This window comes from Phyllobacterium sp. 0TCS1.6A (assembly GCF_026420825.1).
Classification (GTDB): Bacteria; Pseudomonadota; Alphaproteobacteria; order Rhizobiales; family Rhizobiaceae; genus Phyllobacterium.
The window spans coordinates 343472-399996 of record NZ_JAPMAB010000001.1; the positions used below are offsets into that span (position 1 = coordinate 343472).

A 56525-nucleotide genomic window follows, 5' to 3' on the forward strand; every position below is an offset into this window, starting at 1 on the left:
CTATTTCGAAGGCTATGAACGGACTGGCAAGCTCAGCTGTTGAGCAAATAGGCTTTCAACTCTCGTACGAGATCGGCGTCCGTTCGCTTCCGGGAGGCTGTTTCGAAGCCCAGTCTTGCGGCCGGTTCATTGACGATCGTTGCGGCAACGGAGCAGGACGAATGAATTTCGCCAAAAGCCAGGTGCTCCAATAGTTTTTGCGCAGTTCTTAAATTGACGCCTGAGCCGGGCATGATCGCAATGCGGCCCGCTGCACAATCGTGGGTCGCCTCGAGATCTGCCATGCCTTCGAGGGCGGTGGGCATGCGGCCGGACGTCAATATGCGTTCGAACTTCAATTCGACGGCTATTTCGACTGCTTCGGCCACATCCGGAACGAGATCGAAGGCGCGGTGCAGGGTCACTCCGAGCCCAGTTGCCTCCGCCATCAGGCGTCGGAGCGCTCGCTCGTCCAGGGCGCCATTGGCGAGATTCGCGCCGAATACCACTCCCGCCAGTCCCGCCGAACGGATAGCGGCGATGTCGTGCAGCATCGCACCCAGCTCAATGTCCGAATAGATGAAATTGCCCGCGCGCGGCCGAACCATCGCATAGACGGGCGTTGAGACCCGTGCCGCCTGTTCAATGAGACCCGGCGTCGGAGTGAGCCCGCCGAGCTCCAGCGAGGAACAGAGTTCGATACGGTCTGCCCCACCGGCCACGGCGGCCGCGAGACCTGCCGGATCGTCGACGCAGACCTCAAGCAGGACAGTCATTTGGCGATCTCCGTCAACCCAAGGATGCCGGCGCCGACGAGACCCGGCTCGACCTTGAGCTTGGCGGGTACCACCAGGGGGCGGTCCGTCTTGTAGAGGATGCGTCGCCGCACGGCTTTGTCGAGCAGTTCCACCAGCGGGATGCAATTGGCAAGGCCGCCACCTACTGGAACGATGGATGCGCCGACAATATTGATGGTCATCGCGAGCGGCGCGCTGACGATATCGACATAGCAGTCGATCGTTCTTGCGGCGGTGGCCTCGCCGTTCTGCCATGCCTCGATGATTTCGGTGCTGCTCAGCGCGGCTTGATGCAGGTGAAGATGCAGGCGCTCCAGTCCCCGGGCGGCTCCCACCATATCGATGCAACCGATCTGGCCGCAACCGCACGCAAAGCGCGGTATGCTGGCAGGAGGATTGCCTGCACTCGTGGCCGAAACGGGCCCATGCCCCCATTCTCCGGCAAAACCGCCGGCGCCCTCATGGATATTCCCGTTGATGATGAGGCCACCGCCGACGCCGGTGCCGATTATCACGCCAAAGACGATCCGGTGGCCAACCCCCGCGCCGACCGTCGCCTCGGACAGCGCAAAACAATCGGCGTCATTGGCAATCAACACTGACCTGCCGAGTTTTTCCTTCAGATCGGCGGCGAGCGCGCGTCCGTCTATGCACGGTATGTTGGCGCAGGTGATCCGGCCAGTTTCCGCATCGACGACGCCGGCAATGGAGATCGCGATCAATTGCGACCGGTCGGCGCCGCTCTGGTCCGCAAGCTCGCCTATGGTCGCGGCGAAGGCGTCGAAATCGCTCAACGGCGTCGGCACTTTCGGCAATGGTCGTACGTCGTCATGCGCGTGGGCAGCGGCCGCCTTGATGGCCGAACCACCAATATCAAAACAGGCTATCATGGAAGGTGCAATCCAGGTCCGAGCTTCAATGCGACGCTTGTTAACCGAAATTGCTGCGCCGTCAAAGCCTATTCCCGGTTGCGGCGGGCGGCGCGATCTTCCCGCGAGCGCCGGCGCGGCGTGGCTTCGCCAGGCGTGGCGCCATCCGACAGGCTTTTGCGCGGCGGCAGGGTGACGGCCTCTGACAATTTGGGGAAAGGATCGACCTTGTTCGGCAGGGCCATCGCATAGACGAAATGCTCCTGGAACTTCGGTTCGAGCGCCGTTTCGATCTTTTCGATGCTGGTAACGGCGTTTTCGATTTCGCGGCGGTAATTGCGGTTCAGCAAAGCCATGCGGGCACCCGTACCGGCGGCATTGCCGACCGCCTGCACCTTGTCGAGATCACAGTCAGGAATGAGGCCGAGGACCATCGCATATTTCGGATCGATGAACGAACCGAATGCTCCGGCAAAGCGGATCTGGTCGACATGGTCGATGCCAAGCTTGTCCATCAGGAGTTTGACGCCGGCATAGAGCGCAGCCTTGGCCAGCTGGATGGCGCGAACGTCATTTTGCGTGATGGTGATCGTCGGTGATCCCTCATGCAGCAGATATGAGAATGTGCGGCCGGTAGCGACTATTCGCGACGACCGTGCCGCCATGGCACCATCGACAACGCCGTCTTCCGAGATGATGCCGGAAAGATACATCTCGGCCACGACCTCGATGATAGCCGATCCGCAAATTCCGGTGATACCGGTCTTGGCGACTGCTTCCGCGAAGCCGGGCTCGTCCGACCATTGTTCGGTACCAATGACACGAAAGCGGGGTTCGAGCGTCAGCGGATCGATGCGAACGCGTTCGATCGCCCCCGGTGCTGCGCGCTGGCCGCCGGAGATTTCGGCGCCCTCGAATGCCGGACCGGTGGGAGACGACGCGGCCACGGTTCTCATGCGATTGCCAAGGACGATCTCGGCATTGGTGCCGACATCGACCAGAAGCATCATTTCATCCTGCCGGTGTGGTCCCTCGGCCAGCGTGGCGGCGGCGGCATCGGCGCCGACATGACCGGCTATGCAAGGCAGCATGTAGAGCCGGGTGCCCGGGTTCATCGTCAGGCTGATTTCAGACGCCTTGGTATGAACTGCACCGGAGACGGCGAGGGCGAACGGAGCACCGCCAAGCTCGGTCGGATCAATGCCGAGGAAGAGGTGATGCATGATCGGGTTGCCAACGAACACGCTGTCGAGGATGTCCTCTCGCGCAACGCCGCCCTCCGCGCAGACCTTGTCTATCAGGCCGTTGATGGCTTCACGAACCGCCTTCGTCATCAACTCGCGTCCATCCGGATTCATCATGACGTATGACACGCGGCTCATCAGGTCTTCGCCAAAGCGGATCTGCGGGTTGGATGTGCCGGCCGAGGCGATCGTGCGCACCGAAAGAAGCGACGACAAATGCATGGCTATGGTGGTGGAGCCGATATCGCAGGCGATGCCATAGGCCTCGTTCTTCAGCCCCGGATAGAGCGCTATCATGGTCGGGCTGAGGCTTTCCTCATCATGGTGAATGGCTGCCGTGACGGCCCATTGACCTTGGCGCAGGATCTTCTGTACCTGCGGCAATAGATGCGTATCGACGGAAATGCCCGTCAGCCCCCATTCCCTTTCAAGCGCCGCCTTCAGCCGATCAAGATCGCCGAGAGGCTTGTGCATGTCGGGTTCTTCAACTTCGACATAGCACATCCGCACCGCCGGATTCCGCTCGATAACGCGGGTGTCGGCGGCCTTGCGGACGATCTGAGCGTTTATCTGAACATCCTGCGGCACATCGACCACAAGATCGCCAAGGATAGTGGCAGAACAGGAAAGACGGCGCCCCTCTTTGAGGTCGCGCTTTTCCGCATATCGCTGCTCCTTGGGGCCGAACTCGGAAATATGATCATTGGAGGAAGTGATGCCGTGCTTGGCAAATCGCCCTTCCTGCACCTCGACCTGGCAGCGGCCGCATATGCCGCGACCGCCACAGACGCTTTCCACGTAGACGCCGAGCGTGCGGGCGGCGTCGAGCACCGGCGTGCCAACCGGAAAGCGTCCGCGCTTTCCCGATGGCATGAACAGGACCAGGGCTTCCTTGCTATTTGTTTCGGGCGTCTTCACGGGTGCATTCAATATCGATGCTCCAAATACTGGGGCGGGAGTTACCGCCTCCTCTTATCCCGCCTGCATATCAGTCGTAAACGCGCTGAGCGCACAGGCGGTCAAACAGCCGCACCGCGGCGCGCTTCCCGGCCACCGCGCCGCCGTCCGCCGTTGGACGAAGCGGCCTCCGCTGGCACCGACGGTGCAGCTCCTGCCGCCGCGGGCTGATGATCGCGGTATTTCTTGATCCAGTAAGTGCAATTGGCGTCGGTCCCATTGAGGACATTGGCGGCATGCACCGCTTCCATCTCCTGCGGCCGGCACGGGTTCATGATGGCCGACGTCATTCCGGCGCCGATGACCATCGGGATGAAACCTGCATTGATGCCGTGCCTGTGTGGCAGGCCAAACGAGATATTCGAGAGGCCGCACGTGGTGTTGACCTTCAATTCTTCGCGCAGGCGGCGGAGCAGTGCGAAAACCTGCCTGCCGGCATCTCCGAGGGCCCCGATCGGCATGACCAGCGGATCAACGACGATATCATGCGCGGGAATGCCGAAATCCGCGGCGCGCTCGACGATCTTCTTGGCGACGGCAAAGCGGACGTCCGGGTCCATCGAAATACCGGTCTCGTCATTCGATATCGCCACGACCGGGACATTGTATTTCTTGATGAGAGGCAAGATCGCCTCGAGCTTTTCTTCTTCGCCAGTGACGGAATTTACCAGCGGGCGGCCCTTCGCGACCCTCAAGGCGGCCTCGATAGCGGCCGTGACGGAACTGTCGATGGACAGCGGAACATCGACGAGGTTCTGCACGATCTCAAGTGTCTTGACGAGAAGGTCCGGCTCCGTGGCGTTCGGATCGACCGCCGTGACGCCGGCATTGACATCCAGCATCGTTGCACCTGCCGCCACCTGTTCCAGCGCGTCCTTGGTCACCGTGTCGAAATTGCCCGCGACCATCTCTGCGGCCAGTTTCTTGCGGCCGGTGGGATTGATGCGCTCGCCGATCACACAGAAGGGCTGGTCAAAACCGATGATGATTTCTCTTGTCGCCGAGGCAACGATCGTACGGGTCATTCAAATTACCTCAGTTGGCAGCGGCGTTTGCGGCGGTGAAATGCGAAGGTGCCAGATTCCAGCTACCCCGATCGACAAGCCATTCGGACGATTTCTTCAAGCCACCAAAGGGGAATATATGGATCTGCTTGATGGCGGAACCCGCCGTCGCGAGCACATGTTGCTCAATCGGCCCCACCACGCCCTCTGGCGAATGGCTGGTGGCGAGAGCAGTCAGGGAGAGGGCATTCTTTTTCAGGAAGCTGATGGAATTGCCGACGCCGCACATGGCGGCATATTTTATCAGCGTCGTGATCTTTGCCGGTCCGGCGACGCCGAGATGCACCGGCAGGTCGATGCCATGTTCGCGCAGCGATTCCGCATAATTGATGAAGCGTTCGGCATCGAAGCCGAACTGGGTGACGATACGAAGCTTGGCTCCGGTGCGTTCGCCAAAACTCTTCTTCAACCGCAGGGCCTGCAATGCCACCGCGTCCGAAAATTCCGGACTGCCTTCCGGATGGCCGGCCACGCCCATTTCCTTGATGCCATATTTGTCGAAGAAGCCGGTTTCGAGCACTTCCATGGTCGAAGAGAATTCTCCGGCCTGACGCTCCAGACCACCGCCTATGACCAGCACATCGGTAACGCCTGCCTCCTCGGCAGCGCGGCGGATGCGTGTTTCCAGCGCGGTGCGGCTGGAAAGGCGCCGCGACGCAAAGTGCGGGACGGGCTTGTAGCCGAGATCATGAATTCTCCTCGCCGCAGCAGTGAGCGTGTCGACGCTGTCGGTGCCCATGTCGGTGATGTAGACCCGCGTTCCGACCGGGAAGAGGCCGGGCAGATCTTGCGATTCAATTGCCTGACGCGCCGCGACTTCGATAGATGCTGCGATTTTGCTCATTGGCTTCGCTTTCAATTCATGAATTGTCATGTCCACCTGCCTGTACGAGGGCTACCAAGCGCTGCCGGTCATACTCCTGATCGATGCGAGCCAGCGCATTATCCGCTTCTGCTTCAAGATCGTCACTGACCGCAACTGGCGCTCCACGGCGCCATTCGGCCAGATATGCGTCGGAATCCTTTGCGCCGATGCGCATCGCACACATGTCGATAGCTTCGGTGAAGCGCAGCGGAAGCTCTCGCTTTGCTGATTGCCGACCCTTCTTGACAGTGACTTGTGCCGGAATATCCCGCCAATAAACGACAATGAGATCAGCCATGCACCACATCCTCCGACAGGGACCGTTTTGCCGGAAAAATAAGGCTCAAGCTAGCTATGGCACGACGCGCGTGCACTCAAATGCGACGTTGCCAGATGGTGTTTTTGCGACGCCGCAACCAGCCGGATATGGCCTTCGGAAAGTGACGATCTGCCTAGAAGGGCCAGAAGCTGGCGAGATAGGTCAGGACACTCGCCGCGATGAAGGCGAAACCGGCGACAATAGCGATCGATACGACGCCGATGACCAGCCCACCGAAGAGCAGCCTGCCGTCCCGCTCGCAAAGAGCTATGCCGATAATGGCCGTGGCAAAGGCCGGCAGCCAGTTCGAAAGCGGCATCGGCAGCACGACGGACATTCCGAGTATCGTGGTGAAGGCGCCGAGCCAGCGATCGCCCTGTCTTCGCCCGAACGGCCAGTTTCTTGGCTTGATGAACCGCTCGAGCCATTGCAGGCGAGGGACGACCTTGTCGGACATCTGCCGGAAGCGGTCCGGCGATATGGATTTGGTGCGCAGGAAAGCGGGCAGCCATACGGAATCACGTCCCATGACCATCTGCACCGATACAAGTACCAACGGGATACCTGTGATCATCCCGGTGCCCGGCGGCAGTGGAATGAGGTTCAATATGGCAAAGAACGTCAGAAGGGCGGCGAAGCTCCGATCGGTGAACGCATCTTCGAGTTCGGTAAACGATACGGGTCTTGTTGCCGATAGCGAAAGATCTTGAAACACCTGGGACAAGGGGCGCGGATCATTGTCCGCCATTGCATCGGTTTTCTTGTCTTCCGACATCAAATCATCACCTGCATCTGTCGCGGTCATAGCCTCATCTTCGTCAAGCGTTTCGACGCATATGGCGCGGGTATGATGACATTGCAATGACGAATTTCTATCGAGCGAGCTCCAATATATTGAATCGGGACTCTTTGGCGGGCGCGGGAAACTCGATGCGAAAGGCGTCGTCGGAGGTTCGGTAGGCATAGCCGACTTCGTCGGTTTCGGCGCCGCTTCCATAGGGCAGGGTGGCTTCTCCCGCTATATAGCCTGATCCGAGATAGGTGAGGCGATTGTCGCCGTCGGTATAGAAACGCCCTTTTGTTCGTTGCGAGCCGGTGAGTTTCTCCAATTGCCAGCCAGACCCATCGTCGGTGACGCGGCATTTGAACCAGCCATAGACAACCAGCGGCAGATTACCGCCGAGTTTCAGCGTCCGGCACTTCCAGTCGCCGGTCATGCCGAAGCTGCCAAATGGCAGATCCGGTCGGGCGATTATCCCGTCCAGAATCGCTACATCCTGCGCCGAGCCACGCCGCGCTTCCTCGAGGGCCTGTTTCCTGGTCGTTTCGTATCCGGCCAGGCGCTCGGAATCCTGGCGCGTGATGATTTTAAGGATGGTGCCGTCAGCCTTCGCCGGTAACACGGCAAGAAGCATTGCCGACACGATCAAAGTGACACGAAGCATCGATCCATATCCTTGTGAGAGAGCTGCAATGATTGATCACGAAGGGACGGAAGCGGCCTTCGCGAGCGCGGACGGAAGATCGCCATAACCGGTGAAGCGGCGTTCATAGGCGAGACCGAGAAACTGTGCCGCCAGCTCCGCCTTCAGATCGAGCTCCGGGTCGTCCGTCTGCGCCATGTAGATCATCTTTTTGTAATGCCCGAAATACATGTCCCGCAATTCAGGATGCCGGTCCAATCCCAAGGGTTTGACCATGAAGGTTTCAAAATGGCGGGCAAGAAAGTCGGTCATGAAGAATGATGTCATGTCATCCTCCCATTGCTCGGCGAATTTGGCATTGCCGGTATAGAACGAAAAGCAATGCGGGCCGGCAATGCGCTCCACGCCGTGGCGCTTGCAGACTTCGTCCAGCAGGCCGCCGGTGCCGCAATCGGCATAGCCGACGAAAACATGGTCGATGCCTTCGGTGCGGGCCTCGGAGATTGCCCTGTCGACCGCTGCGGGGATTTTATCGGGATGGTGATGGAAGTCGGCGGGCAGGCACGTAAGCTGCACATGGTCCAGCCCGAGAGATTCGCGAATTGCCAGCACCTCGCGTGCAATCATGCCACAGGCGATGACTCTGACGGTGCTGGGCGAAATATTGTTCTTGCGGCTAACATTCATGGAACCGATAATGCTCCATCGCGTTATGCGAACGTTGAATTCAGTTTAACACAACGGGAGACCCAGTCCATGAAACTATCTCGCATTGCTCCAATTGCCGCAGTTGTCGCAGTCATTGCGCTGGCGGGCTGTGCAAATACCATACGGGGTGTGGGGGCTGATGCAGCCAACACTGTGAATGCGACCCAGAATGCCGGCCAACGCGTCGCCAATTCGGCGGAATAGGACCGGGTCAATCCATCGATTGAATGGCCGCTCCGGCGGCCATTCAATTTTGTGCGTCTAGAGCTGATTGTGCTTGCGCTTCATATATGATTTGGCTGTCTCCACAGCCACCGCCGCATCGCGGCAATAGGCATCGGCACCGACAGCCTTGCCGAATTCTTCGTTGAGCGGTGCGCCGCCGACGAGAACGACATAATCGTCACGGATGCCTTTTTCCTTCATCGTGTCGATGACGACCTTCATATAAGGCATCGTCGTCGTCAGCAGGGCCGACATGCCGAGAATATCGGGCTGGTGCTCTTCGATGGCGGCCAGATAGTTCTCGACCGGGTTGTTGATGCCGAGATCGATGACGTCGAAACCCGCGCCTTCCATCATCATTCCAACCAGGTTCTTGCCGATGTCGTGGATGTCGCCCTTGACGGTGCCGATTACCAACTTGCCCTGCTTGGGCGCGCCTGTCGCGGCAAGAAGCGGCCGCAATATCGACATGCCGGCCTTCATGGCATTGGCCGACAGCAGAACTTCCGGAACGAAAAGAATGCCGTCGCGGAAATCCTCACCGACGATGCGCATGCCTTCGACCAGAGCTTCGGTCAAGACCCGATAGGGCTCCCAGCCCCGCTCCAGAAGAATATTGGTGCCTTCTTCGATTTCTTCCTTCAGGCCGTCATAGAGGTCGTCATGCATCTGCTCGACGAGTTCATCGTCGGAAAGCTCCGAAAGAATGATTTCATCATCGGCCATTTAAATGCTTCCTTTCAGACTTGTGCACCGTTGAGACCCGGTTCTGGCGTTTCCCTATCATATCGGGCAAGTTGCTGAAAACACATTGCTTAAATGCGACCTAGTAAATGACGAAAACGACTGGCCATTTGTCCCCGATGCGCCATCATGTGCCGCACACGGAATTGCTATTGCGGGTATGAAGGCTAGGATTTGCCCATTATCAAACTATCGGCGCCATGCGCCCGGAGAAATCTAATGACCGAGGAAATGCCAATCGATGTTCCCGCAGAGGCGGAGGCAGGCAGTGGACGTCGCGGCAGGGGAAGCGGTGGAGGCGCGGCTGCCCGCCGTGCGGCCCGATCGGGCGGCGGCCCCGGCAAATCGCTGACCTATATCCGGCGGAAGATTCACACCTATGATGTCCTCGATGAAGAGGGGCTGGCACTGATCGAAGCCAATGCGGATACTGTGCTGGAAGAGATCGGCATCGAGTTCCGCGACGATGCCGAGGCGTTGTCGCTCTGGAAGGAAGCGGGCGCCGACGTGAAGGGCGAGCGGGTTCACTTCCCGAAAGGCCTGCCGCGTTCCTTGTTGAAGACCGCGCCGTCCATCTATACGCAGCACGCGCGAAATCCGGAACGTTCGGTCCAGATTGGCGGCGATGCCACTGTGTTCGCACCTGTCTACGGCCCGCCCTTCGTCCGGGATCTCGATGGCAACAGGCGCTATGCGACGATTGCCGATTTCCAGAATTTCGTGAAGCTGGCCTATATGGCGCCTTCGATCCATCATTCCGGCGGCACGGTTTGCGAGCCCGTCGACGTGCCGGTCAACAAGCGCCATCTGGACATGATCTATGCGCACATCAAATACTCCGACAAGCCCTTCATGGGCTCGGTGACTGCGCCCGAGCGCGCAGAAGATACCATCGAGATGTGCAAAATGGTGTTCGGCGAGGATTTCCTTGACCGGAACACCGTGCTCACCAGCCTGATCAATGCAAATTCGCCTATGGTTTTCGACGAAACCATGCTGGGCGCATTGAAGGTCTATGCGCGCAACAATCAGGCTTGCATTGTCACGCCGTTCATTCTCGCCGGCGCAATGAGCCCGGTCACGGTGGCCGGGACGCTGACACAGGTTCTCGCCGAAGTTCTGGCGGGCGCTTCGTTCACCCAGCTGGTGCGTCCCGGCGCCCCCGTTATCTTCGGCACCTTTGCCTCGTCCATATCGATGCAGTCGGGCGCCCCGACCTTCGGCACGCCCGAGCCTTCTCTCGTATCCTATGGCGCTGCGCAGCTCGCGCGCCGTCTGGGGCTGCCGTTCCGTACAGGCGGGTCGCTCTGCGCCTCCAAGGTCTCCGATGCCCAGGCTGCCTATGAAAGCGCCAATACGCTGAACTCGACATTGCTTGCAGGCACGAACTTCGTCCTGCATGCGGCGGGCTGGCTCGAAGGCGGGCTGGTGTCGTCCTATGAGAAGTTCATGATGGATATCGACCAGCTTGGCATGGCCCAAAGGCTCTCGGAAGGTGTGGACCTGTCGGAAAACGGTCAGGCCATGGATGCAATCCGCCAGGTTGGCCCCGGTAGCCACTATCTCGGCTGCGACCATACGCAGGCAAATTTCCAGACCGCGTTCTATCGCTCGACGATGGCCGACAACAACTCCTACGAACAATGGCTGGCCGAAGGGGAGAAGCGCGCGGATCAACGAGCCAACGAGCTCGCGCGCCGCTGGCTGGAAACCTATGAGGCGCCCTATCTGGACCCCGCGATCGACGAATCCCTGAAGGAGTTCATCGCCAAGAAGAAGGCTTCGATGCCCGACGCATTCACGTGAAAGAAGCCCGAAGACGGCCGGGCTAAAGTGGCCGATCTGATCCACAAGGACGTGTGGGCAACTGCCGTCAAGGGGTAGACCATGCCGGATGGTGGTCCAGATATCGGCGGATTGACATCACGGCTCGAGGAGTTTGGCCTGTCGGTGCGTGGCGGGTTCGTCCTGGAAGAGGGCGATATCGATGCACCACGTCATCGAGCAGGGCCTGTGAGATCCGTTCTGATGGTTGGCCATTTCGGCTCTTCCATCTGGCCGAGCTTCCGGCGGTGGCACCTTGCCCATTCCCATGAAGCGGATCCGCTGGACAATTGGTCCAAGGAAGTTCTGGGCCGTATTGCAGCAGACCATTCCGCAGTCGCGGTGTTTCCATCCGACAAGCCCTTCATGCCCTTTCAACGTTGGGCCATGCGGGCGGAGGGCATTTCGCAATCGCCACTCGGCATGCTGATCCACCCCGTATACGGTCTGTGGCATGCGTTTCGCGGCGCCTTGCTCTTCCGCGATCCCATCGACATCGAGCCTGCGACAAAACAGGCGCACCCCTGCGCCACTTGCCGAGACAAGCCATGCCTTTCAGCCTGTCCCGTCAGCGCCTTCGATGGCGCAAATTTCGCGGTGGACAGATGCCGCGATCATCTGCGGCAGAAACATCAGGCCTGCATGATGGGTGGCTGTCTTGCCAGGTTGGCCTGTCCGGTCGGCGATGGTTATGAATATGTTCCGGAACAGCAGGCGTTTCACATGCGGGCTTTCGCGGGCTGAGCGCCGAACCCGTCAGGCCCTGCGCCGCCGCTCCCGCTTCGGCAGATTGTCGCCATGCGCGGCCAGCTTGTTGCGCATCGGGCCGATTACCTCAACGATGCTCTCCACGGTGGGACGAGCCGCCGCCTTGTGTGTATCGAGCGCCTTCCGCATTGCAGCGAGGTGCTCAAACGAGGTGCCACAGCAGCCGCCGATGATCCTTGCCCCGCCATCGATCGCCAGTCGTGCATAATCCGACATGAGTTCCGGCGTGCCAGAGTAGAAAATCTCGGAACCACGAAATTCCGGGATGCCGCAATTTCCCTTCACGACGATGGTTGCAGATGGGTCGGATTCGCTCATATCCAAAAGGGAAGCGAGAATGTCCGACGCTCCGACGCCGCAATTGGCGCCGACTGCCACCGGACGTTCCGCGAGGCCGTCCACGACGCCGTGAATGTCTTTTGGATGCAGGCCCATCATCGTCTTGCCCGCAGTATCGAACGATCCCGTATATACGTAAGGGAGGCCGACCTTCACGGCCGCTTCGGCTGCGGCCCTTATCTCGCCGGGCGCAGACATGGTTTCAATCCAGGCAACATCCACACCGCCGGCCTTCAGGCCCTCCAACTGCTCGATGAAGGCTGCGACCGCGTCTTCTTCGGTCAGTGCGCCAAGCGGGACAAGAAGTTCGCCCGTCGGGCCGACCGATCCGGCAACGATGACCTTGCGGCCGGCCTTGTCCGCAACCTCGCGAGCCAGTTCCGCAGCCGCCTTGTTCAAGGCAAAAACACGGTCCTGCGCGTGATGCAACTTGAGGCGATGCCTCGTTCCGCCGAAGGAGTTGGTGAGGATGATGTCCGCACCCGCATCGATGAAGCCCTGATGCAGCGCCAGGATTTTCTCCGGCTGCGACTCGTTCCACAGTTCCGGCGCTTCGCCTGCTTCAAGTCCGGCGGCGAACAGGTTGGTCCCTGTGGCTCCGTCGGCGAGCAGCACCCCTTTTTCTGCAATGAGGTCGGCAAGAGGATTGGAAACGGACATTGCGGAGTATTCCTTCGTTGGATTTAGATAATGATATAAGCAAGTCTTTATATGTCGGTCAATGCGAATCTAAGCGTCGATGATCTCTAGGCTGTGTTCAGGCCGGCAATATAGGCCGCTGTTTCATGAGCATTTATCCGCGCTACGCGGATAAGCCCGTCAAAATGACGCTGCATCGTCAGAACAGCCTCGGTCGTGTTGAGCACGAGGTACATGCCTCCGACGAAAAGCGCCACTCTATAGGGCCCGAAAACCGTATAGGGCACCGAATAGCGCTCGCGCCCGTCGAAGAGGTACAGCCGGAACGACGGATAGAGCTCGTCCACCAGGCCGGCCATGTGCTTCAACTGTTCGATTCGAACGTCTTGCGGCAGATCTGCCCATATGCCGTGCCCGGAGGCGAAATCATTGAGTGTCTGCACCGGCATGCAGACTTCCATATCCGTTCCGGGCTGGCGGTTATAGTCCAGCCGAAACGCAGTTTCATGCATCTGGACTGACGGGTCGCGCGGAACCATCGAGGTCTCATAGGAAATGACCGCAGGGGTACGCAGAAGATCGGGAATACGGGCGGGAACGTAGCGAATCTTGCTTCCGGTCGCCTCGGCGTGCCACCGCACCAGCAATGTACGTTCGAAATTATCCGGACCCTCTTCCAGCTCCATGCTCGGGCGAAGCTCGCCGGTGATGCCTTCATCATGGCTAAGCCCGAGCAGCCAGTCCAGCGACACAGCATATTTCTCGGCAATGTTCAGCAAGGTCTCCACCCGCGGCAGACGGGTTGATTGGCCGGAAAGCAGCTGTGAAAGGGCTGAACGATCGATTCCTATGGAGGCAGCGAAAGAGGATTGGTTCTCTCCGCTTCGTTCCAGCAGGATTTTCACCCGAGTCTGGAAGAGCCGGGACAGATCCCTCTTATCCACTGCAAGCACTCCGAATGTTTATATTGAACAACATATGCGCTGTTTGGTGCGCAAAATCAACATTCAGTTACGGAAATCTCATTGCTGACACTTGCTGACAATGAGACGATAAATGTCATGGAATCAGAAAGACATACATCTCGCCGCGGCAAGCGGCGCATCGAATGGCCGACGATCGGCCTTGTTTTGGTTTGCTACGGGCTGTGGTTTGCCTCCGGCCTTTATCTTTATCCCGTAAGCCCGCTGCTTGCGCTGTCACTCATGGCAGTGTCGGTCGCCTTGCACTCCTCACTGCAGCACGAAGTCCTGCATGGCCACCCGACGCGGAACGGCTCTATCAACGAGTTGCTGGTGGCAATGCCGCTTGGGCTTTTCTACCCGTATCGCCGCTATAAGTACCTGCATCTGAAACATCATGCGGATGAGCGGCTCACAGACCCCTATGATGATCCGGAGAGCTATTATCGGGCGTTGGGCGATTGGGAGAAATTGCCGTCATTCATCAAACGGCTCCTGAACTGGAACAATACGCTGATCGGACGGGTAACGATCGGGCCGGCCCTAATGGTTATCGGCTTTGCCATCAGCGAGACGCAACTGGTTCTCGGTGGCGAACGCAAGACCCGCGACGCCTGGATATTGCATGGTCTGAGCCTGATCCCGCTCGTCGCGGTCCTGTGGTTCGTCTTCGATATTCCATTGTGGCTCTATGGCCTGACTGCCGCCTATTGGGGATTGTCGATCATTGCTATTCGCACCTATTGCGAGCACCAATGGTCGGAGCGGCCGGATGGTCGAACGATCATCGTCGAAAAATCACCCCTGGCACTGCTTTTCCTCAACAACAATCTTCATTTCGTCCACCATAAACGGCCGACGGCGCCATGGTATGATCTGCCTAAACTGTATCAGGCGCAGCGGGAGGAATGGCAGCGCATGAATGGCGGCTATGTGTTCCGCAACTATCTCGAGATTTTGAAGGCCTATGCTTTCCGCAAGAAGCACGAGGTCGTTCATCCGGTGTTGCGGCGCGATCCCGCTCCCGCACGCGCTTTCCGGCCGCGGCGCCATGGTATAAGCATGCAGGGAGGGTCAACCATGCCCATCCCGGCCGAGCCGCCCAAGGACTGAAGCCCATTACATGATGCCATTCATTGCCGCTTTGCCAATGTATGATTGGCCGGAACGCCGTGCTGAGGTCGACGCGCAGTGGGGTTTGCTGCGTCAGCGGCTGATCGATGCAGGGTTTGACGCGCCGAGCGACCTCGTGCGCCGCAACGGGGATCTTCCGCCTGTGCCTGGCGGTATCATCGGCAAGAATGGCGAGCTTATCGCGCCGGACCCGGCGACATTGCCGCCGGACGAGCTTGATCTTCCGGTGCTGTGGAAGCACCCTTCGCTATTGTTGGCGCAGACCTGCTGGGGGCCGATGGAACTTGGCCTGAGGGACCACGTCCATGTGGTTGGCCAGGACGATTATTCGGGTATCGAGGGCGGGCAGGGCGCCTTGTATTCCAGCGTACTCGTCATGCGCCGCGGCGACGGCGTCCGTGCCGGTGCGCCTGCGGACGGCAATACGATGCTGCCTGTCGAGAAAATGCGAGGCAAGCGGCTCGCTTTCAACAGCCGGGATTCCATGTCCGGCTACCTGGCGCTCGAGCGCGATCTTGCTGCAGTCGGGCTTTCGTTCGGCATATTCTCCGAACTTGTCGAAACTGGCGGACATCGCAGATCGATCGACGCCGTTGCCGAAAATCGCGCCGATATCGCCGCGATCGACTGCAAATCGTGGGATCTTGCATTGAAGTTCACGACGGCGGCGCGCGCCTTGGCACCCGTAGGCTGGACTGCGAGGCGAAAGGGTTTGCCCTTCATCTCCTCGCTGCAGCTACCCGCGGAGCTTTTCGCCTGAAGGATCAAAGGGCGGTTCGACATTGATGCGGGCAGGGCGTCGTTTCCCGAGGATTTCGATCTCGAAGAGCCCGGCGCTTTCGTTTCCTGCAAGCTCGTTCGGCACATAGCCCTGGGCCATGGAATGGCCGACATGATGCGCATAACCGCCCGAGGTAACCCAGCCGACCACGCGCCATTCGCCCTGTACTGCACCGATGTCGCCAATATTCGCGACAGTCTTGCCGCTGCCGTCGAAGCGCGGCGCACCGACGCCGTGGCTGGCCTGAACGATGCCATAATCCTTGGAAACCTTGGCCCAGATCGGCTCATCGCCCATCACATCGGCGGCGTCCGGTCCGGTTGGCACGTCGACGATGAATGATACGCGGCGAAGCTTGCTGTCACCTCCGGCGTCAAACTCTGCCTTTTCCCTCGCTGCCGGCTCCCGTCCGATGAAATCATTCTTGGCCAGCTTGACGAAGCGATCCATCGAGCCTTCATAGGGGCCATAAATCGGCCGCAGCTCGCGATACCAGGTCGGAAAGTTCTTTTCGAGGCGCATCGAGAGCAGGGCGCGCATGCCGAAGTCCACGATGCCATATTCGGCGCCGGCATCCTTGATCGCCTGATAGACAAGACGCTGATAGGCCGGCTCCATCCAGATCTCGTAGCCGAGGTCGCCGGTATAGGAGATCCGGTTGACGCGGCAGGGAGCACCGCCGACAGCCATCTCGCGATAGTCCATGAAGCGGAACTGGCCACCCGAGACATCCTCGTCGACCAGTTTGGCGAGCAGGTCACGCGATTTCGGCCCGGCAATGCTCAGTCCGACCAGGGTCTGGTCGAAACGGTGGATGCGGACCGAGCCGTCGCGCGGCTGGTGCTTCTGGAACCAGCGCATGTGATAACGCTGGGCGGCGGATGAGCCCCAGATGACGAACCGGTCCTCTGCTGCCTTGGCAATGGTGAAGTCGCCGATGAGTTTTCCATCCTCGTTCAACATGGGTGTCAGCACCAGGCGTCCGATCCTCGGCATGGTGTTCGTCATCAACCGGGACAGGAAGGCTTCGGCGCCGGGACCCGTCACCTCATACTTTGCGAAGTTTGCGATTTCGGTGACGCCGACGCTGCGCCGCGTTGCCCGTACTTCATTGCCGACATGGTCGAAATCGTTGGAGCGGTGGTAGGAAACGATATCGCGCGGTTCAGTGCCCTCCGGTGCGAACCAGAGCGGCGTTTCAAGGCCCCAGGAATCGCCCATGACGGCGTTTTGAGCAATCATCCTGTCATAGAGCGGCGTGGTCTGCTGCGGTCTGCCTGCCGGGAGTTCCTCATTGGGGAAGCGAATGGAGAAGCGTCTGGAGTAATTTTCGCGCACCTTGGCATTCGTATAGCGCAGGGTTGCCCACTCGCCGAAACGGGCGACGTCCATTCCCCATACGTCGAAGCCGGGTTCGCCGTGAACCATCCAGTTGGAGAGCGCCAGGCCAACGCCGCCGCCCTGGCTGAATCCGGCCATCACGGCGCAGGCCGTCCAGTAATTGGTGAGGCCCGGGACGGGGCCGACGAGCGGGTTGCCGTCCGGCGCGAATGTGAAGGGTCCATTGATGATCTGCTTGATGCCGGCCTTTTCGATGCCGGGGAAATGGCGGAACCCGACTTCCAGCGAGGGGGCGATACGATCCAGGTCTGGCGCCAGCAACTCGTGGCCGAAATCCCAAGGGGTATTGACGGGCGACCATGGCTTTGCCGCTTTCTCATAGGTGCCGAGCAGGACGCCGTTCCGCTCCTGGCGCGTATAGATCTCGCCCTTGAAGTCCATGACACCGATGAGCTCGCGACCGGTCGATTCATTGAATTCGATGACTTCCGGCATGTCTTCGGTCAGGAGATACATGTGTTCCATGGCGAGGACAGGCAGTTCGAGCCCCGCCATACGCCCGACCTCGCGAGCCCAGAGCCCACCGCAATTGACCACGTGCTCGGCTTTCACCGTTCCCTGTTCGGTTACCACGTTCCATGTGCCATCGGCGTCCTGGGTCAGTTCCACCACGCGATTGCGCAGCGAGATATCGGCGCCGAGCTTGCGTGCCGCCTTGGCATAGGCATGGGTAGTGCCGGAAGGATCGAGGTGGCCTTCGACCGGATCCCACATGGCGCCGACGAAATTGGACTCGTCCATGAGCGGGAACATTGCCCGCGCTTCGGATGGGGTAATGAGCTCGGTGTCCATGCCGAGATAGCGGCCGCGCGCGTGGGCGAGGCGGAGAAAATCCATTCGTTCGGGCGAATCCGCCATCATGACGCCGCCGGTCAGGTGCAGGCCACAGGACTGCCCGGACAATTCTTCGATCTCCTTGTAGAGACTGACGGTATAGGCTTGAAGTTTCGCGACGTTCGGGTCGCCGTTCAGTGTATGGAACCCGCCGGCCGCATGCCAGGAGGAACCGGAGGTCAGCTCGGATCTCTCGATCAGCAATACATCTGTCCAGCCGGCGCGGGCGAGATGATACAGCACCGAACATCCGACTACTCCGCCACCGATTACCACTGCTTTAACGTGCGATTTCATTCGCTTGGGCCTCTTTGATGTGAATATGAATCAGGGGGCTGACAGATTGATTCAAGCAATCAGAAATCCGTCGGCGCGCCGCCTTCCGCCTTGCGCCGTGCGACGAAGGCATCGATCTCTTCTTCGATCGCGGGATCGATTGCGGGTTTGGTATAGGTCGCCAGACGCTCTTTCCAGAGGCGGTTGGCGCGCTGGATGGCTGTAGGCGAACCGGCTTCCTGCCATGTCTCGTAGTTCCGCCAGTCGGATATGATGGGCGAATAGAATGCCGTCTTGTAGCGCGACTGCGTATGGGCAGTGCCGAAGAAATGCCCGCCTGGGCCGACATCCCGCATGGCGTCCACGCCAAGCGCATCCTGCGACAGATCCAACGGGGTCAGAAATTCGGCTACCATCTGCAGCAGATCGATATCCAGCATCATCTTCTCGTATGAACAGCAAAGGCCGCCTTCGAGCCAGCCGGCGGAGTGGAGCATGAAGTTTGCTCCGCCCTGAATGGCGCCCCACAGGGAAAACACCGATTCGTAGGCGGCCTGCGCATCAACCGTATTGGCGGCGCAGACGTTCGAGGTGCGGTAGGGGATGCCATAGCGTCTCGCCAATTGTCCGCCGATGAGCTGCGCCTTCATATATTCGGGTGTTCCGAAGGCGGGTGAACCGGATTTCATGTCCACATTGGAGGTAAAGCCGCCATAGCCGACGGGAGCGCCCTTCTTGACCATCTGCGTGAAGGCGATGCCCGCCAATGCCTCGGCATTCTGCTGCACGAGGGCGCCGGCAATGGTAACCGGGGCCATTGCTCCGGCCAGGGTGAACGGGGTGACGATGACGAGCTGGCCATTGCCCGACATCTGGATGATGCCTTCCATCATCGGGATATCGAGCCTCAACGGTGAATTCGTATTGATGATGGTGTAGCACGACGGTTCGTCCTGCAATTGTTCGCGGCTTATCCCCCGAGCCAGCCGCGCAATCTCTATTCCATCCTCATTTCGCTCCTTGCCGAGCGAATAGATGTGGAATGCCTTGTCGGTGAGGGTGGCAAGGTCTCTGATACATTCGAGGTGCCGAACCGATGGATGGATGTCGATGGGCTCGACGGGATAGCCGCCGCTCATGTTGATGATATTATGCATCTGGGCGAGCTTGAGGAAATTGCGAAAGTCCGCCTGGTTTCCCGAGCGCCTGCCATTGTCGGTGTCGGAGCAATTTGGCGCAGAACCCATCTGGGCGAAGATGAGATTATTGCCACCGAAGCGCACATTATGCGCCGGGTTGCGCGCGTGCATCGTGAATTCAGAAGGCGCATGGCCGACATGCTCAAGGATCATATCCGGGTCGAAACGCACGCGCATGCTGCCTGGGACGATATCGGCGCCGGCTTGCTTCATGATTTCGCGCGCGCCGTCGTGGAGGACATCGACACCGATTTCCCGCAGGACCTGCAGGGAAGCATTGTGGATCGATTCCAGTTCGTCGTCGGAAACGATCTTGGTCGGCGTGATCGGAATGCGAAGCTGGCGGAAGGGTGGCTGGTCGAATGGGCCGCTTGCGACATCGCGGGGCCTTGCCCGTCCGCCACGCCTGCCATGTGCCTGTTTTTCGCTATCGGTTCCCGTTGCGGATTCGCTCATTGCCATGCCCTCAATCGCACCTGATGGTGTGGCTTTCAATATCGCCAAGCGACCGCAAAAGATGCGTGGCCTGAACGACGCTCAGCGCGAGGGAAGCGACATGGCGATTGCCGAAACTTGGTGCGACGACGATGCCGGCCGGCGGCCGGAATGGGATACGCGGCGAGCTATTCCGCGGCTGCGCTGAGATGGCTGATCGGGGTCACCATCGCCTGGATAAGACTGTTCATGCTGATGACGCCGATGCTCTTGCCGGACTCGTCCACCACCGTTGCATATTGCTGGTTGGCGTCGGTCATGGTCTTGGCGGCATCCTCCAAGATCGTACCGGACTTGACCGTTACGCTGCCTAGATCGGGAGGCGTGGCACCGGTCGTTGCTATCGTGTCGACCATGATGACGCGGCCGCGATTCACTTCCTTTACGAAGCTCGAGATATATTCATCGGCGGGCTGAAGGACGATATCCTGTCCTGTTCCCTGCTGAACGATTTCCCCATCACGAAGGATCGCGATGCGGTCGCCGAGGCGCAGTGCCTCGTCAAGATCGTGGGTGATGAAGACGACCGTCTTCTTGATTTCCTTCTGGAGATCCAGCAGGACCGATTGCATATCCATGCGGATAAGCGGATCGAGCGCCGAAAAGGCCTCGTCCATCAGGAGAATCGGCGCGTCATTGGTCAGCGCTCGTGCGAGGCCGACGCGTTGCTGCATGCCGCCGGAAAGCTGGTTGGGATAATTGTCCTCAAAGCCTTTGAGTCCGACACGTTCGATCCAGCGCCGGGCCTGCTCTTCCTGCTTCGTGCGGGACAATCCCTGTATTTCCAGGCCGTAGACCGTATTGTCCAGCACCGTGCGGTGCGGGAGCAGGGCGAACTTCTGGAACACCATGGCGGTCTTGTGCCGCCGGAACTGGCGCAATTCATTCTCGTTCATCTTGCAGACATCATCGCCATCGATAATGACTTCGCCGGCCGTTGGGTCTATCAAACGGTTGATGTGACGGATCAGCGTGGACTTGCCCGAACCGGAAAGCCCCATGACAACCTGAATACAACCGGCTGGCATATCGATGTTGATATCACGCAATCCGAGCACGTGGGCGTGCTTCTCATTGAGCTCAGCTTTCGTCATGCCGTTCTTGACGGCCTCGACATGGGCGGAAGGACGCTGGCCGAAGATCTTGTAGAGATTCTTGATCCTGATGCCAGCGTGCTGTGGTGATGGATTAGCCATGTACGACCTCTTGATGCTTCTGCAGACGCTTGCCATAGGCCTGACTGACGCGGTCAAAAATGATGGCAATGCCTACGATGGCAAGACCGTTGAATAGCCCAAGGGAAAAGAACTGGCCGTTGACGGAGCGCAGAACCGGCTGGCCTAGTCCCTGCACGCCGATCATCGAAGCGATGACCACCATTGCCAGCGCCATCATGATGGTCTGGTTGATGCCGGCCATGATCGTGGGCAGGGCGAGCGGAATCTGGACGTTTTTCAGCCTCTGCCAACTGGAGGAGCCGAAGGCGTCGGCCGCTTCGAGAACGTCCTTGTCGACGAGCCTGATGCCGAGATTGGTCAGGCGTATCATTGGCGGGATCGCGTAGATGACGACCGCGATAAGGCCGGGCACCTTGCCGATACCAAGAAGCATGACGACGGGTATGAGGTAGACGAAACTCGGCATGGTCTGCATCACATCGAGTATCGGATTGACCAAACGCTGGAAACTGTCCGAGCGAGCCATGATGATGCCGATGGGAATGCCGACGACGATGGACACGACGGTGCCGACAAATATCATCGCGATGGTCTTCATCGCGTCGCTCCACATGTCGAAATAGCCGATGAGGAGGAGGGTGATGATGGTGCCGCCGACGATCTTCCAGTTGCGGCTCGCGAGCCATGCAATCCCCGCTATCAGGACGATCATGATTGGCCACGGCGTCGTGGTCATGAACTTTTCGGCCTGGATCAGGAAATATTGCAGCGGCCGAAAGAATGTTTCGATGACGTCGCCATAACTGCGCGTGAAAGCCTTGAAGCCCTCATCCATCGTCTTTTTCAGATTGCGCAGCGTATCGTCATTCATATTCGGGAATGAGTAGAACCAATCCATTTGTTGGTACCCCCTTCTTCGGCCACAACGCGGCTCGTCATAGCAAATTCATAGCTGAGCGTTGCGGCTCAACTGTCCAAGCTTGCGGGTGCGGCGGAGTCTTGCTCCGCCGCATGCAAATTACTGTACTGCGGCCTTGATTTTCTCGGCAGCTTCCGGCGAAACCCAACTGGCCCAGGTCGCCTCATTGTTCTTGAGGTAGTATTTGGCGCCATCTTCACCGGTGGCCTGATTGTCCACCATCCATGCCAGGAGCTTGTTGGCGTCTTCGGTGGAAATCTGCCGCTTCTTCAAATATTCGAAGGCGGGGCCGGCACGATCAGCGAATTTCTTCGTCACGATCGTGTAGATGTCGGCAATGGGCCAGCCGTTCGGCTTGGGATCCGGGCAATCCGCGATGGCATTGCAACGGTTCCATTCCTTCTCGTCCCAAGCCACGCCGTTGTCCAGTTTGACCATGGGATATTTTCCGAGGATCGCCGTTGGGCCCCAGTAATAGCCGAGCCATGGTTCCTTGCGCTCATAGGCCTTGGCAATAGAGCCATCGAGGCCGGCGGCAGAACCCGTATCAACCAGCGTGAAGCCGTTCTTCTCGCCTTCATAGGCCTTGAAGAAATTCGTTGTCGTGATCTGGCATGCCCAACCGGAGGGGCAATTGTAGACAGCACCCTTCTTGGGATCTTCCGGCGAGGGGAAGAGCTCCGGATGTTTCATCGCATCAGCGATAGTCTTGATCTCCGGATGTGCGTCCGCAAAATATTTCGGTACCCACCAGCTCTCGGTGCCACCCTCGGTAATTGCGGGTGCTGCATAGACCAGCTTGCCTTCCTTGACGGCTTTCTCGAGCGGCTCACGAACGGCATTGAGCCAGCCTTCCGGTGCGATGTCCGGCTCGCCTTTTTCGATCATGGAGGTGAAGGTTGGAACGGTGTCGCCGGCCACAAGTTCGGCATCGCAGCCATAACCTTCCGACAGAATGATCTTGTCGAGATTGGCGAGAGCTTCAGCCGATTGCCAGTTCATGTTTGCGATCGTCACGGTACCGCAGTCTTCGGCCGCTGATGCCGTTCCGGCATAACCCAGAAGGCCTGTGACCAATATAGTCGAAGCCAATAGCTTCTTCATGATGGTAGTCTCCCACTCTTTGGACAGTTCACCCTTACGCGAATTACTGCTGGTACTGCCTCACCCAGCTTCGCTTGTGCCATTTGGCATTATTATCCCGGCAGAATGCAATGGTTCCACTGAATAAATGCGGTCTAACGCGACAATGCCTGTCGATATAACGACGCCTGTAAAATGACTGAGTGCCAGTACAAGAATGCTCATGTGAACATCGTAACAAAGCAATAGATGAAAGATCAACGCTTTAAGCCATTTTCTTTATCCTGGACGCCCCTCCGATGTCGCGAAGCTGGCTGAAAGCTAGTAATGGCGGGTCCATATCGGCGTCCTCGGAAGGCGATTGCTTGTGGATTACTGGCTTATCTGATAGCGCCATGCTCAAATTCTGCGCCGGTTGATGACGAGTTCCCGTGCCGCGGGCGGTTTTTGCGGCCTCGCGCATAGCTGGTATGCAAAAATGCATGAGCCGGTACCGTAAATGCGACACGTCGTGACGAATTTCCCTGATCAAAGTTTAAGCAAAGAGCGCATTTGGAGTGCAACAACCACTTCGTTTTTAGGGTGCAGAAATGCTCTATATCTTCAATCGCAACAACCGCGTTCACATCGCCTGGAATGCAACTGAAAAGCGCGACATGGCGCGCGCCAATGAGAAGAGCGGTCTGGCTTCCGCGCTCTCCTTCATTTGGACCCGTTCGGCAGGCTGACACCTGCGGAACCAGCTGGAGGTACACGACCGCCGGCAATACCCATTCAGTTCGTCATCTTGGCGGCGCTTACTCGGCGCCGCTTTTTCACGTCTGAACGCAAAAAAAACCGCCCCATGCACGGCACAGCGCGGTCTTTTTAAAGCCAGAAGCTTGGTATCCTGCCGTCTAGGAAGCAGGACTCCGGTACGCAGTACCTGATCCGGAGTAGGGGCTTTGCAGCTCCGGATAAAGTTTTACCTGCACATCGTTACCGCAAGGTTATCAGCCGCAGCGGAACTGGCGCTGCAACGTGCAACTAGTCGCGCCGTTCGGCCTGGCGCAGATAATTGACGATGCCCGAGAAATCGGAGCCTTCATTTCCGGCCGCCGCGAAAGCCGCATAGATTTCTTCCGCATGCGCTCCGAGTGGTGTCGCGACATGGACACTGGCCGCTGCCTCCTGGGAAAGCTTGAGGTCTTTCAGCATCAGCGCAGCGGCAAATCCCGGTTTATAGTCGTTGTTGGCAGGAGATGTCGGGACCGGACCCGGTACCGGGCAATAGGTCGTCAGCGACCAGCACTGGCCGGACGATGTGGACGCGACGTCGAAAAGTGCCTGATGGGAGAGGCCGAGCTTCTCTGCCAGGGCGAAAGCCTCGCTGACCCCAATCATGGAAATGCCAAGGATCATGTTGTTGCAGATCTTTGCGGCCTGGCCGTTTCCGGCGTCGCCACAATGGACGATGCGGGCTCCCATGTTCTTGAGGAGAGGTTCCGCCGCGGCGAAAGCCTCCGGGGCGCCGCCGACCATGAAGGTCAGCGTTCCGGCTGCCGCGCCACCGATGCCGCCCGAAACCGGTGCATCGACCGAGCGCAAGCCGTTTTCGCGGGCGATCTCATGCGCTTTCCGCGCCGAAGCGACGTCAATGGTCGAGGAATCGATGAGGAGGCTGCCTTTCGGGGCCCGCTTGGCGATTGCCTCATAGACGGAAAGCACATGTTTGCCTGCCGGCAGCATGGTTATGATGGCTTCGGCTTCCGCAACAGCATCCTCGGCACTCGCTGCAATGACGACACCATTCGCCTCGGCCGTAGCGAGGTTTTCGGGCATCAGATCGAACCCAAGCACCTTGTGCCCAGCCTTCACCAGATTTGCGGCCATCGGATTGCCCATATGTCCCAATCCGATAAATGCGATTGTCGTCATCGCGCTTTCCTCCCTCGCTGAACAGTCACCGATCGATCATATGCCGTGCGATGATGACACGCATGATCTCGTTCGTGCCCTCGAGTATCTGATGCACGCGCAAGTCGCGAACGATTTTTTCGATTCCGTAGTCGTGCAGATATCCATAGCCGCCATGAATCTGCAGCGCATCATTTGCGATGGCGAAGCCTGCATCGGTAACGAAGCGCTTGGCCATGGCGGACCATTTCGAGGCATCATGTGCCTTGCGGTCGAGCTTGGCCGCAGCCGTATAGAGCAGTACCCGTGCAGCGGAGATGTCCGTTTCCATATCGGCGAGCTTGAATTGCAACGCCTGGAACTGGTTGATCGCCTTGCCGAATGCCTTGCGTTCGGCGGCGTAGGCGAGGGCCTTGTCGAGCGCCGATTGTGCGCCGCCGAGCGAACAGGCGGCGATGTTGAGCCGGCCGCCGTCGAGCCCGCCCATGGCGATGCGGAAGCCTTCGCCTTCCTCGCCTATCCTGTTTCGGACAGGCACCCGGCAATCGTCGAAAGTCACCGTGCGCGTCGATTGCGCGTTCCACCCCATCTTGTGTTCATTGGCTCCAAAGGAGAGGCCGGGCGCATCCTTTGGTATGATGAATGCCGATATGCCTTTCGCGCCTTCGCCACCGGTTCGCACCATCGTCACATAGAGATCGCTGTCGCCCGCGCCGGAAATGAACTGCTTGGCGCCGTTCAGAACATATTCGTCGCCTTGCCTGATCGCCGTGGTCTTCAAGGCGGCTGCATCCGATCCTGAGCCGGGCTCCGTGAGACAATAGCTGGCCAATTGCTCCATGGCCGTCAGGCCCGGTACATATTGCCGCCGCTGGTCCTCGTCTCCGAAGCGGTCGATCATCCACGTCGCCATGTTGTGGATGGATATGAAGGCCGAAAATGCCGGACAGGCGGCAGCGAGCGCCTCGAAGATCAGCACGGCGTCGAGACGCGCCAGGCCCGATCCGCCGACATCCTCGCGCACATAGATGCCGCCCATGCCGAGCGGCCCCGTCTCCTTGATGATCTCGATCGGAAAATGCCTGTCCCGATCCCAGGCGAGCGCGTTCGGAGCGACCCTGTCGGCGGCAAACGACCTTGCCATATCCTGAATTGCAATTTGATCTTCGTTCAGTTCGAACTGAACCGGCGCGACGTCTGCGGCTGCGTCCATTGTTTCCTCCAACCCACGACCCACTCTATCCAAAGTGTCGATGCGCGCAACGGCCTGCATGGGGCTAGGAAGAGAAAGACATATCCGCTACTCAGAGCCCATGACACGCGCAATCATGTTACAGGGAACAGGCTCGGACGTTGGCAAATCGGTACTGGTAGCCGGTTTGTGCCGCCTGGCACGCAATCGCGGCTTGAAGGTTCGGCCATTCAAGCCGCAGAACATGTCGAACAATGCAGCGGTCAGCGATGATGGCGGCGAAATCGGGCGCGCGCAATGGCTGCAGGCGCTGGCCTGCGGCGTTCCCTCGTCCGTGCATATGAATCCTGTACTCCTGAAACCGCAATCGGAAACCGGCAGCCAGGTCGTCGTCCACGGCAAGGTGAGGGGCAGCGCTCGCGGCAAGGACTACCAGACCTTCAAATCCACCCTGATGGAAGCCGTCATGGAATCATGGGGCAGGGTCGGGGAGGGCGCCGACCTGGTCATAGTCGAAGGGGCGGGATCGCCGGCCGAGATCAACCTGCGGGCGGGAGACATCGCCAATATGGGCTTTGCAACGCGCGCCGGTGTTCCGGTGGTGCTCGTCGGCGATATCGACCGTGGCGGTGTCATCGCGTCCATCGTCGGTACACACACCATTTTGCCGCAAGAGGATCGCGGCATGATCGCCGGCTATATCATAAACAAGTTTCGCGGCGACGTATCGCTGTTCGACGAAGGGTTGAAATCGATCACCGATTTTACCGGCTGGCGTTCCTTCGGCGTTGTTCCATGGCTCAAGGATGCGGCGCGCCTGCCGGCGGAGGATTCGGTCGTGCTGGAGCGGCTGACCCGAAGTGCCGGCCCCGCGCTGAAAATCGCCGTGCTGGTGCTCGACCGGATCGCGAATTTCGACGATCTTGATCCACTCGGCAGCGAGCCGGCCGTCGAACTCAATTGGGTGCACCGAGGCGAGCGGATACCGGCCGATGCCGGCCTTGTCATCATTCCGGGCTCCAAATCCACCATCGGCGATCTTCAGCAGTTGAAAGCGAATGGCTGGGATCAGGATCTTCATCTCCATCGCCGGCGGGGAGGCACGATTGTCGGCATTTGTGGCGGCTACCAGATGCTTGGGCGCAGCATATTCGACCCTGACGGCATCGAGGGACCTGCGCGAGAGGTCGATGGTCTTGGTTTTCTCGACGTCACGACCATCATGGAGCCTGAAAAGACCGTGCGCAATGTGACGGCGCATTCGCTGCATTTCGACTTGCCGCTGGAGGGATATGAAATCCATCTCGGCAGGACTGCCGGGCCCGATTGCACCCGGCCTGCGACGCGTATCAATGGGATCGATGATGGAGCGACTTCCGCTGACGGCAAGGTTTTCGGAACCTATCTCCATGGATTGTTCGGCGCCGACGATTTCAGGACGCAGTTTCTGCGTTCGATGGGAGTTGTGGCGGAACCGTCGAATTACAAGGCAGGCGTGGAACTCGCCCTTGACGCCATCGCCGCGCAACTCGAGCAGGTTCTGGACATCGATGCGCTCCTTTCCGTCAGTTCGATCTCCCGGTGAAGGCCATGGCGGATTTGTTTTGACATTTCGCGCGCTTGGTGACTAACGTTCGGGATTGATTGGTTCCCGCTTGGCCAAAGGCTTAGGGATCAAAAGGGAATACGACGACCGTACCCATCAGGGCGGTCCAACCGTAGCCGACCCCGCGACTGTAGAGCGGATAGGATCATGCCATCGCTGCGAGCCGAAGCGCTTGCAGCAGCCACTGGGAAACCGGGAAGGAGGCAAGGATCTTATGACCCGCGAGCCAGGAGACCTGCCAGTCAAAGGGCAATAATGCCCAGAACCGAAGGATTGTCCCTTCTGGCCCTGCACGGAGGTTGTTATGGCTGCCACTTCTACTTCGAATACGATTTCCATACCGCTTGCTTCGCGTATGACGACCGCTGTCGTCTCGCTGCTGCTCGGTGTCTTCATCATTTATGGCGTCGGCATGGCCCATTCCGACATGCTGCACGATACCGCGCATGATACGCGCCATTCCTACGGTTTTCCCTGCCACTGAGCCGAAGCTGAATCTGATTCTTTAGCGCGCTTGATTGCCGAAAAACCTGCGGTTTTGACCGATATCGTTGCGGTATCGGCACAATCGTATTCCGATGGGGACTGAAACCATGTTGGTAAAATATCTTCTGGCTACAATCGTGGCCGGATTGTTCGCCGGTATCCTTCTCACGCCGGCCATGTATGTCCGAAACGTACCTCTGATCCTGCACGCCGAACAATTCGAAGGCGAGGGCGGGCATTCGCACGAATCGGACCATGCGGCGCAGGGTGCCGCTGCGACGCCGCATGAACATGCCGAGGAGGCCGGGGCAGAACTCCCGTTAGGACGGCTTGGCAATACCTTGCTGATCAATCTCGTTGCGGGTGCGGGCTTTGCACTGGTGACCGGCGCAGCCGCCCTGTTTCTCGGCCGTCGCATCACGTTGCAGAACGGCGTCTATTGGGGTCTGGCAGGGTTCTTCATCTTCAACTTCGCACCCGCTTTCAGCCTTGCGCCGGAACTGCCCGCAATGCCCGCTGCCGATCTCGCGGCCCGTCAGACCTGGTGGCTGGTCACAGTTCTGCTCACGGCCGGCGGCCTCTATCTGATCGTGCTTAAAGATTTCATCTGGGCGAAGATCGCCGGCATTGCGCTCATCGTCGCGCCTCATCTCTACGGCGCGCCCGAGCCCGATAATCTCACCTCGCCGGTTCCGCCGACGCTGGCATCGGAATTTGCCGTATCGACGTTGGCGACGAACCTCTTCTTCTGGGCCGTACTCGGTATCTCGCTGGGCTGGCTCCTGCAGACTTACGCTCAATCGGAGCTTGAAGTCTGATGCATGAACTGGATCGCGGCTGCACGCTCGTGCTTGGCGGCGCGCGGTCCGGCAAGTCGAGCTTTGCCGAAGGACTAGCCGAAAGTTCAGGCAAGCGCTTCGTCTATATCGCAACCGGGCGTGCCTGGGATGAGGAGATGACACAGCGTATCGCGCTTCACCGACAAGGACGTGGCGCTTCGTGGGTGACGGTAGAAGAGCCGCTCGATCTCGTTGCGGCGCTGGAGGCGAATTGCGGGGCGGAGAATGTGGTTCTCGTCGATTGCCTGACGCTATGGCTGACAAACCTCATGATGGCTGAAAAGGATGTGGACGAGGAAATTGCGCGGTTCGTCGCGCTGCTGCCCAAGCTGGAAGGCGCGACGTTGCTCGTATCGAACGAAGTGGGCCTCGGCATCGTGCCGGAGAACCGCATGGCGCGCGATTTCCGCGACCATGCCGGCAGGCTCCACCAGGCGGTGGCCAAGGTTGCCGCGAGTGTTTATTTTCTGGCAGCCGGGCTGCCGCTCAAAATGAAGGGATAATGAAATGCAGGGGCACAAGATTCCGGCGACGGTAATCACTGGTTTTCTAGGATCGGGCAAGACGACGATGATCCGCAATCTGCTGGAAAACGCAGATGGCAAGCGTATCGCGCTGATCATCAACGAATTTGGCGATCTCGGCGTCGATGGCGGACTGCTCAAGGGCTGCGGCATCGAAGCCTGCCGGGACGAGGACGTCATCGAACTCAACAATGGCTGCATATGCTGCACCGTGGCCGATGACTTCATTCCGACAATGACCAAGCTGTTGGACCGCGAGGATCGGCCTGATCATATCGTCATCGAGACGTCCGGCCTGGCACTACCCCAGCCGCTGGTGGCAGCCTTCAATTGGCCGGAAATCAAGACGCAGGTCACCGTCGATGGCGTTGTGACGGTCATCGATGCCGCTGCGGTCTCCGAGGGCCGTTTTGCAGATGATCACGGCAAGGTCGATGCACAAAGGGCGCAGGACGAATCGCTCGATCATGAGAGCCCGTTGGAGGAGCTGTTCGAAGATCAGATCAGGGCGGCCGACCTTATCGTTCTCAACAAGGCGGATTTGATCAGCGAGACCGGACTGGCCAGCGTCAAAAGCGACGTGCAGAGCCGGTCGAGCCGATCGCTCAACATGGTGCCGGCAAGCTTCGGCAAGCTCAGCACGCAATTGCTGCTCGGGCTCGGCGTCGGCACGGAAGAAGATATCGCCAACAGGAAATCGCATCACGAGCTTGAACATGAGGCCGGCGAGGAGCACGATCATGATGAGTTCGAGAGCTTTGTCGTGGGTCTTGGCCCGGTTGCCGATCCGAAACCCTTCATCGAGAAGCTGAAGGACGTGATCGCGGGCCATGATATCCTTCGTTTGAAAGGCTTCGTGGACGTGCCGGGCAAGCCGATGCGTCTCGTCATCCAGGCGGTGGGCCGGCGGATCGAGCATTATTTCGACCGGAGCTGGAATCCCGGCGAGGCGAGGGAGACGAAGCTTGTCGTCATCGGCCTGCACGATATAGACAACGCGGCCATAGAGGCGGCGATCCAGTCTGCCGCAGCCTGACGGATATCAGATATGCATTTGTTGCTGGCGCAGAAAGGCACGATTGCCGAGGGCAATGAAGCGATCGACCTTGGGCAGACCCCGGGCGATGTCGTATTTCTCTCGGCTGCCGATACGGAACTCGCCAGCCTGGCTTCGGCCCGGCGCGGCGAGGCCGGCTTTTCGCTGCGTCTGGCAAACATGATGGCATTGAGCCATCCAATGTCGGTCGATGCCTATGTCGAGCGTACTGCCCGTCACGCCCGGCTCATCATCGTCCGCATCATAGGCGGCGAAAGCTACTGGCCCTATGGGCTGGAGGCGCTGCACGCCTGCGCGGTCAATCACAAGATCATGCTTGCCGTTCTGCCCGGCGACGACAAGCCCGATCCGGGCCTCGACAGGTTCTCGACGCTCCCGCAGGCCGATCGCGACGCACTCTGGCACTATCTTCTTGAGGGAGGGGAGCAGAATTCGCGCCGTTTTCTCGACTATTGCGCTTCCCTCGTCCATGGTTCGGAGAGGCCCGAGGAGGCTTCGCCGCTGCTCAAGGCCGGACTGTGGTGGCCTGAGCTTGCAGCTCCGGCATTGGATGATGTTTCCAGACATTGGCAGGTAGGCGCACCCGTCATAGGCATCTGCTTTTACCGGGCGCTCGTACAAAGCGGACAGACCCGGCCCGTCGAGGCGCTTGTCGCGGCGCTGTTGGCGAAAGGGCTCAATCCGCTGCCGATCTTTGTCGCCAGTCTCAAGGATGCGGTGTCCGTTGCCATCGTAGAGACGCTGTTTGAACAGGCGTCTCCGGCCGTCGTGCTCAACGCAACCGGTTTTGCGGTTTCCGCACCGGGCAGCGCCCGCAAGCCAACGGTGCTCGAGAAGGACGGAGCAATCGTCCTCCAGGTCATTTTCTCGGGTTCGAGCCGCGAGCAGTGGCAGGAAGCAGGGCAGGGACTATCGGCACGTGACCTTGCCATGAATGTCGCCCTGCCGGAGGTTGACGGCCGCGTTCTTGCGCGCGCGGTTTCGTTCAAATCCGCCCGGCAATATGACGAGAATGTCGAAGCGAATATCGTCTCGCACGAGCCGCTCGCCGATCGCGTCGAATTCGTGGCTGATCTTGCCGCCAATTGGGCCAGGCTCCGCGCTTCCGCGCCGCAAGCGAGGCGCGTGGCGCTGGTCATGGCCAATTATCCAAGCCGCGATGGCAGGGTAGGCAATGGCGTTGGTCTCGACACGCCGGCCAGTACGTTGGGAATACTCGGCGCCATGCGTGAGGCGGGTTATGCTGTGAGTGATCTGCCGCCGGATGGAGAGGCTCTGCTGCGGCAGCTTGGTGCAGGTCCGACCAATGCCGGGATTCGTGGCCGCGAGGTGCGTGAGACGATTTCCGTCAATGATTACAGGGATTTCTTCCGGTCGCTTCCGGAAAAGGTTCAGGCCGAGGTAACGGCGAGATGGGGCGCACCTGAATCGGACCCGTTCTTTATCTGCTCCAAGGGACTATTCGCGCTGCCTATTTGCAGGTTTGGCGGCACATTGGTTGGCATCCAGCCGGCGCGAGGCTTCAATATAGACCCAAAAGAGAGCTACCACTCGCCCGACCTTGTTCCGCCGCATGGCTATTTCGCCTTTTATGCCTTTCTGCGCCTTATCTATGCGGCCCACGCCGTCGTTCACGTTGGCAAGCATGGCAATCTTGAATGGCTGCCCGGCAAGTCTCTTGCACTGTCGAATGCGTGCTATCCGGAGGCTGCGCTCGGGTCATTGCCCCACATCTACCCGTTTATCGTCAACGACCCGGGCGAGGGCACGCAGGCGAAGCGCCGCGCTTCGGCAGTCATCATCGACCATCTGACACCGCCGCTGACGAGGGCTGAGAGCTATGGTCCGTTGAAGGACCTCGAAGCGCTGGTGGATGAATATTACGAAGCTTCGGGCGTCGATCCTCGCCGACTGGTGCGATTGAAAGCGCAGATTCTGGATTTGGTGCGGGACATCGGCCTCGATCACGATGCGGGCATCCATGGGCATGACGCTGACGATCTGGCGCTGCAGAAGCTCGACGCCTATCTCTGCGACCTGAAGGAAATGCAGATCCGCGACGGTCTGCACATATTCGGGCAATCGCCGCAGGGGCGCCTGAAGACCGACCTGATCGTCGCGCTCTCTCGAGTGTCGCGTCATTCCGGCGAAGGACGCGACAAGAGCCTGCAGCGCGCCATCGCCGCTGATCTGGAACTGGATATCGACCCGCTGGATTGCGACATGGCCGCGCCGTGGGAAGGTCCGAGGCCGGAAATGTTGCAGGCGGTGTCCGCCGATCCGTGGCGGACCAACGGCGATGTCGTCGAGCGGATAGAACTATTGTCCGCCAGCTTCGTAAGCGGCGAACTTGGCTGCCCGTATGGTTGGCCGGCAACCGCCGCGGTCCTTGAAGGGATAGAACAGGAGATCGCCCCTGCCATCGACCGTTGCGGGGCCAACGAGATCAACGGTTTGCTGGCGGCGCTGGACGGGCGCTTTGTCGAGCCGGGGCCGTCCGGGGCGCCGACGCGCGGCCGTCTCGACGTGCTCCCGACCGGCAGGAACTTCTTTTCCGTCGATACCCGCAGCGTGCCGACACCGGCTGCCTGGGCGCTAGGCCAGAAATCGGCAGAGCTTCTGGTCCGACGCTATACGCAGGATCACGGTGAATGGCCGAAATCCTTCGGCCTGACGGCGTGGGGCACCTCCAATATGCGCACGGGAGGAGACGATATCGCGCAGGCGCTCGCCCTCATCGGCGTCAAGCCTGTCTGGGATATGGCCTCCCGCCGGGTGACGGGCTATGAAATCCTGCCCGTTTCGGTGCTGGGACGGCCGCGCGTCGACGTGACATTGCGCATCTCCGGCTTCTTTCGTGATGCATTTCCCGACCAGATCGCGCTTTTCGACCGGGCGGTCCGTGCTGTCGCGAAGCTCGCCGAGGACGAAGACGACAATCCCATCGCGGCGCGCGCCAGCAAGGACCGGCAGCGGCTGCTGGCGGAAGGCGCTGACGAGAAGCTTGCAGAGCTGAGCGCCGGCTTCCGTGTCTTCGGCTCCAAGCCTGGAGCCTATGGGGCGGGGCTGCAGGCCCTGGTCGATCATGGCGAGTGGACCGAACGCGACGATCTCGCCGAAGCCTGGCTCGTCTGGGGCGGCTATGCCTATGGTGCCGGCGAAGAAGGCAAGGCGGAACGCGGGCTGTTGGAAGAACGCCTGCGCGACGTGAGCGCGGTGGTGCAGAACCAGGACAATCGCGAGCATGACCTGCTCGATTCGGATGAATATTACCAGTTCGAGGGCGGCATGGCGGCGGCGATCGAGAAGGTGGCGGGAGAGCGGCCCGCGATCTACCACAATGACCATTCGCGCCCCGAGAAACCTGTCATCCGGACGCTCGAGGAAGAGATCGGCCGGACCGTGCGTGGCCGCGTCACCAATCCGAAATGGATCGCTGGCGCGATGCGACACGGCTATAAGGGTGCCGCCGAGATGGCTGCGACGGTGGATTACATGTTTGCCTTCGCTGCGACGACGGGGGCGGTCGGCAATCATCATTTCGAAGCCGTCTATGCGGCATTTCTTGGTGATGAAGCCGTTCGGGCATTCCTGCAGGAAAAGAACCCGCATGCCTTGCGCGAGATGGCGGAGAAGCTGGAAGAGGCGGCGGCAAGGGGACTGTGGACGCCCCGGTCCAATTCGGCGCGCTACGAATTGAGCAGGCTGGCAGCTTGAGAAACAGATTCGGGAAAGACGGGTAAATGGCTGAGAAATCACAAAAACTGCAAAACATGTCGGAAGCGGAGCTCAATGAGCGTCACGCCGAGAAGATGCGCAAGAAAAAGGCGGTTCGCGACAAGATCCTGGCCACCAAGACGGACGAGAAGGGCCTGGTCATCGTCAACACCGGCAAGGGCAAGGGCAAATCGACTGCAGGGTTCGGCATCGTCTTTCGGGCGCTGGGGCATGGCATGAAGATCGGCGTCGTCCAGTTCGTCAAGGGCGCCTGGGACACGGGCGAGCGCTGGGTGCTGGAGAAATTTCCCGAGCAGGTGAAGATTTCGGCGATGGGTGAAGGGTTCACCTGGGAGACGCAGGACAGGGCGCGCGACATCGCAATGGCGCGCGAGGCCTGGGAGCAGGCGAAGACGATGATAATGGATGACGAAACCGAGATCGTGCTGTGCGACGAACTCAATATCGCCCTCCGTTACGACTATCTGCCCGTCGAAGAGATTATCGATGTGCTCCGGCAGAAGCCGCATATGAAGCACGTGATCATCACTGGCCGCAATGCCAAGGACGAACTGATCGGATTCGCCGACCTCGTGACCGAAATGGAAATGATCAAGCATCCGTTCCGGGACGGTATCAAGGCTCAGAAGGGCATCGAGTTCTGAGCCTAGCCGGCTAGCGCGGTAATCCAGATGCGCAGCGGATTGTCCGTTTCGAGCAGCAGCTTTCCCGCCAGCGCCAGGCAGACGACGATCAGCAGCGGCTTGATGATCCTGGCGCCGTTTTTCATCGCCATACCGGCCCCGACCCTTGCCCCTGCAAACTGCGCGACCCCCATGAGGATGCCGACCTTCCAATTGATGACGCCAAGCACGGCGAATGTGGCGAAACCGCCGAGATTGGAAGCAAGATTGAGCAGTTTCGTATGGGCGGTTGCCTTGAGGAGGCCATAGCCGGCGAGGGAAACGAAGCTGAGCATGAAGAAAGAGCCCGTTCCAGGGCCGAAAAGCCCGTCATAGAACCCGATGAGCGGAACGATGGCGAGACCAAAGAGAAAGGGTGTCATGCGTTGTGCCCGGTCGATATCGCCCATATTCGGCTTCACCGCGAAATAGACCGCAATTGCGACGAGCAGGATGGGCAGGAAGGCGCGCAGCACATCGCCCGGCAGAAATCCCGCCAGGAGTGCGCCGCCGACACCGCCAAGCGCAGACATGAGCGCGGAAGGCAGCTGTTTCTTCAGGTCCACATGTCCCTTCTGGGCATAGGCGATTGTCGCCGAGGCCGAGCCGAACAACGATTGCAGCTTGTTGGTGCCGAGGGATTCGACTGGCGAGAAGCCGGCGAGCAAGAGCGCAGGCACCGTCACAAGGCCGCCGCCGCCGGCAATCGAGTCGATGAAGCCTGCTGCAAATGCTGCAATTACCAGGATGAGCGGAAAATTATCGAGAAATGTAGACATTGGGCGATCCGATTTTGCGCCGGACCATAGTGGTATTTTGGCGATTGGCGAGTGGTTTCAGAGCGGCGCCGTGCAAATAAGCGGACTGTGTGTTGTTTACGCACTTGAAACGATCGGCGGCCACTGCAATCAATCGGGAAAATGACGGGGGTATGATGAGCGAGAGCATTTTTGATCGCATATTGGCATATCTGGGCACCAAGAGCGCTGTCCAGAAAGTTGCCGATGATCCTGTTTTGACGGCCGAACTTCTCTTGTTGCTTCACATCGCCCTGGCCGATGGGAAGACGGAGAAAGCCGAATACACGGCCATACTGAAGATTGCTGCATCGGATTTCGGCATATCTCCGGAGGAATTTGGAGAAGTCGCCTCCTATCTGAAGGATTTTGGTTATGAAACCACGAGCGCGCAGGCGGCGCTGGCTTTCGCCGAGGTGCCGTTCGAACGCAAGGTACTTCTTCTGCGCCATTTGCTGACGATCGCCAATGCCGATAATGATATCGACCCCAAGGAAGCGAACCTGATCCGAAAGACGGCGGAGCTGCTCGGTGTCACGCCTGAAGAACTGCACAAACCGCATTGATGAAACCCGTCTATACGCTTGGCCTTGGGTGCGAACGGGGGTGCGATCCGCTTGAACTGCGGCAGCTCGCCGAAAGGGTGCTTGCCGAAGCAGCATTGTCACCAGGGGATCTCGCCGGCGCTTTTACGATCGACCAGCGCGAACATGAGCCGGCGATCGTTGCCGTCGCCGATGGTTTGGGTATCTCCTTGTCATGCTACAGTGCGGCGCAGCTGGAAGAGCAGACGCCGAAACTGCTCAATCCGTCCGATGCCGTTTTTGCGCTTGTCGGTTGTCATGGCGTAGCCGAGGCGGCGGCATTGGCTGGTTCCGGCAGGCTAGCTCGCCTCATCATCGGCAAAACCAAGTCTGCACATGGAACGGCCGCACTCGCAACCGGGTCGAGCCTTTAACGGGACATAGAATGATCGTACATTTCATCGGTGCCGGCCCCGGCGCGACAGACCTCATCACCGTTCGTGGGCTCCGGCTCATCCAAACCTGCCCGGTATGCCTCTATGCGGGGTCACTGGTTCCGGCGGAAATGCTGGCCGAGGCACCCAAGGATGCGCGCATCGTCGACACGTCGGTGCTCACCCTGGATGAGATCGTAGCCGAATTTGAGAAGGCGCAGCGGGAAGGCAAGGACGTCGCGCGCGTTCATTCCGGCGATCCTTCCATCTATGGCGCCGTAGCGGAGCAGATGCGGCGGCTGGACGAACTCGGGATCGACTACGATGTTACCCCGGGTGTGCCGGCTTTTGCGGCCGCGGCGGCGGCGCTGAAGAAAGAGCTTACCGTTCCGGAAGTATGCCAGACGATCATCCTGACGCGCACTTCGATGAAATCTTCCGCCATGCCGGAGGGCGAGGATCTGGCAACGCTGGGCAAATCAGGGGCGACGCTTGTCATCCACCTTTCCGTCCGCAACATGCAGCGGATCAGGACAGAGCTGGCGCCACTATATGGGGAGGATTGCCCGGTCATCGTGGCCTACCGCGTCGGATGGCCCGACGAGCAGTTCCTGCATGGAACGTTGGCCGATATCGAGGACAAGATCAAGAATGCGGGCCTGAGCCGAAGCGCCATGATCTTTGTCGGGCGAGGGCTATCAGCCGACGGTTTTCGTGATTCAGCGCTCTATAACAAGGGCCACCATCACAGTTTGAGACCCGGCTGAGGCATCGCTTCGGCGACAAAGGACAAAATCGCGCCGATATCGGGGAGTGTGGCAATGGCGGGGCGCTGCGGCCGCTCGATCATGATGACGGGTATGGATTGTTCCCGCGCCGCCCTCAACTTCGCATAGGACTGGCTGCCGCCGGAATTGCGGCAGACGATATGGGAAATCCGCTTCTTTGAAAGCAGTGCGACCTCGTCGTCGAAATTGCCGGGCTTCGACAGTTCAAGTTCGAAATCCATCAGATCGAGCGGATCGTCTGGCGGATCGATCATGCGGACGATGAAATGAACGTCGTTGCGGCGCGAAAACGGTGCAAGATGCTGCCGGCCCAGTGCCAGCAAGACCCGGGCTTTCGATGGGATGGCGCGGGCCGCCGCCGAACCATCGGCCACGCTAGTCCAGATATCACCAGGCCTCGGCAACCATGCGGGCCGCTCGAGCCGCGCGAAGGGAATTCCCGTTGCCTCTGCGGCAGCTATCGCGTTGTCGGAGATCTGCGTCGCGAAGGGGTGCGTCGCGTCGATCAGGATGGCGGTGCCATTGCTGCGAATATAGTCCACCAGTCCCTGCTGTCCGCCGAAGCCACCGACGCGCGTTTCACCGGCAATGCGGATGGGATCGCTGGTGCGCCCGGCCAGCGAGGAAATGACTCGGTATCCTTGTTCCACGAGCATTTTGGCCAGGCCGCGCGCCTCCGCGGTGCCTCCGAGAACAAGGATTGGCCGCTCAGACGCGCGCAATGATCGTCCCTTTGCGATCCACGACGATGATTTCGACTTCGACTGGCGCGCCCTTCAGCGTCTGCAGTGCCGTGGCCTTTGCCTTCACGGCTATTGGCAGGGCGAGGTCGATTCCATTATCTCGCGCGGTTTCAAATACTTCCTGTGCTGTATTGGCATTTTGAATCCGCTCGATCAGCTCCGCAGGTGCGCCAAGTTCCTTTGCTTCAGCGGCAAGAAACTCCATGCTGACCTGGCTGCGGGCGGAATGCAGGTCCAGTGCGCCCTGGGCGAGTTTCGTGAGCTTGGCGAAGCCGCCGGCGATGGTGAGACGCTCGATCGGGTGGACGCGCAGATATTTGAGCAATCCACCGGCGAAATCGCCCATGTCGAGCAGTGCGATCTCAGGCAGATCATATAAGGATTGCGCTGCATCCTCCGATGTTGAACCGGTCGCGCCCAACACATGTTTCAGGCCCGCTGCGCGGCAGACGTCGATGCCACGGTGAATGGAATGAATCCAGGCGGCACAGGAGAATGGATGCACGACACCCGTCGTGCCGAGGATCGATATGCCGCCGACGATCCCCAGTCGCGGATTCCAAGTCTGTTTGGCCAGTTCTTCTCCCTCAGGCACGGAGATGGCAATCACGAGGTCCGCCGGCAGGTCGTATTGGGCACAGATTTCGTTGCAGATGTCCGTCATCATCTTGCGCGGCACCGGATTGATGGCTGCTTCGCCGGGGGCGATCGGCAGGCCCGGCAATGTCACCGTGCCTACGCCTTCGCCAGCGACAAACTGAATGCCGCTTCCGGGCGGGGCAGGAAATACCGTCGATATTATAGTTGCGCCATGGGTCACATCGGGGTCATCACCGGCATCCTTCACGATGCCAGCCATAGCGTAGCCGTCGCCGAGGGATTCGATGGCGAGCTGAAAATGCGGAACTTCGCCCTTTGGCAGGATGATCGCTACAGGATCCGGAAATTCCCCCGTGATCAGCGCCAGAAGAGCAGCCTTCGTGGCAGCCGTTGCGCAGGCGCCCGTTGTCCAGCCCCTGCGCAATGGCCGTTCATGTGTCTCATCCTGCTTGCGCAAGCCAGCATCTGCTTCATCACTCATCCGGTTCTTATAGACCAGCTTCGATCGCAGTTGCATGATTTTTGCATTATGCTCATTCATGTTCGGCGGAAATTTATGCTATGCGCCAGCAGGCGGGGTGACTTATGAGCGCGAAAGTGAAATTGCCGAAACTCGAGGCGGGTCATGTATGGCTGGTGGGCGCCGGTCCGGGCGATCCCGGGCTGTTGACGCTGCATGCGTTGAACGGCATCGAGCAGGCAGATGTGATCATTTACGACGCGCTCGTCAATGAAGACTGCCTCTCCTATGCGAACTCGGCGGCAGCGCTGGAATATGCAGGAAAGCGGGGCGGCAAGCCTTCGCCTCAGCAACGCGATATTTCGTTGCGGCTGGTCGAACTGGCGCGAGCCGGCAAGAAGGTGGTTCGCCTGAAGGGCGGCGATCCGTTCGTCTTCGGGCGGGGGGGCGAAGAGGCACTCATGCTGGTCGAACATGGCGTTCCGTTCCGCATCGTTCCGGGTATCACGGCCGGCATTGGCGGGCTGGCCTATGCGGGCATTCCCGTTACCCACCGGGAAACGAACCAGAGCGTCACCTTCCTGACGGGGCATGATGCGAGCGGCCTCGTACCCGATGCCATGGACTGGGCAAGCATAGCAAAGGGTTCTTCCGTCATCGTCATGTACATGGCCATGAAACACATAGGCACGATTGCGGCGCGGCTCATCGCAGGCGGGCGCGCAGCGTCCGATCCCGTCGCCTTCGTCTGCAATGCCACGACCAATGTGCAGCGGGTGGTGGAAACGACACTCGCGCAGGCCGAGGCGGATGTCGAGGCAGCTGGTCTTGAGCCGCCGGCGATCGTCGTGATCGGACAAGTGGTGCGACTGCGGAGCGCGCTGGACTGGCTTGGCGCGCTCGAGGGCCGGGTGCTCACGCGCGACCCTCTCGGTACGCGCAAGAAAAGAGATACCGCATGAAGGGAATACTGATTGGCGCTCCCGCATCCGGAAGCGGCAAGACGACCATCACTCTCGGGCTTTTGCGTGCATTGCAGGACGCAGGCGCCGATGTTGCGCCGGCCAAGGCCGGGCCCGACTACATAGATCCGGCATATCATGCCATCGCTGCGCGAACGAGCTGCATCAATCTCGACCCATGGGCGATGCGCCCCGACCTGATAAGCGCACTCGCTGCACGCCATACGGAAGGCGGCAAGATGCTGCTCGTCGAAGGGATGATGGGTCTATTCGATGGGGCGATCGACGGGCGAGGCTCGGGTGCGGATCTGGCGCAGCGGCTGCAGCTTCCAGTTATTTTCGTCGTCGATTGCGCGCGTCAGTCGCAATCCATCGCCGCGCTGGTCAGCGGCTTCAGGGATTTCCGGCGCAATGTGATGATTGGCGGACTGATCCTGAACAAGGTCGGCAGCGTCCGGCATGAAAGCCTGCTGAGGCGGGCACTGCAGCCGGTTGGAATACCGGTGCTCGGGGTGGTCCCGCGCGATGCGAGCCTGGCATTGCCGGAGCGTCATCTCGGCCTTGTTCAGGCGGGGGAGCATCAGGATATCGATGATTTCATCGCCCATGCCGGAGAAGTCATTGCCGGCGCGGTCGATTTGCAGAGCATTCGCCAGATCGCGGGACGGTGGGGGCCAAGCGAATCCATGGCCAATGTGCAGCGCGTCCCGCCTTTGGGACAGCGGATCGCCGTGGCGCGGGACAATGCCTTCGCCTTTTCCTATGCTCATCTCATCGATGGCTGGCGCAGGCGGGGAGCAGAGGTCAGCTATTTCTCGCCGCTGGCCGACGAAGCGCCGGCGGTCGACAGCGATGCCATCTATCTGCCGGGCGGATATCCCGAGCTTCACGCGGGGAGGCTGGCCGCAGCGCAGGTTTTTGGCGACGGGATTCGCGAGGCTGCCGCCCGCTCGATTCCCGTCTATGGGGAATGCGGTGGCTATATGGTGCTGGGGGAGTCACTTGAGGACGCGGAAGGCAATGAGCACAAGATGCTCGGTCTGCTGCCGTTGCGGACGAGCTTTGCCAAAAGAAAGCTGCATCTCGGCTATCGCCGGCTCCAGCCTCTTCCGGGTGGCCCGTTCGCCTCGCCGCTTACCGGCCATGAGTTCCACTACGCAACAATCGTCGAGGAAGGAAGCGCCCCGCGGCTGTTCCGGGTTCGCGATGCCTTGAATGAAGATCTGGGAGAAGCGGGACTGAGAAATGGCTCGGTTTCGGGTTCCTACATGCACATTATCGACTTGGCCTGAATGAAAAAGATCGAACATGGCGGCGCGCTCGACCGCGCCATGAGCCAATATGGCGGGGTCCGCAGCGACTGGCTCGACCTCTCGACGGGCATCAATCCCGAGCCGTTCCATTTACCGGATATGAGTTCCGATATATGGAACAGCTTGCCGGACGAGGGACTTTTGACCAAGGCGTTGAACGGCGCGCGAACCTATTATGGTGCAGCGCCGGCCACTGCGATCGTGGCGGCACCGGGCACGCAGGCCCTGATCCAGCTCATGCCCTGGATGAAGCCGAGCGGCGAGGTGGCCGTGGTCGGACCGACCTATCAGGAACACGAGTTTTGCTTCGCCAAGGCCGGCTGGGCAATCCGCCATTGTTCGAGTTTGAGCGAGATTCCGGTCTCTGCGGGCGCTGTTGTCATCGTCAATCCGAACAATCCCGACGGCCGAAGCGTCGATCGGGCCGATCTGTTGAAACTTGCCGAGGAAATGGCGAATCGTCAGGGTTTTCTGGTCGTCGATGAGGCTTTTGCGGACATGTACCCGGAAAACAGCCTTGCCGCCGACGCCGGCAAAAAGGGTTTGATCGTCCTCAAATCATTCGGAAAGTTCTTCGGTCTGGCCGGTTTGAGGCTTGGATTCGCCCTGACATCGCCGGAAACAGGGCTATTCCTGCGGGAAAGGCTGGGCCCTTGGGCCGTATCAGGGCCTGCGCTCGCCATTGCGGCGCATGCGTTTGCCGGCGGCGAGGCGTTGGATGCCTTTGCGTCGAGACTGCAGACGAGGCGCAAGCTGCTGAGCGAGGTGCTGGCTGCGCATGGTTTGATGGAGATCGGCGGCACGGCGCTTTTCTCGCTCGTCAGGCACGAACAGGCGCACGGGCTGCATGATTCTCTGTGCAGGCAGCGCGTTCTGACCCGAAAATTCGAGCATTTCGCGGACCGCCTTCGCTTCGGCGTGCCGCTCGATCAGAACGATGCCGACAAATTGCATCTTCGTCTTACTCTTGCTTTACGAGCGGCCCAAGCTGATTGGCCGAAGTGATGGATTGGGTGCAAATGGAAATCAATCTGCTGATACTGTTTCTTGCGCTGCTGGCCGACCGATATTTCGGCGATCCCGATTGGCTCTGGCGCACGATTCCGCACCCCGTCGTGCTATTCGGCAAGGCCATCGATTTTGTCGATCACAGGTTCAATCTGGCTGCCAATACCGACCAGCAGCGTCGGCGCGATGGTTTCTTGTCGGTGCTCGCACTCTTGCTTCTGGCAGCGCTGGTCGGTGCCGTCATTCACGCCGCACTTGCCCTCATCCCGCCCTTTGGCGGGCTGGTGGAGGCGCTTGTCGTGGCAGTATTTCTGGCACAGAAGAGCCTCGGCGATCATGTCGAGGCCGTAGCAACCGCGCTGCGCGAAGAGGGCCTGGAGGGCGCGCGGCGGGCCGTGTCCATGATCGTCGGCAGGGATACGCAAGTGCTGGATGAGGCGGCGACCAGCCGTGCCGCGATCGAAAGCCTTGCCGAAAACAGTTCGGACGGGATCATCGCGCCGGCCTTCTGGTATGCGCTGCTCGGACTTCCCGGATTGCTCGCCTACAAGATGCTGAACACGGCTGATTCGATGATCGGTCACCTGAACGACCGGCATCGCCATTTTGGACGCTTCGCCGCGAAGCTCGACGACGTGGCGAACTGGGTGCCGGCGCGGCTCACCGGGCTTCTGATCGCAGCGGCAGCCTGGCTCGTTCACGGCGGGAGCGCGGCCCGGCAATCCTTCGACGTGATGATGCGCGATGCCCGCCTGCATCGTTCGCCGAATGCCGGTTGGCCCGAAGCGGCGATGGCCGGCGCCATCGATGTGGCGCTGGCGGGACCGCGCGTCTATGGCGGGGCGGTCGCCAACGAACCCATGCTCAACGGTGCCGGCCGACGCGATGCGGGCATAGAGAATATCGAGGATGGCCTGCATATTTTCCGCGTCGCGACGGCCATATTCACGGGCGTGGTGGCGGTACTCTTCCTTGTCGGGCTGTTGTTCTGATCAGCGGGAGGAGGCCCTCGGGTCCAGCATGTCGCGCAGGCCGTCACCAAAAAGGTTGAGCCCGAGCACCGTCGCGACAATGGCGAGGCCCGGGAATATCGCCATGTGCGGCGCCACCCCGATCATCGTCTGGGCATCGAAGAGCATGCGGCCCCAGCTTGACATCGGCGGCTGGGTCCCGAGCCCGACATAGGCAAGGCTCGCTTCCGCAAGGATGCCGAGCGAGAACTGTATCGTCGCCTGCACCATGAGCAGGTGCGAGATGTTCGGGAAGACATGATCGAAGGTGATCCGGCGGTCGCTTTTCCCGGTAGAACGGGCGGCGAGGATATATTCCCGTGGCCAGATGGAAAGCGCTGCTCCCCGCGTCGCCCGGGCGAAAACCGGAACATTGAAGATACCGATGGCGATGATGGCGTTGAGCGCACCGGGGCCGAAAACCGCCGTGATCATGATCGCGGAAATGAGGGCGGGAAACGCAAATATGAGGTCATTCAGCCGCATCAGCGCGTCGTCGATCAGACCCCGCCGCTCTGCCGCCAACAGTCCGATGGGAACACCGATGCCCATGCCGATGGCAACGGCGGCAATGGCTACCGCGATCGACGTTCGACTGCCGACCATGACCATGGAAAGAATGTCGCGGCCGAAATGATCCGTGCCCATACAGTGTCGCAGCGAGGGAGGCTGCAACTTGCTGGCGATATCGATGGCGGTCGGCGGGTAGGGGGTCCAGACGAACGAGCAGAGGGCCGTCAATCCTACCACCAGCATGATGAGCAAGCCGATCTTGAAACGGGCTGGTGATTTGCGCCAACCGTTCATCGGTCTGCCCCCAGTCTTGGATCGATCAGAGCGTAGGAACAGTCCACAAGAAAATTTATCAGGATGACCGTCGCGACGAGCAGGACGACGACGCCCTCGACGACGATGAGATCCCGCTGCGTGATGGATTGGAAGACGAGCCGCCCGAGACCCGGCAAATAGAAGACGTTCTCGATGATGATCGTGCCGGCCAGCAGGAACGCGAACTGCAGCCCCAGGATCGTCACCACCGGTATGAAGGCGTTGCGGAGAGCGTGGCGGTAGAGCACCTGCGCCGGGCTCAGTCCTTTGGCGCGGGCGGTGCGAATATAGTCCTCGGCCAGGGTTTCGATCAGGCTGGAGCGCGTTATCCGGGCGAGTATCGCTGCTTGCGGCAAGGCAAGGGCAAAGGCAGGCAGCAGCAGCGATTTAAGCGCTGTCCAGGTGCCGGTTTCCCAGCCTGCAAATCCACCGGCTGGAACGAGCCGCAAGGATATGGCGAACACGTAGACGAGAAGCAGCGCCAGCCAGAAATTCGGCAGCGCTATGCCGAGCTGCGTGGCGCCCATGATGGCGGCATCTGCCGGCCGCCCGCGCCGCGAGGCCGTGAATATTCCAATGGGGATCGCGATCGCGGTAGACAGGACAAGCGACAATATCGCCAGAGGAAGCGATACGACGACGCGCTCGCGGATGAGGTCGGCGACAGGAACGGCATAGGTATAGGAACGGCCGAAATCCCCGGTAAGCATGCCGAAAAGCCAGCTGAAGTAACGCATGAACAGCGGCTGGTTCAGTCCCATCTGTTCCTGGAGAGACCGCACAGCATCTTCCGAAGCATTCATTCCCAGCATGATGCGGGCAGGATCGCCGGGGAGGATTTCAATGAGGGCGAAGATAACCGCGCTGGCCGCAAGAAGCGTCATAAGGCTTATGAACAGACGTCTGATCGCGTAGTTTGCCATCGCTGCCCAATCCGCCTGCGAGCTTCAGTCGGCCCATCTGACATTGGTCAGATCATTCGCCTGGATCGGGCCATTCTCCCAAAGCCCCTCGATACCGGCATCCCAGATACCCGTCTTGGGGAGCTGGAACAGGAAGGCCGCGGGCACATCGTCGGCGAGAACGGTCTGTGCCTTGCGGTAAAGTTCGGCACGTTGCGCCTGGTCGGAAGTCGCGGCAATGGCTTTGATCAGTTCCTTGAAGGCCTGATTGTCGTAGTTGAAATAGTAGTCGTCACGGGCGAATATATTGAGATCGTTCGGCTCCGTATGGGATACGATCGTCAGATCATAATCCTTGCCCTTGAACACCTGGTCGAGCCACTGCGCCCATTCCAGCGGGATGATCTCGGCGTCTATGCCGATGGCGGCCAATTGCGCCGCGATGATTTCGCCGCCGCGCCGCGCATAGACGGGCGGAGGCAGTTTCAGCGTCGTCTTGAATCCCTGCGGGTGACCCGCCTCCGCCAGCAATTTCTTGGCAAGTTCCGGATCATAGGCCGATTTGGCGGTCAGATCGGTATAAGCTGCATGGTGCGGCGGGAAGAACGAGCCTATCGGCATCCCAAATCCGAACATTGTTCCATCGATCAGTGCCTTGCGATCGATCGCATGCGCGATCGCCTGCCGGACTTTCAATGCGTCGAATGGAGGTTTGGCATTGTTCATGCCCAGAACCGTCTCGCCTTCGGTCGTGCCGATCACCACCTTGAAACGCGGATCGGCCTGGAATTGCGGTACCGTTTCATAGCTCGGAAACACCGGAAAAGCTTGAACATCGCCGGCAAGAAGCGCTGCCGTGGCGGCGGCAGGGTCCGGTATGATGCGGAACGTCGCCTTCTCCAGCGCCGGTTGGCTGCCCCAATAGGCGGTATTGCGCAATAGTGTGATCTGCGATCCCTTGGCCCAATTGCCGAATTTGAACGGGCCTGTGCCTACGGGTCTTTCCTTGTTTGTCGCGGCCGTTTCCGGTGCCACGATCACCGCGTCTCCCCAGCCCATATTATAGAGGAAATCGCCATCCGGTTGTTTCAGCGTGATGCGCACCGTCAGCGGATCGACGATCTCAACATTCTCGATACCTTCGAACAGTACCTTCTGCGCATTGACGGATTTCGCGTCGCGGGCGCGATCCAGCGAGAATTTCACATCTTCCCCGTCGAAAGTCGTGCCATCGTGGAAAAGCACCTTGCCATGAAGCTTGAACGTATAGACCCGGCCATCGTCGGAAATGTCCCAGCTTTCCGCCAATGCTGGTAGAACTTCGCCATTCGCGCCTATCCGTGTCAGTCCTTCGAACACATTCGCATAGACGATCTCGTCTATCGCGGCAGCAGCGCCGGCGGTGGGATCGAGATGCGGCGGCTCAAGGACGACACCGAGCACCAGATCGCTCCTGGCGGCATGGGCGCTCGCCGAACCAAGGACCAGCGTCAAGGCAAGCAGCGCAGATCTCCACAACGTCATTCTACCGTTTCTCCAGTATTCGGTGCTCGTGAATCGATATGTAGCGCGTTTCGTGCTGCGAGCACAGCAGGAGCCGGATATCGATGAATCCGGCATCAAACTTTGCGCGGGAAATGTCGTTTGCGTGTTTGTAGATTGGAATTGTTCTTATAAAACTGGTGTCACAGAGTAAAGCGAGCGGGGCAGCGCGTCATGACGTCAGAACCAGATCTGACCCTAACCGAACCGGTGGGTGACGCTATCGCCAAGACCACATGCTACATGTGCGCCTGTCGCTGCGGCATCGACGTGCATCTGAAGGACGGCAAGATCCGCTATATCGAGGGCAATCGCGACCATCCGATCAACAAGGGCGTCCTCTGCGCCAAGGGCTCGGCCGGCATCATGCAGCACTATTCGCCAGCGCGGCTGCAGGCGCCTCTGCTGCGCACCGGGCCAAGGGGGTCGGGCGAGTTCAAGACGATCAGCTGGGAGGAAGCGCTGTCGCTCGCGGTCGAATGGTTGGCGCCGATCAGGGAGACGGCGCCGCAGAAGCTGGCGTTTTTCACGGGACGCGACCAGAGCCAGGCGCTGACGAGCTTCTGGGCGCAGAATTTCGGCACGCCGAATTATGCCGCGCATGGCGGTTTCTGCTCCGTGAACATGGCGGCCGCCGGGATTTATACGATCGGCGGCGCTTTCTGGGAGTTTGGCGCGCCGGATTGGGACAAGACCAAACTCTTCGTCCTGTTCGGCGTCGCGGAAGATCATGATTCGAACCCGATAAAGATCGGCATATCCAAGCTGAAAAAGCGGGGAGCGCGCTTCGTCTCGGTCAATCCGATCCGCACCGGATATTCAGCCGTGGCGGACAATTGGATCGGCATTCGTCCCGGGACCGATGGCTTGCTCATCCTGTCGATCATCCATCAATTGTTTCTCACCGGCAGGATCGACCTCGACTATCTCCAGCGTTACACGAATGCGCCCTGGCTGGTCATCGACAATCCGGGAGGAGAGGACCACGGCCTCTTCCTGCGCGACGATCTTGGCAAGGCGCTGATACGCGACCGCGGGACGGGTGCCCTGGTCAGGTTCGATGCGTTCGGGCATTCCCCCGATCTCAACGCGGACTTCGTCCTTGCGGACGGTCGCAAGGTGCGCAGCGTATTGCGGCTGATGGCCGAGAAATATCTCGATCCCAGATATGCGCCCGAGGCTGTGGCGGAGCAGACCGGGATCGATGCGGCGACCATACGAGGGCTGGCTGCGGAGATAACCCGCGTTGCCTTTGAGGAAGAGATCATCCTGCAGCAACCCTGGACGGACATGAAAGGCGAATATCACGAGGTGATGATCGGGCGGCCGGTCAGCTTCCACGCCATGCGCGGGATTTCAGCGCATTCGAACGGATTTCAGACGGCGAGGGCGCTGCACGTCCTTCAGACCATCATCGGCTCCATCGATTGCCCTGGCGGCTATCGCTACAAGCCGCCATACCCGAAACCCGCGACGGCTCACCCTCGCCCGCACGGGAAACCGGCACATGTCCAGCCCGGCAATCCGCTGGCAGGACCGCATCTCGGCTACCCCCTTGGGCCGGAGGATCTGCTCGTAGACGATCAGGGCAAGCCACAACGCATCGACAAGGCGTTTTCCTGGGAAGCTCCGCTTTCGGCGCACGGCATGATGCACATGGTGATCGCCAATGCCTGTGCCGGTGATCCCTATCCTGTGGATGTCCTGTTCCTCTATATGGCCAACATGGCCTGGAACTCGTCGATGAACACGCGCGGCACCATCCGGATGCTCGAGGAGCGCGATGAAACGACGGGCGAGTACAAGATACCGCGAATCATCTATTGCGACGCCTATTCATCGGAAATGGTGGCCTATGCGGATCTCGTCCTGCCGGATACGACCTATCTGGAGCGCCATGACTGTATCTCATTGCTGGACAGGCCCATATCGGAACCCGACGCGGTTTGCGACGCGGTCCGCTGGCCGGTACTTCAGCCAGAGCGCGACGTTCGAGGCTTCCAGTCGGTTCTGATCGATCTCGGTGCGCGCCTCGGACTTCCGGGCTTCGTCGATCCGCAGGGGCAACCGCTCTACCGCGATTATGCGGACTACATCGTCAATCACCAGCGCAAGCCCGGTATCGGACCGCTGTCCGGCTGGCGGGGTGAGGATGGACTGGACGAGGGCAGGGGACAACCCAACCAGAGCCAGCTCGACCGCTACATCGGCAATGGCGCCTTCTGGCAGAAGCATATTCCGGCCGAGGCACTCTACTTCAAGCACCACAACGCCGCCTATCAGCAATTCGCCATCGATATGGGGTTTTTCGATACGCCGCAGCCGGTGACGATACAGCTTTATCTGGAAACCCTGCAGAAGTTCCGGCTGTCGGGCGAAGGCGTGCGCGAGCCGGTGGCGCCTGAGCCATACAGGCAGCGGCTGGTGGATTATTTCGATCCCCTGCCGGACTGGTACATGCCTCTCGAAGAGCAGCAAACCGACAATTCGGTCTTTCCCTTCCACGCGCTGACGCAAAGGCCCATGGCCATGTATCATTCCTGGGGCTCGCAGAATGCCTGGCTCAGACAGATACACACCAGAAACCCGCTTTATGTTCCGGGACCGATCTGCAACGAACTCGGCCTGAGCGACGGTGATTGGGCATGGGTCATCTCCAGCCATGGCCGGATCAAATGCGAGATCGCCCGCATGGATGCGGTAAATTCGAAGACGCTGTGGACGTGGAATGCCATCGGCAAGCGCAAAGGCGCATGGGCGCTCGAGACGAACGCGCCGGAAGCCAATAAGGGCTTCCTGCTCAACCATCTCATCCATGAATTGCTGCCGCCAAAGAGCGACGGCATGCGCTGGTCCAATTCCGACCCGATCACCGGGCAGGCCGCCTGGTATGATCTGCGCGTGCGTATCGAAAAGGCCGAGCCCGGTCTTGAACTGGTCGAGCCGTCCTTTGCGCCGGTCGGACGTCCGGCGGGCCAGGCCCGCGCGGCCAGCGAACTGCGCTATGGCCAGGAGTGGAGCAAGCAATGACCAGTCTTCCGCAGGATCGCGGTACAACCAGTCTCGGGCTGGTCATCGATCTCGACGTATGCGTCGGCTGCCACGCATGCGTCGTCAGTTGCAAGGAATGGAACACCGGCGGATATGGCAGCGCCTTGTCCGACCAGCATCCTTATGGAGACGACGTCTCGGGTACGTTCCTCAACCGCATCCACAGCTACGAGGTCGTCCCGGAAGGCGGCGAGGTGATCGGCGAGGCCGGACAGGCCCGTATCGTCCACTTTCCTAAATCATGCCTCCATTGCGAGGATGCGCCTTGCGTCACCGTCTGCCCCACCGGAGCGTCATACAAGCGCGCAAGCGACGGCATCGTTCTGGTGGACGAGAGCAAATGTATCGGTTGCGGGCTGTGCGCGTGGTCCTGTGCCTACGGCGCTCGCGAGATGGATCTGGCAGCCGGCGTCATGAAGAAATGCACGCTGTGCGTGGATCGCATCTACAATGAAGCGCTACAAGAGGAAGATCGGGTTCCGTCCTGTGTCCGTACCTGCCCGGCGAACGCTCGCCATTTCGGCGATCTTGGCGACCCGCGATCCGAAGTTTCCATCATGGTTGCCGAGCGCGGCGGCTATGACCTCATGCCTGAGCAGGGCACACGGCCAACCAACAAATATCTGCCGCCGCGACCAAGAAGATCCCTGGCCGACCAGCAACCTGCCATGCCGCTGGCGGAGAACACGGAAGGCGCTCGCGGTTTCTTCGCCTGGCTGGACAAGACGCTGGACCGGATCTGACGCAATGCATCCAGCCTATTCGATGATCATATTCACGGTACTGTCAGGCCTGGGCTATGGGCTTGCCGTCGTTCTTGGCCTTGGCGGGCTCGAGCCTTCGCTGCCATCGACTGTGCTGGCCCATATCCTGGCGCTGGTGCTCATAGCGGCGGGATTGATCGCGTCGCTCTTCCATCTCGGCAATCCGCAGCGGGCATGGCGCGCGCTCAGCCAATGGCGGTCGAGCTGGCTGTCGCGCGAAGGCGTGATGGCGCTTGGAACCTTCGTGCCTCTGACCTTGGACGCCGGGCTGTTGCTGTTCACAGGACAGTCGGAGCCCATCCTCGGCTATATCGGCGCCGCCGGCGCCATGCTCACCGTGTTCTGCACGTCGATGATCTACACGTCGCTGAAAAGCATAGACGCCTGGCACAGCGCCCTGACGCCGGCCTGCTTCCTGCTCTTGTCGCTGACGGGGGGTGTTCTGCTCGCCGCCTGTTTCGCCCCGGGCACGAGGCTGCTTGCCGGCGCGGGATTGCTGCTGCTCCTCGGCGCGATGGGCTGCAAATTGGCGTGGCGCAGGCGGATGTTGCGAAACCAGCCGCTCTCGACGCCGGAAAGCGCCACAGGGCTAGGCGATATCGGCCGGGTGCGGCTATTCGAACGTCCCCATACGCTCGACAATTATCTCACGCGGGAAATGGGCTACCGCGTCGCGAGGAAACATTCGGCGAAGCTGTGGGCCATTGCGCTTGTCTGCGCTTTTCTGCTGCCGGCGGCACTGCTGCTGCTTTCCCTGGCGCTGGGCGGCCTGCCCTTGCGTTCGGTGCTCGTCTTCGCCGTTCTGAGCCATTCTGTCGGCGTTCTGGTCGAGCGTTGGCTGTTCTTCGCGGAGGCAAGGCACGCCGTGATGAATTATTATTGAGCGACCATGACCCTAGCTGTTCCAGCGCTTGTGGAACCACATCCATTGGCCGGGATATTCGCGGACCCAGGCTTCCACCTTGTCGTTCAGCGCCTGCGCGGTCGCAGCTATATCGACGCCGCCCTTTTCATCGCGCGGCAGTTCCATCTTTTCCTCGAGTTCGAGACGAAACCGGCCGCCAGGAAGGCGGACGCAGCGCGCCGGATAGACATCGCATTCATATTGCCGCGCCAGCTTCGCGAGGAGCGGGTTGGTCCTGCACGGCCGGCCGAAGAATGTCGAAGGTACGCCCCGACGGAACTTCTGGTCGACCAGCATGCCCACATTGCCGTCCGCGTTGAGGACTGTCGCGAGCGACCAGGCGGCACCCGCCTTTGAAGGTACGAGATGACCCATATTCGTGCGCCGGGCGCTCAAGATCTTCTTGGCGACATAGGGATTATTGGGCGGGCGGAACAACGCGGTGACGTTCAGATCGAACGTGGCCGCACATATCGGCAACAGTTCGAAATTCCCCGTATGGCCCGTGAAGAAGATGTGGGGACGGTCCTTTTCGTCGCGGATACGCTCGAAGATCTCGCGTCCCTTCACCTCGACGAGGCCCGTTTCGTCGCTGTGCGGATCATAGTCGAATATAGCGTCGAGGAAGATGTACTCGCCGGTGAGGCGCGCCATGTTGCCCCACATTTCGCGCGCGATCGTCTGAAGCTCGGCTTCGTCCTTTTCCGGATAGGCCTTGCGCAGATTGTTCATGGCGACCCTGTGGCGGCCGAGCCAGGGGCCAACCCGTCGCGCAGCGGAATCCAGGAAATTCATCGCTGCCCTTGCCGGCAAGAGCTGCAGCAACCGCAAGATGCCGAACACGAAATGAGCGGACAGCCAGTAGTTGAACATTTTCAACTTCTGGCTCCACCGGAAGAGGGCGAGCTTGTATTTGAGCTTCATTGCGGGATCAATTGATGCGCAATATGATCTTGCCGAACACGTCGCGGCCTTCCATTCGCTTCAACGCGGTATCGATATCGTCGAAACCGACTTCGGTGTCGATGACCGGATGAACCAGGCCGCGCGCCATCTTCTGCATGGCGTCAGCCATGTTCTCCATCCGGCATCCGAAGGAACCGAGCAGCTTCAACTGCTGCTGGAACAGCATCATCAGATTCATGCTTGTCGAGACACCCGATGTCGATCCGCAGGTGACGAGGCGTCCGCCACGCTTGAGCGAGAGCATCGAGCCGGCCCAGGTGTCGGCGCCGACATGTTCGAACACGACGTCTACGCCCTTCTTCTTTGTCAGTTTCCGGACGACGCCTTCAAAGCGGTCTTCACGGTAATTGATGACGTGATCGGCGCCGAGCGCCTTGGCCTTTTCGATCTTGCTGTCCGAGCCAACCGTCGTGATGATCGTACAACCGATCTTGCGAGCCAGCTGGATCGCGGCCGAGCCTATGCCGGAGCCGCCCGCATGGATCAGGATCGTTTCGCCGGGCTCGAGCTTGGCATTGTCGAAGAGCATGTGCTCTACCGTGCCGAAGGTGACGGGCGCGACCGCCGCGCCGATTTCATCGACACCGGGAGGGGCCGGTACCAGCAGCCGCGCCGGCAGATTGACCTTTTCCTGGGCGAAGCCGTCGAGATGAAAACCATGAACGCCGGAGACATGCTCGCAGAGATTGTCGCGGCCTTCCCGGCACGGACGGCAGAGGCCGCAGGTACGGGCCCCGTAGATCGAAACGAGCTGGCCCGGAAGGAGGTTGGCCACACCCGGACCAATGGCGTCCACGACGCCGGAGGCCTCGGCCCCGATCGTCAGCGGCATTTTGCGTTTCGCAAATGCCATGCCGCGCCAACCCCAGACGTCGATATGATTGAGGGCGACGGCCTTGATATTGACGGTGACCTCGCCGGCAGCCGGCGGAGGCGGGGGTGCCAGATCGACGATCTCGAGTTTGCGGTCTTCAACCAGTTGTAATGCGCGCATATCCATTTTCCTTTTAGGGAAGGGGATTAGTGCGGTTCTGCAGTCATTACAAGACAGGTATTTTGCCCGCCAAAGCCGAAGGAGCTGGAAAGCACCGTAGAGACGCTGGCTTCGCGCTTCACATTGGGCACGACGTCGAGGGCGATCGCCGGATCGGGGTTGTCATAATTGATCGTCGGCGGAATGGTCCCGGTCTGGATTGTGAGAACCGAAAAAACCGCCTCGATCGCGCCGGCCGCGGTCAGAGTGTGCCCGATCATCGACTTGTTCGACGAGACCGGAAGCGACGATATCCTTTCGCCGAAAACGGTGGAAAGCGCCAGATATTCCATCTTGTCGTTTTCCGGCGTGGAAGTGCCATGCGCATTGATGTAGTCGATGGCGTCTTCCTTGATGCCGGCGTCATCGAGCGCCGCACGAACGGCGCCGATGGCTGGCGATCCATCGGGTTTCGACCGCGTACGATGGAAATCATCCGCTTTTTCGCCGCATCCGCGCATGATGCCCAGGATATTTGCGCCGCGGGCAACCGCCGCTTCGAGCGATTCCATGACCAGCGCACCGCTGCCTTCAGCCATCACGAATCCATCGCGATCCTTGGAGAACGGCTTGGCGGCCTTGTGGGCAGGATCATTCTGCGTGGAGAGCGCGGACAGCAGCGAGAACCGGATCAGAGCTTCAGCGGAGACGGAGCCGTCGGTTCCGATCGAAAGCACCCTGTCGCTCTCGCCGCGCCGGATCGCCTCGACGCCAAGCTGGATCGCCGTGGCGCCGGAAGCACAGGCGGTCGAAAGCGTGATCGGCAGGCCCCGCGTGCCGAAAGTATCGGCGAGACGCTCGGCGATGAAGCCGAACTCGGCCGTATTGAACATTTCCGTGTGAGCCTGCTGGCGGCAGGCGGCAAGCAGCAGATCATATCCGGGCTCGCCTTCGCTCTTCACCGCTGCATCGAGGGCAAAGCGATTGCGCCATTCGAGTTCGACCGGGGGGGCTGCCAGAAAAAGCGGGCCACCGAAATCATCCGTCTTGAAGCCCGCCTGCGCGATTGCCTCTTCAGCAGCCAGCGAGGCCAGTTTCTCGGAGAGCGCCGAAGCGCCCTTGCTGCTTTCCTCGAGGAAATCGACGGTTCCAGCGATCTGCGTGCGCAGATTGTCCAACGCAAAACGGGTGATCGTATGAATGCCGGACGTGCCAGAGGTAAGCGCGGCCCAGTTTTCCTGCTTGCCCTGTCCGAGCGACGAAACGACGCCGAGCCCCGTGATGGCAACCAATGGACGGCCTAGATGATCGGTATATTTGGACATGGAGATATCCTTTAAACCTTGGTCAGGCGGGCGACGCCTTCGCTGCGCGTGGCGCCGATGGAGGTTGCTATCGCACTCGTGACCTTCGCCGGCCCGGCCTTCTCGTGCTCGCTGTCGAGCGGAGCGAACGCCTGTCCCTTGAACACGGTAAGCGCCGCGATCGCCACAGCCAACGGGAATTGCGCCTCGCGCATATGGCCGGTTTTCGTCGCCAATCCGCGAACGGCGGAACTTTCGAACGAGTCCAGCACCGCTTTCTCGGCTGCGGTCACCCGCTTGGCCCCGCTTGCGCCGGAAATGATGAGATCGGCAGTGCTCTCCGCGCTGGCTGCGCCGAGAAGCTTGGCTATCGTCGTTTCCAGATCCTCGCGGTTGCGCCTCGTCTGCTCGCCGAAGACATTATCGATTGCCGCATAGGCGCGTGCGCCGCGCTGCTTCGCATGGTCGGCGCTTTCGAGCACCAGAAATGCACCACCGGATCCGGTGACGATACCGCCGCCGCTGGCATTCTCGCGCTGCCATAGCGGCGACCAGCCATCGGTCTTGAGCATCTGGTTGAGCTCGAACCCCAGCAACATATCCGGATGTTCGGCATTATACGCGCCGCCAACGAGCGCATGCGTGCTCTGCCCGGCACGGATGCGCGAGACGGCGGTGTCGATAGCGGAAATCCCCGAACCCTCTTCGCCCATGAAGGTGCGCGACGATCCCGTGACCTTGTGGACGATGGAAATATTGCCGGCGAGAAGGTTGGAAAGCTGGGCAAGGAACAATGTCGGCCGAAGTTCCGTCGACAGTTTCTCGTTCAGCATCGTGCCAAGATCGTTGCGGCCGCGGGCCTCGGCAAGAATCTGCGTGTCGACCGCGACATCGCGCTCGCCGCCACCGGCTGCGACGACCATGTCCATGGTCGTGCATAGCGCCTCGTTCTCCTTGATGCCGGCATCCTGGAGGGCGAGCCCGGCGGTATAGGTGCCGATCCGCTGCCAGGTTTCCATCTGGCGCTGGTCGCCGCGCTTCGGAATCTGGTTGTTCCAATCGACTTCCGTCAGCGGATGCACCGTATAGGGGTTGAACCTGTCGCTGTCCGTTCGGGGCGCCGACGCATCGTTCAGCGCCTGCCAATGCGCCTCGACGCCTTCTCCAAGCGAAGAAATAAGTCCGATGCCAGTGATAAGGACGGTATTGTTCTGCATTTTTCGCAACACCGCTTTACGGTGGACCCGGTTGATCGAGAAGAGAGCGGCAGGCCGGTCTGGGTCAGGCCTTCTTGGCAGCGACGAGTTCGTCGATCTTGGCGCAAAGGTTCTTCAGCACGAAATATTCTTCGGTCGGAACCTTGCCGTCATTGACTTCCTGCGTCCACTGTTCAAGCGGAATCTTGATGCCGAACGCCTTGTCGATCGCAAAGACGATGTCGAGGAAGTCGAGACTGTCGATACCGAGATCGTCGATCGTGTGGCTCTCGGGGGTGATCGAGTCGCGATCGATTTCGCTCGTTTCAGCAATGATATCGGCAACTTTGTCGAATGTATCGGACAATGGATGTTCCTTTGTGTTGTAGGTGCCTTCGGCAAGGCACAGATGCTTCATGGGGCGCTATC

At 59.9% G+C, this 56525-nt stretch carries 54 protein-coding genes and 1 riboswitch (1 of these 55 cut by a window edge); of the genes, 24 read left to right on the forward strand and 30 right to left on the reverse strand.

Features of this window, described 5'->3' with window-relative positions:
• On the forward strand, positions 1-43 hold the 3' portion of the coding sequence (locus OSJ75_RS01605) for a LysR family transcriptional regulator (protein ID WP_250013399.1). It extends 866 nt beyond the left edge of the window; only the last 43 of its 909 coding nucleotides appear in the window; the start codon falls outside the window, past its left edge; it ends in the stop codon at positions 41-43.
• Here OSJ75_RS01605 and OSJ75_RS01610 read toward each other — a convergent pair.
• The 9 genes from OSJ75_RS01610 to OSJ75_RS01650 form a co-directional block, all read right to left on the reverse strand.
• Positions 33-755: a copper homeostasis protein CutC gene (locus OSJ75_RS01610; RefSeq protein WP_267226454.1), complete on the reverse strand. Its 723-nt coding sequence runs from the start codon at positions 753-755 to the stop codon at positions 33-35. The genes OSJ75_RS01605 and OSJ75_RS01610 overlap by 11 nt on opposite strands.
• A complete protein-coding gene (locus OSJ75_RS01615; protein ID WP_267226456.1) occupies positions 752-1666 on the reverse strand; it encodes an ROK family protein in 915 nt (304 codons plus the stop codon). The genes OSJ75_RS01610 and OSJ75_RS01615 overlap by 4 nt, the downstream gene beginning before the upstream one ends.
• 68 nt (positions 1667-1734) lie before the next feature.
• Positions 1735-3762, reverse strand: a complete 2028-nt coding sequence (locus tag OSJ75_RS01620) for an ASKHA domain-containing protein (protein WP_267227023.1) — start codon at positions 3760-3762, stop codon at positions 1735-1737.
• A gap of 146 nt (positions 3763-3908) precedes the next feature.
• A complete protein-coding gene (locus OSJ75_RS01625; protein ID WP_267226458.1) occupies positions 3909-4871 on the reverse strand; it encodes a methyltetrahydrofolate cobalamin methyltransferase in 963 nt (320 codons plus the stop codon).
• A 10-nt stretch (positions 4872-4881) separates the two neighbouring features.
• Positions 4882-5754, reverse strand: a complete 873-nt coding sequence (locus OSJ75_RS01630; RefSeq protein ID WP_267226460.1) for a methylenetetrahydrofolate reductase — start codon at positions 5752-5754, stop codon at positions 4882-4884.
• 16 nt (positions 5755-5770) lie between these two features.
• Entirely contained in the window at positions 5771-6073 is a 303-nt protein-coding gene (locus tag OSJ75_RS01635) for a virulence factor (protein WP_250013404.1), read from the reverse strand.
• A gap of 154 nt (positions 6074-6227) precedes the next feature.
• Positions 6228-6899, reverse strand: coding sequence for an exopolysaccharide biosynthesis protein (locus OSJ75_RS01640; protein WP_250013405.1), 672 nt, complete (start codon positions 6897-6899; stop codon positions 6228-6230).
• Between the two features lie 67 nt (positions 6900-6966).
• On the reverse strand, positions 6967-7539 hold the full coding sequence (locus OSJ75_RS01645; RefSeq protein ID WP_267226465.1) for a DUF4893 domain-containing protein: 573 nt from the start codon (positions 7537-7539) through the stop codon (positions 6967-6969).
• Positions 7540-7575: 36 nt separating this feature from the next.
• A complete protein-coding gene (locus OSJ75_RS01650; RefSeq protein WP_267226468.1) occupies positions 7576-8205 on the reverse strand; it encodes a DUF1638 domain-containing protein in 630 nt (209 codons plus the stop codon).
• Between the two features lie 69 nt (positions 8206-8274).
• Here OSJ75_RS01650 and OSJ75_RS01655 point away from each other — a divergent pair, with 69 nt between their 5' ends.
• Positions 8275-8430, forward strand: coding sequence for an entericidin (locus OSJ75_RS01655; protein WP_250013411.1), 156 nt, complete (start codon positions 8275-8277; stop codon positions 8428-8430).
• Positions 8431-8487: 57 nt separating this feature from the next.
• On the opposite strand, the gene OSJ75_RS01660 is transcribed toward OSJ75_RS01655, so the two are convergent.
• Positions 8488-9177: a corrinoid protein gene (locus OSJ75_RS01660; protein ID WP_250013414.1), complete on the reverse strand. Its 690-nt coding sequence runs from the start codon at positions 9175-9177 to the stop codon at positions 8488-8490.
• Positions 9178-9426: 249 nt separating this feature from the next.
• On the opposite strand from OSJ75_RS01660, the gene OSJ75_RS01665 reads away from it, so the two are divergent.
• Both OSJ75_RS01665 and OSJ75_RS01670 read left to right on the forward strand, forming a co-directional pair.
• On the forward strand, positions 9427-11001 hold the full coding sequence (locus OSJ75_RS01665) for a trimethylamine methyltransferase family protein (RefSeq protein WP_371929506.1): 1575 nt from the start codon (positions 9427-9429) through the stop codon (positions 10999-11001).
• Positions 11002-11082: 81 nt separating this feature from the next.
• A complete protein-coding gene (locus tag OSJ75_RS01670; RefSeq protein ID WP_267226472.1) occupies positions 11083-11763 on the forward strand; it encodes a hypothetical protein in 681 nt (226 codons plus the stop codon).
• Positions 11764-11775: 12 nt separating this feature from the next.
• Here the strand turns inward: OSJ75_RS01670 and bmt are convergent, their stop codons facing one another.
• The gene (gene bmt / locus OSJ75_RS01675; RefSeq protein WP_267226475.1) at positions 11776-12786 is read right to left on the reverse strand and encodes a betaine--homocysteine S-methyltransferase; all 1011 of its coding nucleotides are present in this window, start codon (positions 12784-12786) and stop codon (positions 11776-11778) included.
• 86 nt (positions 12787-12872) lie between these two features.
• Entirely contained in the window at positions 12873-13709 is an 837-nt protein-coding gene (locus OSJ75_RS01680; RefSeq protein ID WP_250013423.1) for a helix-turn-helix domain-containing protein, read from the reverse strand.
• Between the two features lie 117 nt (positions 13710-13826).
• Between OSJ75_RS01680 and OSJ75_RS01685 the strand changes: the two genes are divergently transcribed.
• Positions 13827-14840, forward strand: a complete 1014-nt coding sequence (locus OSJ75_RS01685; protein ID WP_250013425.1) for a fatty acid desaturase — start codon at positions 13827-13829, stop codon at positions 14838-14840.
• Between the two features lie 10 nt (positions 14841-14850).
• Positions 14851-15621: a phosphate/phosphite/phosphonate ABC transporter substrate-binding protein gene (locus OSJ75_RS01690; protein ID WP_267226478.1), complete on the forward strand. Its 771-nt coding sequence runs from the start codon at positions 14851-14853 to the stop codon at positions 15619-15621.
• On the opposite strand, the gene OSJ75_RS01695 is transcribed toward OSJ75_RS01690, so the two are convergent.
• From OSJ75_RS01695 to OSJ75_RS01715, 5 genes are all read right to left on the reverse strand, one after another.
• On the reverse strand, positions 15598-18174 hold the full coding sequence (locus OSJ75_RS01695) for a GcvT family protein (RefSeq protein WP_267226480.1): 2577 nt from the start codon (positions 18172-18174) through the stop codon (positions 15598-15600). The two genes, OSJ75_RS01690 and OSJ75_RS01695, sit on opposite strands and share 24 nt — an antisense overlap.
• A gap of 59 nt (positions 18175-18233) precedes the next feature.
• Positions 18234-19808, reverse strand: coding sequence for a trimethylamine methyltransferase family protein (locus OSJ75_RS01700; protein WP_267226482.1), 1575 nt, complete (start codon positions 19806-19808; stop codon positions 18234-18236).
• 167 nt (positions 19809-19975) lie between these two features.
• Positions 19976-21043: a quaternary amine ABC transporter ATP-binding protein gene (locus OSJ75_RS01705; protein WP_250013435.1), complete on the reverse strand. Its 1068-nt coding sequence runs from the start codon at positions 21041-21043 to the stop codon at positions 19976-19978.
• Entirely contained in the window at positions 21036-21923 is an 888-nt protein-coding gene (locus OSJ75_RS01710; RefSeq protein ID WP_250013438.1) for an ABC transporter permease, read from the reverse strand. The genes OSJ75_RS01705 and OSJ75_RS01710 overlap by 8 nt, the downstream gene beginning before the upstream one ends.
• Before the next feature lie 120 nt (positions 21924-22043).
• Positions 22044-23048, reverse strand: a complete 1005-nt coding sequence (locus tag OSJ75_RS01715) for an ABC transporter substrate-binding protein (RefSeq protein WP_250013440.1) — start codon at positions 23046-23048, stop codon at positions 22044-22046.
• Positions 23049-23617: 569 nt separating this feature from the next.
• Between OSJ75_RS01715 and OSJ75_RS01720 the strand changes: the two genes are divergently transcribed.
• Positions 23618-23755, forward strand: a complete 138-nt coding sequence (locus OSJ75_RS01720; protein WP_250013443.1) for a hypothetical protein — start codon at positions 23618-23620, stop codon at positions 23753-23755.
• Between the two features lie 298 nt (positions 23756-24053).
• Here the strand turns inward: OSJ75_RS01720 and mmsB are convergent, their stop codons facing one another.
• Together mmsB and OSJ75_RS01730 are read right to left on the reverse strand one after the other, a co-directional pair.
• On the reverse strand, positions 24054-24944 hold the full coding sequence (gene mmsB, locus OSJ75_RS01725) for a 3-hydroxyisobutyrate dehydrogenase (RefSeq protein ID WP_267226486.1): 891 nt from the start codon (positions 24942-24944) through the stop codon (positions 24054-24056).
• Between the two features lie 25 nt (positions 24945-24969).
• A complete protein-coding gene (locus tag OSJ75_RS01730) occupies positions 24970-26136 on the reverse strand; it encodes an isobutyryl-CoA dehydrogenase (protein WP_267226488.1) in 1167 nt (388 codons plus the stop codon).
• A gap of 100 nt (positions 26137-26236) precedes the next feature.
• On the opposite strand from OSJ75_RS01730, the gene OSJ75_RS01735 reads away from it, so the two are divergent.
• The 7 genes from OSJ75_RS01735 to cobO all read left to right on the forward strand — a co-directional run bounded on the left by OSJ75_RS01735 (position 26237) and on the right by cobO (position 35009).
• Positions 26237-27700 (forward strand): cobyric acid synthase, encoded by a 1464-nt coding sequence (locus tag OSJ75_RS01735; protein WP_267226490.1) that lies wholly within the window; start codon positions 26237-26239, stop codon positions 27698-27700.
• 43 nt (positions 27701-27743) lie between these two features.
• Positions 27744-27979: riboswitch (cobalamin riboswitch) on the forward strand.
• A 46-nt stretch (positions 27980-28025) separates the two neighbouring features.
• Entirely contained in the window at positions 28026-28205 is a 180-nt protein-coding gene (locus tag OSJ75_RS01740; protein ID WP_267226492.1) for a CbtB domain-containing protein, read from the forward strand.
• A 109-nt stretch (positions 28206-28314) separates the two neighbouring features.
• Positions 28315-29025: a CbtA family protein gene (locus OSJ75_RS01745; protein ID WP_250013449.1), complete on the forward strand. Its 711-nt coding sequence runs from the start codon at positions 28315-28317 to the stop codon at positions 29023-29025.
• Positions 29025-29549 carry a bifunctional adenosylcobinamide kinase/adenosylcobinamide-phosphate guanylyltransferase gene (gene cobU, locus OSJ75_RS01750; RefSeq protein WP_267226494.1) on the forward strand — a complete coding sequence of 175 codons (525 nt, stop codon included), beginning with the start codon at positions 29025-29027 and terminating at the stop codon, positions 29547-29549. The genes OSJ75_RS01745 and cobU overlap by 1 nt, the downstream gene beginning before the upstream one ends.
• A gap of 4 nt (positions 29550-29553) precedes the next feature.
• Entirely contained in the window at positions 29554-30606 is a 1053-nt protein-coding gene (gene cobW, locus OSJ75_RS01755; RefSeq protein ID WP_267226496.1) for a cobalamin biosynthesis protein CobW, read from the forward strand.
• Positions 30607-30618: 12 nt separating this feature from the next.
• Positions 30619-34344, forward strand: coding sequence for a cobaltochelatase subunit CobN (gene cobN / locus OSJ75_RS01760; RefSeq protein WP_267226498.1), 3726 nt, complete (start codon positions 30619-30621; stop codon positions 34342-34344).
• A gap of 26 nt (positions 34345-34370) precedes the next feature.
• Complete coding sequence (gene cobO, locus OSJ75_RS01765) at positions 34371-35009, forward strand: cob(I)yrinic acid a,c-diamide adenosyltransferase (RefSeq protein WP_267226500.1); 639 nt, start codon at positions 34371-34373, stop codon at positions 35007-35009.
• 2 nt (positions 35010-35011) lie between these two features.
• On the opposite strand, the gene OSJ75_RS01770 is transcribed toward cobO, so the two are convergent.
• Positions 35012-35806 carry a TSUP family transporter gene (locus tag OSJ75_RS01770; protein WP_267226502.1) on the reverse strand — a complete coding sequence of 265 codons (795 nt, stop codon included), beginning with the start codon at positions 35804-35806 and terminating at the stop codon, positions 35012-35014.
• 155 nt (positions 35807-35961) lie between these two features.
• On the opposite strand from OSJ75_RS01770, the gene OSJ75_RS01775 reads away from it, so the two are divergent.
• Genes OSJ75_RS01775 through cobM form a run of 3 tightly spaced genes read left to right on the forward strand, consistent with a single transcriptional unit; the run spans position 35962 to position 37549 of the window.
• Positions 35962-36390, forward strand: a complete 429-nt coding sequence (locus tag OSJ75_RS01775; RefSeq protein WP_250013458.1) for a TerB family tellurite resistance protein — start codon at positions 35962-35964, stop codon at positions 36388-36390.
• Positions 36390-36782 (forward strand): cobalamin biosynthesis protein, encoded by a 393-nt coding sequence (locus tag OSJ75_RS01780; RefSeq protein WP_267227024.1) that lies wholly within the window; start codon positions 36390-36392, stop codon positions 36780-36782. Before OSJ75_RS01775 ends, OSJ75_RS01780 begins: the two co-directional genes overlap by 1 nt.
• 11 nt (positions 36783-36793) lie before the next feature.
• Entirely contained in the window at positions 36794-37549 is a 756-nt protein-coding gene (gene cobM, locus OSJ75_RS01785; protein WP_250013462.1) for a precorrin-4 C(11)-methyltransferase, read from the forward strand.
• On the opposite strand, the gene OSJ75_RS01790 is transcribed toward cobM, so the two are convergent.
• Both OSJ75_RS01790 and OSJ75_RS01795 read right to left on the reverse strand, forming a co-directional pair.
• Positions 37528-38292, reverse strand: a complete 765-nt coding sequence (locus tag OSJ75_RS01790; protein WP_267226504.1) for a cobalt-precorrin-6A reductase — start codon at positions 38290-38292, stop codon at positions 37528-37530. The two genes, cobM and OSJ75_RS01790, sit on opposite strands and share 22 nt — an antisense overlap.
• Positions 38279-39394, reverse strand: coding sequence for a cobalt-precorrin-5B (C(1))-methyltransferase (locus OSJ75_RS01795; protein WP_250014374.1), 1116 nt, complete (start codon positions 39392-39394; stop codon positions 38279-38281). Before OSJ75_RS01795 ends, OSJ75_RS01790 begins: the two co-directional genes overlap by 14 nt.
• Before the next feature lie 104 nt (positions 39395-39498).
• On the opposite strand from OSJ75_RS01795, the gene cobA reads away from it, so the two are divergent.
• Genes cobA through cbiB form a run of 4 tightly spaced genes read left to right on the forward strand, consistent with a single transcriptional unit; the run spans position 39499 to position 43648 of the window.
• Positions 39499-40335: a uroporphyrinogen-III C-methyltransferase gene (gene cobA / locus OSJ75_RS01800; RefSeq protein ID WP_250013467.1), complete on the forward strand. Its 837-nt coding sequence runs from the start codon at positions 39499-39501 to the stop codon at positions 40333-40335.
• Complete coding sequence (locus OSJ75_RS01805) at positions 40332-41627, forward strand: cobyrinate a,c-diamide synthase (protein ID WP_267226509.1); 1296 nt, start codon at positions 40332-40334, stop codon at positions 41625-41627. The genes cobA and OSJ75_RS01805 overlap by 4 nt, the downstream gene beginning before the upstream one ends.
• On the forward strand, positions 41628-42653 hold the full coding sequence (gene cobD / locus OSJ75_RS01810) for a threonine-phosphate decarboxylase CobD (protein WP_267226511.1): 1026 nt from the start codon (positions 41628-41630) through the stop codon (positions 42651-42653).
• Positions 42654-42667: 14 nt separating this feature from the next.
• A complete protein-coding gene (gene cbiB, locus OSJ75_RS01815) occupies positions 42668-43648 on the forward strand; it encodes an adenosylcobinamide-phosphate synthase CbiB (RefSeq protein ID WP_267226513.1) in 981 nt (326 codons plus the stop codon).
• On the opposite strand, the gene OSJ75_RS01820 is transcribed toward cbiB, so the two are convergent.
• Genes OSJ75_RS01820 through OSJ75_RS01830 form a run of 3 tightly spaced genes read right to left on the reverse strand, consistent with a single transcriptional unit; the run spans position 43649 to position 46920 of the window.
• Positions 43649-44422 carry an ABC transporter permease gene (locus OSJ75_RS01820; protein ID WP_267227025.1) on the reverse strand — a complete coding sequence of 258 codons (774 nt, stop codon included), beginning with the start codon at positions 44420-44422 and terminating at the stop codon, positions 43649-43651.
• A 47-nt stretch (positions 44423-44469) separates the two neighbouring features.
• Positions 44470-45417 (reverse strand): ABC transporter permease, encoded by a 948-nt coding sequence (locus OSJ75_RS01825; RefSeq protein WP_267226515.1) that lies wholly within the window; start codon positions 45415-45417, stop codon positions 44470-44472.
• A gap of 24 nt (positions 45418-45441) precedes the next feature.
• Entirely contained in the window at positions 45442-46920 is a 1479-nt protein-coding gene (locus OSJ75_RS01830) for an ABC transporter substrate-binding protein (RefSeq protein ID WP_267226517.1), read from the reverse strand.
• 192 nt (positions 46921-47112) lie between these two features.
• Between OSJ75_RS01830 and OSJ75_RS01835 the strand changes: the two genes are divergently transcribed.
• Genes OSJ75_RS01835 through OSJ75_RS01845 form a run of 3 tightly spaced genes read left to right on the forward strand, consistent with a single transcriptional unit; the run spans position 47113 to position 51636 of the window.
• Positions 47113-49968, forward strand: a complete 2856-nt coding sequence (locus OSJ75_RS01835; protein ID WP_267226519.1) for a molybdopterin oxidoreductase family protein — start codon at positions 47113-47115, stop codon at positions 49966-49968.
• Positions 49965-50732, forward strand: a complete 768-nt coding sequence (locus OSJ75_RS01840) for a 4Fe-4S dicluster domain-containing protein (protein WP_267226521.1) — start codon at positions 49965-49967, stop codon at positions 50730-50732. Before OSJ75_RS01835 ends, OSJ75_RS01840 begins: the two co-directional genes overlap by 4 nt.
• A gap of 4 nt (positions 50733-50736) precedes the next feature.
• Positions 50737-51636: a dimethyl sulfoxide reductase anchor subunit family protein gene (locus OSJ75_RS01845; protein WP_267226523.1), complete on the forward strand. Its 900-nt coding sequence runs from the start codon at positions 50737-50739 to the stop codon at positions 51634-51636.
• Positions 51637-51648: 12 nt separating this feature from the next.
• Here the strand turns inward: OSJ75_RS01845 and OSJ75_RS01850 are convergent, their stop codons facing one another.
• The 5 genes from OSJ75_RS01850 to OSJ75_RS01870 all read right to left on the reverse strand — a co-directional run bounded on the left by OSJ75_RS01850 (position 51649) and on the right by OSJ75_RS01870 (position 56463).
• A complete protein-coding gene (locus OSJ75_RS01850) occupies positions 51649-52581 on the reverse strand; it encodes a lipid A biosynthesis lauroyl acyltransferase (RefSeq protein WP_250013486.1) in 933 nt (310 codons plus the stop codon).
• A gap of 7 nt (positions 52582-52588) precedes the next feature.
• Entirely contained in the window at positions 52589-53617 is a 1029-nt protein-coding gene (locus OSJ75_RS01855) for a zinc-binding dehydrogenase (protein WP_250013487.1), read from the reverse strand.
• A gap of 26 nt (positions 53618-53643) precedes the next feature.
• Positions 53644-54921 (reverse strand): beta-ketoacyl-ACP synthase, encoded by a 1278-nt coding sequence (locus tag OSJ75_RS01860; RefSeq protein ID WP_267226528.1) that lies wholly within the window; start codon positions 54919-54921, stop codon positions 53644-53646.
• 11 nt (positions 54922-54932) lie between these two features.
• A complete protein-coding gene (locus OSJ75_RS01865) occupies positions 54933-56117 on the reverse strand; it encodes a beta-ketoacyl-ACP synthase (protein WP_267226530.1) in 1185 nt (394 codons plus the stop codon).
• Positions 56118-56181: 64 nt separating this feature from the next.
• Complete coding sequence (locus tag OSJ75_RS01870; protein WP_008123430.1) at positions 56182-56463, reverse strand: acyl carrier protein; 282 nt, start codon at positions 56461-56463, stop codon at positions 56182-56184.
• Positions 56464-56525 lie beyond the last annotated feature (62 nt).

Bases quoted from the DNA above. Each gene is read 5' to 3' on its own strand.
- OSJ75_RS01610 (WP_267226454.1), bottom strand. From the start codon at position 755: ATGACTGTCCTGCTTGAGGTCTGCGTCGACGATCCGGCAGGTCTCGCG.
- OSJ75_RS01615 (WP_267226456.1), bottom strand. From the start codon at position 1,666: ATGATAGCCTGTTTTGATATTGGTGGTTCGGCCATCAAGGCGGCCGCT.
- OSJ75_RS01620 (WP_267227023.1), bottom strand. From the start codon at position 3,762: ATGCCATCGGGAAAGCGCGGACGCTTTCCGGTTGGCACGCCGGTGCTC.
- OSJ75_RS01625 (WP_267226458.1), bottom strand. From the start codon at position 4,871: ATGACCCGTACGATCGTTGCCTCGGCGACAAGAGAAATCATCATCGGT.
- OSJ75_RS01630 (WP_267226460.1), bottom strand. From the start codon at position 5,754: ATGAGCAAAATCGCAGCATCTATCGAAGTCGCGGCGCGTCAGGCAATT.
- OSJ75_RS01635 (WP_250013404.1), bottom strand. From the start codon at position 6,073: ATGGCTGATCTCATTGTCGTTTATTGGCGGGATATTCCGGCACAAGTC.
- OSJ75_RS01640 (WP_250013405.1), bottom strand. From the start codon at position 6,899: ATGACCGCGACAGATGCAGGTGATGATTTGATGTCGGAAGACAAGAAA.
- OSJ75_RS01645 (WP_267226465.1), bottom strand. From the start codon at position 7,539: ATGCTTCGTGTCACTTTGATCGTGTCGGCAATGCTTCTTGCCGTGTTA.
- OSJ75_RS01650 (WP_267226468.1), bottom strand. From the start codon at position 8,205: ATGAATGTTAGCCGCAAGAACAATATTTCGCCCAGCACCGTCAGAGTC.
- OSJ75_RS01655 (WP_250013411.1), top strand. From the start codon at position 8,275: ATGAAACTATCTCGCATTGCTCCAATTGCCGCAGTTGTCGCAGTCATT.
- OSJ75_RS01660 (WP_250013414.1), bottom strand. From the start codon at position 9,177: ATGGCCGATGATGAAATCATTCTTTCGGAGCTTTCCGACGATGAACTC.
- OSJ75_RS01665 (WP_371929506.1), top strand. From the start codon at position 9,427: ATGCCAATCGATGTTCCCGCAGAGGCGGAGGCAGGCAGTGGACGTCGC.
- OSJ75_RS01670 (WP_267226472.1), top strand. From the start codon at position 11,083: ATGCCGGATGGTGGTCCAGATATCGGCGGATTGACATCACGGCTCGAG.
- bmt (WP_267226475.1), bottom strand. From the start codon at position 12,786: ATGTCCGTTTCCAATCCTCTTGCCGACCTCATTGCAGAAAAAGGGGTG.
- OSJ75_RS01685 (WP_250013425.1), top strand. From the start codon at position 13,827: ATGGAATCAGAAAGACATACATCTCGCCGCGGCAAGCGGCGCATCGAA.
- OSJ75_RS01690 (WP_267226478.1), top strand. From the start codon at position 14,851: ATGATGCCATTCATTGCCGCTTTGCCAATGTATGATTGGCCGGAACGC.
- OSJ75_RS01695 (WP_267226480.1), bottom strand. From the start codon at position 18,174: ATGAAATCGCACGTTAAAGCAGTGGTAATCGGTGGCGGAGTAGTCGGA.
- OSJ75_RS01700 (WP_267226482.1), bottom strand. From the start codon at position 19,808: ATGAGCGAATCCGCAACGGGAACCGATAGCGAAAAACAGGCACATGGC.
- OSJ75_RS01705 (WP_250013435.1), bottom strand. From the start codon at position 21,043: ATGGCTAATCCATCACCACAGCACGCTGGCATCAGGATCAAGAATCTC.
- OSJ75_RS01710 (WP_250013438.1), bottom strand. From the start codon at position 21,923: ATGGATTGGTTCTACTCATTCCCGAATATGAATGACGATACGCTGCGC.
- OSJ75_RS01715 (WP_250013440.1), bottom strand. From the start codon at position 23,048: ATGAAGAAGCTATTGGCTTCGACTATATTGGTCACAGGCCTTCTGGGT.
- OSJ75_RS01720 (WP_250013443.1), top strand. From the start codon at position 23,618: ATGCTCTATATCTTCAATCGCAACAACCGCGTTCACATCGCCTGGAAT.
- mmsB (WP_267226486.1), bottom strand. From the start codon at position 24,944: ATGACGACAATCGCATTTATCGGATTGGGACATATGGGCAATCCGATG.
- OSJ75_RS01730 (WP_267226488.1), bottom strand. From the start codon at position 26,136: ATGGACGCAGCCGCAGACGTCGCGCCGGTTCAGTTCGAACTGAACGAA.
- OSJ75_RS01735 (WP_267226490.1), top strand. From the start codon at position 26,237: ATGACACGCGCAATCATGTTACAGGGAACAGGCTCGGACGTTGGCAAA.
- OSJ75_RS01740 (WP_267226492.1), top strand. From the start codon at position 28,026: ATGGCTGCCACTTCTACTTCGAATACGATTTCCATACCGCTTGCTTCG.
- OSJ75_RS01745 (WP_250013449.1), top strand. From the start codon at position 28,315: ATGTTGGTAAAATATCTTCTGGCTACAATCGTGGCCGGATTGTTCGCC.
- cobU (WP_267226494.1), top strand. From the start codon at position 29,025: ATGCATGAACTGGATCGCGGCTGCACGCTCGTGCTTGGCGGCGCGCGG.
- cobW (WP_267226496.1), top strand. From the start codon at position 29,554: ATGCAGGGGCACAAGATTCCGGCGACGGTAATCACTGGTTTTCTAGGA.
- cobN (WP_267226498.1), top strand. From the start codon at position 30,619: ATGCATTTGTTGCTGGCGCAGAAAGGCACGATTGCCGAGGGCAATGAA.
- cobO (WP_267226500.1), top strand. From the start codon at position 34,371: ATGGCTGAGAAATCACAAAAACTGCAAAACATGTCGGAAGCGGAGCTC.
- OSJ75_RS01770 (WP_267226502.1), bottom strand. From the start codon at position 35,806: ATGTCTACATTTCTCGATAATTTTCCGCTCATCCTGGTAATTGCAGCA.
- OSJ75_RS01775 (WP_250013458.1), top strand. From the start codon at position 35,962: ATGAGCGAGAGCATTTTTGATCGCATATTGGCATATCTGGGCACCAAG.
- OSJ75_RS01780 (WP_267227024.1), top strand. From the start codon at position 36,390: ATGAAACCCGTCTATACGCTTGGCCTTGGGTGCGAACGGGGGTGCGAT.
- cobM (WP_250013462.1), top strand. From the start codon at position 36,794: ATGATCGTACATTTCATCGGTGCCGGCCCCGGCGCGACAGACCTCATC.
- OSJ75_RS01795 (WP_250014374.1), bottom strand. From the start codon at position 39,394: ATGAGTGATGAAGCAGATGCTGGCTTGCGCAAGCAGGATGAGACACAT.
- cobA (WP_250013467.1), top strand. From the start codon at position 39,499: ATGAGCGCGAAAGTGAAATTGCCGAAACTCGAGGCGGGTCATGTATGG.
- OSJ75_RS01805 (WP_267226509.1), top strand. From the start codon at position 40,332: ATGAAGGGAATACTGATTGGCGCTCCCGCATCCGGAAGCGGCAAGACG.
- cobD (WP_267226511.1), top strand. From the start codon at position 41,628: ATGAAAAAGATCGAACATGGCGGCGCGCTCGACCGCGCCATGAGCCAA.
- cbiB (WP_267226513.1), top strand. From the start codon at position 42,668: ATGGAAATCAATCTGCTGATACTGTTTCTTGCGCTGCTGGCCGACCGA.
- OSJ75_RS01820 (WP_267227025.1), bottom strand. From the start codon at position 44,422: ATGCTGGTGGTAGGATTGACGGCCCTCTGCTCGTTCGTCTGGACCCCC.
- OSJ75_RS01825 (WP_267226515.1), bottom strand. From the start codon at position 45,417: ATGGCAAACTACGCGATCAGACGTCTGTTCATAAGCCTTATGACGCTT.
- OSJ75_RS01830 (WP_267226517.1), bottom strand. From the start codon at position 46,920: ATGACGTTGTGGAGATCTGCGCTGCTTGCCTTGACGCTGGTCCTTGGT.
- OSJ75_RS01835 (WP_267226519.1), top strand. From the start codon at position 47,113: ATGACGTCAGAACCAGATCTGACCCTAACCGAACCGGTGGGTGACGCT.
- OSJ75_RS01840 (WP_267226521.1), top strand. From the start codon at position 49,965: ATGACCAGTCTTCCGCAGGATCGCGGTACAACCAGTCTCGGGCTGGTC.
- OSJ75_RS01845 (WP_267226523.1), top strand. From the start codon at position 50,737: ATGCATCCAGCCTATTCGATGATCATATTCACGGTACTGTCAGGCCTG.
- OSJ75_RS01850 (WP_250013486.1), bottom strand. From the start codon at position 52,581: ATGAAGCTCAAATACAAGCTCGCCCTCTTCCGGTGGAGCCAGAAGTTG.
- OSJ75_RS01855 (WP_250013487.1), bottom strand. From the start codon at position 53,617: ATGCGCGCATTACAACTGGTTGAAGACCGCAAACTCGAGATCGTCGAT.
- OSJ75_RS01860 (WP_267226528.1), bottom strand. From the start codon at position 54,921: ATGTCCAAATATACCGATCATCTAGGCCGTCCATTGGTTGCCATCACG.
- OSJ75_RS01865 (WP_267226530.1), bottom strand. From the start codon at position 56,117: ATGCAGAACAATACCGTCCTTATCACTGGCATCGGACTTATTTCTTCG.